39 protein-coding genes and 1 pseudogene (1 of these 40 running past the window's edge) are annotated in these 43,767 nt (G+C 71.6%); 24 read left to right on the plus strand and 16 right to left on the minus strand.

Annotation, left to right across the window (positions count from 1 at the left end):
- Both ACZ7M2_RS17485 and ACZ7M2_RS17490 read right to left on the minus strand, forming a co-directional pair.
- Positions 1 to 804, minus strand: the beginning of a protein-coding gene (locus ACZ7M2_RS17485; RefSeq protein WP_471595964.1) for a PHP domain-containing protein. It extends 915 nt beyond the left edge of the window; only the first 804 of its 1,719 coding nucleotides appear in the window; its start codon is at positions 802 to 804; its stop codon lies beyond the left edge, outside the window.
- A gap of 134 nt (positions 805 to 938) precedes the next feature.
- The gene (locus ACZ7M2_RS17490; RefSeq protein WP_471595965.1) at positions 939 to 1,376 is read right to left on the minus strand and encodes an ATP-binding protein; all 438 of its coding nucleotides are present in this window, start codon (positions 1,374 to 1,376) and stop codon (positions 939 to 941) included.
- Between the two features lie 114 nt (positions 1,377 to 1,490).
- Here ACZ7M2_RS17490 and ACZ7M2_RS17495 point away from each other — a divergent pair, with 114 nt between their 5' ends.
- On the plus strand, positions 1,491 to 2,318 hold the full coding sequence (locus ACZ7M2_RS17495) for a helix-turn-helix domain-containing protein (protein ID WP_471595966.1): 828 nt from the start codon (positions 1,491 to 1,493) through the stop codon (positions 2,316 to 2,318).
- Positions 2,315 to 2,557: a DUF397 domain-containing protein gene (locus ACZ7M2_RS17500; protein WP_471595967.1), complete on the plus strand. Its 243-nt coding sequence runs from the start codon at positions 2,315 to 2,317 to the stop codon at positions 2,555 to 2,557. The genes ACZ7M2_RS17495 and ACZ7M2_RS17500 overlap by 4 nt, the downstream gene beginning before the upstream one ends.
- 26 nt (positions 2,558 to 2,583) lie before the next feature.
- On the opposite strand, the gene ACZ7M2_RS17505 is transcribed toward ACZ7M2_RS17500, so the two are convergent.
- The gene (locus tag ACZ7M2_RS17505) at positions 2,584 to 3,678 is read right to left on the minus strand and encodes an alanine racemase (RefSeq protein ID WP_471595968.1); all 1,095 of its coding nucleotides are present in this window, start codon (positions 3,676 to 3,678) and stop codon (positions 2,584 to 2,586) included.
- Positions 3,679 to 3,827: 149 nt separating this feature from the next.
- Here ACZ7M2_RS17505 and ACZ7M2_RS17510 point away from each other — a divergent pair, with 149 nt between their 5' ends.
- Positions 3,828 to 4,421, plus strand: coding sequence for a TetR/AcrR family transcriptional regulator (locus tag ACZ7M2_RS17510; RefSeq protein WP_471595969.1), 594 nt, complete (start codon positions 3,828 to 3,830; stop codon positions 4,419 to 4,421).
- Positions 4,414 to 5,262 (plus strand): alpha/beta fold hydrolase, encoded by an 849-nt coding sequence (locus tag ACZ7M2_RS17515; protein ID WP_471595970.1) that lies wholly within the window; start codon positions 4,414 to 4,416, stop codon positions 5,260 to 5,262. The genes ACZ7M2_RS17510 and ACZ7M2_RS17515 overlap by 8 nt, the downstream gene beginning before the upstream one ends.
- Before the next feature lie 21 nt (positions 5,263 to 5,283).
- On the opposite strand, the gene ACZ7M2_RS17520 is transcribed toward ACZ7M2_RS17515, so the two are convergent.
- Both ACZ7M2_RS17520 and ACZ7M2_RS17525 read right to left on the minus strand, forming a co-directional pair.
- On the minus strand, positions 5,284 to 5,730 hold the full coding sequence (locus tag ACZ7M2_RS17520; protein WP_471595971.1) for a CAP domain-containing protein: 447 nt from the start codon (positions 5,728 to 5,730) through the stop codon (positions 5,284 to 5,286).
- Positions 5,731 to 5,978: 248 nt separating this feature from the next.
- The gene (locus ACZ7M2_RS17525; RefSeq protein WP_471595972.1) at positions 5,979 to 6,848 is read right to left on the minus strand and encodes an isocitrate lyase/PEP mutase family protein; all 870 of its coding nucleotides are present in this window, start codon (positions 6,846 to 6,848) and stop codon (positions 5,979 to 5,981) included.
- Positions 6,849 to 7,018: 170 nt separating this feature from the next.
- On the opposite strand from ACZ7M2_RS17525, the gene ACZ7M2_RS17530 reads away from it, so the two are divergent.
- A complete protein-coding gene (locus ACZ7M2_RS17530; RefSeq protein WP_471595973.1) occupies positions 7,019 to 8,419 on the plus strand; it encodes a hypothetical protein in 1,401 nt (466 codons plus the stop codon).
- On the opposite strand, the gene ACZ7M2_RS17535 is transcribed toward ACZ7M2_RS17530, so the two are convergent.
- Together ACZ7M2_RS17535 and ACZ7M2_RS17540 are read right to left on the minus strand one after the other, a co-directional pair.
- Positions 8,364 to 10,082, minus strand: a complete 1,719-nt coding sequence (locus ACZ7M2_RS17535) for a DUF2264 domain-containing protein (RefSeq protein ID WP_471595974.1) — start codon at positions 10,080 to 10,082, stop codon at positions 8,364 to 8,366. The genes ACZ7M2_RS17530 and ACZ7M2_RS17535 overlap by 56 nt on opposite strands.
- 78 nt (positions 10,083 to 10,160) lie before the next feature.
- Positions 10,161 to 11,174 carry a rhamnogalacturonan acetylesterase gene (locus ACZ7M2_RS17540; RefSeq protein WP_471595975.1) on the minus strand — a complete coding sequence of 338 codons (1,014 nt, stop codon included), beginning with the start codon at positions 11,172 to 11,174 and terminating at the stop codon, positions 10,161 to 10,163.
- Between the two features lie 387 nt (positions 11,175 to 11,561).
- Between ACZ7M2_RS17540 and ACZ7M2_RS17545 the strand changes: the two genes are divergently transcribed.
- Positions 11,562 to 13,232 (plus strand): rhamnogalacturonan lyase B N-terminal domain-containing protein, encoded by a 1,671-nt coding sequence (locus ACZ7M2_RS17545; RefSeq protein WP_471595976.1) that lies wholly within the window; start codon positions 11,562 to 11,564, stop codon positions 13,230 to 13,232.
- Positions 13,233 to 13,234: 2 nt separating this feature from the next.
- Here the strand turns inward: ACZ7M2_RS17545 and ACZ7M2_RS17550 are convergent, their stop codons facing one another.
- A complete protein-coding gene (locus tag ACZ7M2_RS17550; protein ID WP_471595977.1) occupies positions 13,235 to 14,644 on the minus strand; it encodes an RICIN domain-containing protein in 1,410 nt (469 codons plus the stop codon).
- Positions 14,645 to 14,803: 159 nt separating this feature from the next.
- Here ACZ7M2_RS17550 and ACZ7M2_RS17555 point away from each other — a divergent pair, with 159 nt between their 5' ends.
- Positions 14,804 to 16,900 carry an autotransporter gene (locus ACZ7M2_RS17555; RefSeq protein ID WP_471595978.1) on the plus strand — a complete coding sequence of 699 codons (2,097 nt, stop codon included), beginning with the start codon at positions 14,804 to 14,806 and terminating at the stop codon, positions 16,898 to 16,900.
- A 1-nt stretch (position 16,901) separates the two neighbouring features.
- On the opposite strand, the gene ACZ7M2_RS17560 is transcribed toward ACZ7M2_RS17555, so the two are convergent.
- Positions 16,902 to 18,701, minus strand: a complete 1,800-nt coding sequence (locus tag ACZ7M2_RS17560; RefSeq protein ID WP_471595979.1) for a leucine-rich repeat domain-containing protein — start codon at positions 18,699 to 18,701, stop codon at positions 16,902 to 16,904.
- Positions 18,702 to 18,919: 218 nt separating this feature from the next.
- Between ACZ7M2_RS17560 and mmuM the strand changes: the two genes are divergently transcribed.
- Positions 18,920 to 19,864, plus strand: a complete 945-nt coding sequence (gene mmuM / locus ACZ7M2_RS17565) for a homocysteine S-methyltransferase (RefSeq protein WP_471595980.1) — start codon at positions 18,920 to 18,922, stop codon at positions 19,862 to 19,864.
- 165 nt (positions 19,865 to 20,029) lie between these two features.
- Here the strand turns inward: mmuM and ACZ7M2_RS17570 are convergent, their stop codons facing one another.
- The gene (locus ACZ7M2_RS17570; protein ID WP_471595981.1) at positions 20,030 to 21,676 is read right to left on the minus strand and encodes a carboxylesterase/lipase family protein; all 1,647 of its coding nucleotides are present in this window, start codon (positions 21,674 to 21,676) and stop codon (positions 20,030 to 20,032) included.
- A 271-nt stretch (positions 21,677 to 21,947) separates the two neighbouring features.
- Between ACZ7M2_RS17570 and ACZ7M2_RS17575 the strand changes: the two genes are divergently transcribed.
- From ACZ7M2_RS17575 to ACZ7M2_RS17590, 4 genes are all read left to right on the plus strand, one after another.
- Entirely contained in the window at positions 21,948 to 23,285 is a 1,338-nt protein-coding gene (locus ACZ7M2_RS17575) for an acyltransferase family protein (protein WP_471595982.1), read from the plus strand.
- Between the two features lie 148 nt (positions 23,286 to 23,433).
- Positions 23,434 to 25,644 carry a hypothetical protein gene (locus ACZ7M2_RS17580; RefSeq protein ID WP_471595983.1) on the plus strand — a complete coding sequence of 737 codons (2,211 nt, stop codon included), beginning with the start codon at positions 23,434 to 23,436 and terminating at the stop codon, positions 25,642 to 25,644.
- 314 nt (positions 25,645 to 25,958) lie between these two features.
- Positions 25,959 to 26,678 (plus strand): hypothetical protein, encoded by a 720-nt coding sequence (locus tag ACZ7M2_RS17585; protein ID WP_471595984.1) that lies wholly within the window; start codon positions 25,959 to 25,961, stop codon positions 26,676 to 26,678.
- Positions 26,679 to 26,904: 226 nt separating this feature from the next.
- A complete protein-coding gene (locus ACZ7M2_RS17590; RefSeq protein ID WP_471595985.1) occupies positions 26,905 to 27,981 on the plus strand; it encodes a LacI family DNA-binding transcriptional regulator in 1,077 nt (358 codons plus the stop codon).
- Here ACZ7M2_RS17590 and ACZ7M2_RS17595 read toward each other — a convergent pair.
- From ACZ7M2_RS17595 to ACZ7M2_RS17605, 3 genes are all read right to left on the minus strand, one after another.
- Positions 27,959 to 28,612, minus strand: a complete 654-nt coding sequence (locus ACZ7M2_RS17595; protein ID WP_471595986.1) for a ThuA domain-containing protein — start codon at positions 28,610 to 28,612, stop codon at positions 27,959 to 27,961. The two genes, ACZ7M2_RS17590 and ACZ7M2_RS17595, sit on opposite strands and share 23 nt — an antisense overlap.
- A gap of 75 nt (positions 28,613 to 28,687) precedes the next feature.
- Positions 28,688 to 29,341 carry a hypothetical protein gene (locus ACZ7M2_RS17600; protein ID WP_471595987.1) on the minus strand — a complete coding sequence of 218 codons (654 nt, stop codon included), beginning with the start codon at positions 29,339 to 29,341 and terminating at the stop codon, positions 28,688 to 28,690.
- Positions 29,342 to 29,414: 73 nt separating this feature from the next.
- Entirely contained in the window at positions 29,415 to 29,816 is a 402-nt protein-coding gene (locus tag ACZ7M2_RS17605) for a DUF3592 domain-containing protein (RefSeq protein ID WP_471595988.1), read from the minus strand.
- 175 nt (positions 29,817 to 29,991) lie between these two features.
- On the opposite strand from ACZ7M2_RS17605, the gene ACZ7M2_RS17610 reads away from it, so the two are divergent.
- Positions 29,992 to 30,396, plus strand: coding sequence for a VOC family protein (locus tag ACZ7M2_RS17610; protein WP_471595989.1), 405 nt, complete (start codon positions 29,992 to 29,994; stop codon positions 30,394 to 30,396).
- Here ACZ7M2_RS17610 and ACZ7M2_RS17615 read toward each other — a convergent pair.
- Both ACZ7M2_RS17615 and ACZ7M2_RS17620 read right to left on the minus strand, forming a co-directional pair.
- Positions 30,379 to 31,065 carry a helix-turn-helix domain-containing protein gene (locus ACZ7M2_RS17615; RefSeq protein ID WP_471595990.1) on the minus strand — a complete coding sequence of 229 codons (687 nt, stop codon included), beginning with the start codon at positions 31,063 to 31,065 and terminating at the stop codon, positions 30,379 to 30,381. The genes ACZ7M2_RS17610 and ACZ7M2_RS17615 overlap by 18 nt on opposite strands.
- Before the next feature lie 10 nt (positions 31,066 to 31,075).
- Positions 31,076 to 32,011: an AraC family transcriptional regulator gene (locus tag ACZ7M2_RS17620; protein WP_471595991.1), complete on the minus strand. Its 936-nt coding sequence runs from the start codon at positions 32,009 to 32,011 to the stop codon at positions 31,076 to 31,078.
- 103 nt (positions 32,012 to 32,114) lie between these two features.
- Here ACZ7M2_RS17620 and ACZ7M2_RS17625 point away from each other — a divergent pair, with 103 nt between their 5' ends.
- Entirely contained in the window at positions 32,115 to 32,966 is an 852-nt protein-coding gene (locus tag ACZ7M2_RS17625) for an NAD(P)H-binding protein (protein WP_471595992.1), read from the plus strand.
- Positions 32,967 to 32,984: 18 nt separating this feature from the next.
- On the opposite strand, the gene ACZ7M2_RS17630 is transcribed toward ACZ7M2_RS17625, so the two are convergent.
- Entirely contained in the window at positions 32,985 to 34,148 is a 1,164-nt protein-coding gene (locus tag ACZ7M2_RS17630) for a YihY/virulence factor BrkB family protein (RefSeq protein WP_352052699.1), read from the minus strand.
- Between the two features lie 17 nt (positions 34,149 to 34,165).
- On the opposite strand from ACZ7M2_RS17630, the gene ACZ7M2_RS17635 reads away from it, so the two are divergent.
- From ACZ7M2_RS17635 to ACZ7M2_RS17680, 10 genes and pseudogenes are all read left to right on the plus strand, one after another.
- On the plus strand, positions 34,166 to 35,800 hold the full coding sequence (locus tag ACZ7M2_RS17635) for an acyl-CoA dehydrogenase family protein (protein ID WP_352052698.1): 1,635 nt from the start codon (positions 34,166 to 34,168) through the stop codon (positions 35,798 to 35,800).
- A gap of 353 nt (positions 35,801 to 36,153) precedes the next feature.
- On the plus strand, positions 36,154 to 37,560 hold the full coding sequence (locus ACZ7M2_RS17640) for a GAF domain-containing protein (RefSeq protein WP_471595993.1): 1,407 nt from the start codon (positions 36,154 to 36,156) through the stop codon (positions 37,558 to 37,560).
- 81 nt (positions 37,561 to 37,641) lie between these two features.
- Positions 37,642 to 39,021 carry a hypothetical protein gene (locus ACZ7M2_RS17645; RefSeq protein WP_471595994.1) on the plus strand — a complete coding sequence of 460 codons (1,380 nt, stop codon included), beginning with the start codon at positions 37,642 to 37,644 and terminating at the stop codon, positions 39,019 to 39,021.
- Positions 39,022 to 39,492: 471 nt separating this feature from the next.
- Positions 39,493 to 40,065, plus strand: coding sequence for a GNAT family N-acetyltransferase (locus ACZ7M2_RS17650; protein ID WP_471595995.1), 573 nt, complete (start codon positions 39,493 to 39,495; stop codon positions 40,063 to 40,065).
- 172 nt (positions 40,066 to 40,237) lie between these two features.
- A complete protein-coding gene (locus ACZ7M2_RS17655; protein WP_309486338.1) occupies positions 40,238 to 40,321 on the plus strand; it encodes a putative leader peptide in 84 nt (27 codons plus the stop codon).
- Positions 40,322 to 40,457: 136 nt separating this feature from the next.
- Positions 40,458 to 42,152, plus strand: a complete 1,695-nt coding sequence (locus tag ACZ7M2_RS17660; protein ID WP_352052694.1) for a nitrite/sulfite reductase — start codon at positions 40,458 to 40,460, stop codon at positions 42,150 to 42,152.
- Positions 42,149 to 42,328, plus strand: coding sequence for a hypothetical protein (locus ACZ7M2_RS17665; protein WP_352052693.1), 180 nt, complete (start codon positions 42,149 to 42,151; stop codon positions 42,326 to 42,328). The genes ACZ7M2_RS17660 and ACZ7M2_RS17665 overlap by 4 nt, the downstream gene beginning before the upstream one ends.
- Entirely contained in the window at positions 42,325 to 43,053 is a 729-nt protein-coding gene (locus ACZ7M2_RS17670) for a phosphoadenylyl-sulfate reductase (RefSeq protein WP_471595996.1), read from the plus strand. Before ACZ7M2_RS17665 ends, ACZ7M2_RS17670 begins: the two co-directional genes overlap by 4 nt.
- Positions 43,050 to 43,622: an adenylyl-sulfate kinase gene (gene cysC, locus ACZ7M2_RS17675; RefSeq protein WP_471595997.1), complete on the plus strand. Its 573-nt coding sequence runs from the start codon at positions 43,050 to 43,052 to the stop codon at positions 43,620 to 43,622. Before ACZ7M2_RS17670 ends, cysC begins: the two co-directional genes overlap by 4 nt.
- Positions 43,619 to 43,767, plus strand: a pseudogene (locus tag ACZ7M2_RS17680) (sulfate adenylyltransferase subunit CysD); the annotation flags it as partial. The gene cysC and the pseudogene ACZ7M2_RS17680, both read left to right, overlap by 4 nt.

The following is a 43,767-nucleotide window of genomic DNA, read 5'->3' on the forward strand; positions in this document are numbered from 1 at the left end:
GCCTTCCATGCCGACGGCGATCTGGTGGGACGCGGGGGTCGCGTCGCGCCAGGCGCGGATCTCGTGCGGGGAGTCGATGCCCTTGCGCGCGGGGTGGTTGGCCAGCATCAGGATGTCCTTGACGCGACGCCGCTGGACCTGCTCGGCAAGGAAGTTGAGACCCGCGACGGCGAGCGCCTCGTTGGCGGGCGTCGAGCCACTCGCGTTCTTCACACTGCCGTCGTAGGAGGTCTCGAACTCCTTGAGGACCGCGACCTCGCTCCTGCCGGGGTGGACGAAGACCGTGCCGTGCTCGGCGCCCGGTATGTTCCACTCCAGGCCCTGGAAGACGAGCGTGTCCTCGTACTTCTCCCGGGCCTCCTTGATGTCCGGGTTGACCTTGTCGACACCGATCTTGGCGTGCGTCTCGCTGCCGTGGTCGGTGATGACCATCCAGTCCAGGCCGTGCCGGGCGCCCTGACGGACCTGGTCGCCGACGCGGTACTTGCCGTCGCTGCTGTACTGGGTGTGGATGTGGTGGTCACCGGACAGCCAGAGGAACCCGTTCCGTCTCCGACCGCGCGTGGAGCTGGAGGCGTACGCCGGGGCGGCCGCCCCCTGCGCGAGAACGCCACCGGCGGCGAGTCCCGCGCCGAGCAGTCCCGCGCGGCGCAGCATCGAGCGGCGCGACTGCTGCTCGGGGGTCAGGGCCTCGTCGGGCACGGAGACGTCGAAGGCGGCGGGCAGCTTCTCGCCCTCGTGGCCGTGGCTGTGATCGTGCCCGTGATCGTGACTGTGCCCGTGGTGGTGATGCCCGTGCCCCATCGTTGCCTCCTGAGTTGTGCACCGTGCGTGCGAGCGTTCGCCACGAGGAGATTCGGTGCGGAACGTGAACGGGGGACGGCGGGCGCGTGTTCGGCGGGCGATGGGGGCGAGTCGACTCACTACTCCCACCTCAACTACCCACCCAGGCCTACCAGTAGTTCCGCCCACACGACCTTGTAGGCCATCCCGGTCCGGGGCTCCACACCCCACCGCTCGGCCAGCGCGGCGACGATCACCAGCCCGCGCCCGCCCTCGCCGTCCGGCTCCCGCAGCACCGGCAGCCGCTCGGTCCGCCCGTCGGACACCTCCACGCGTACGACGCCGTCGCGCAGCACCAGCCGTACGCGGAAGCTGCGCCCGCGCACATGCCCGTGCCGTACGGCGTTCGCGGCCAGCTCGGCGACGACGAGGACCACGCTCTCGCTCGCCTGGCCGTCGTACGCGAACCCCCACGCGTCCATCCGGTTCGCGACCAGCCGCCGCGCGAGCCGGGCCCCTCGCGGGGTGCTGCTGAACAGCTGCGTGAACGTACGTACGGTGACCGGTTCTTGGGCCCGGGTGTCTCCTTGCATGGCTCAACGGTCCCGGGGATCACGGCGGTCGACCAGCGACGCCACTCGTACGCCGGGTTCTGTAGGAGTTCACGCTATGGACAGTACGAGTCACTGTCCGTGACCATACCCGTCATGACCAACAGCACCGCGAACGAGCCCGAACCGTCGGACAGTCTCAAGACGTTCGGCCTGGTCCACAAGGCCTGCCGCAAGCGGGCGGGGCTGACGCAGGAGGAGTTCGCACCCCTGGTGGGGTACCAGCCGTCGACGGTGGCGTCGATCGAACAGGGGAGGCGGTTGCCGCCGCGGGCGTATGTGGAGCGGGCGGAGGAGGTGTTGGACGGGTTCGGTGTACTGCGGGCAGCGGCGAAGTACGCCACGCGGCAACCGGGTCTGGCGTCCTGGTTCCGCGAGTGGGCGGAGTTGGAGGAGCAGGCGATCAGTCTCTATACGTTCGAGAACCGGCTCGTGCCGGGGCTGCTCCAGACGGAGGGGTACGCACGCACTCTCTTCAACGAACGGGTGCCCGTGCTGACGGACGCCCAGATCGAGGCCCAGATCGCCGCTCGCGCGGACCGCCAACGGCTGCTCGTCGAACGGCCCAACACGGCGTTCAGCTTCATCGTCGAGGAGTACGTCATCCAGCGGGGAACCGGCGGTCCGGAGGCAACGCGGGAACTGATCGACCACGTCCTGGCAGTCACGGAACTGCGCAACGTAGAGCTGCAGTTAATGCCCATGGCACGCCATGTCCACGCCGGTCTCAACGGGCCCATCCGACTGCTGGAGACTACCGAGAACGAGTGGTTCGGCTACTGCGAGGGGCAGGAAAGCGGCCAGCTCGTCGCCAGTCCGAAAACGATCAGTGTGCTCCAGATGCGCTATGCGAAACTGCGTTCACAGGCTCTTACCCCGGACGACTCCCGGAGCCTGCTGAAGCGGATGCGAGGAGCATTATGAGCAGGTCCGAACTAGCCTGGTTCAAGAGCAGCTACAGCAGCAGCGGCGACGGGGACTGTCTCGAAGTGGCCCTCGCCTGGCGCAAGTCGACGTACAGCGGCGACGACTCCGGCGACTGCGTCGAGGTCGCCGCCTGCCCCACCACCATCCACATCCGCGACTCCAAGAACACCTCCGGCCCTCAACTCACCCTCTCCCCCACCACCTGGACCGAGTTCGTGGAGTTCGCCGCACGCTGAGTCCACAGCGCGGCCCCCGCCCGCCGTCAGGTGTTGGCGCCCCGTGCCGCCACCCGCCAGCGGTCCAGTTCCACGCCCTGGCGGGCGATCACCAGCTCCTCCGCGAGGTTCACCGGCTGGCAGACGTGGTTGGGGACGACGGCGAGTACCGCACCGAGGCGGGGGGCCGGTACGCCTTCCGGGAGGTGGACCACGGCGTGGTGCTCCCAGAGGGCGGTGATCGTGGCCTCGGGGTACTGGGGGAGGTAGCCGTGGCCGGTCACCCACGCGGAGCGGTCCGCGCCGAGGACCTTGCTGCCCGCGTCGAGGACGAAGCGGTCCGGGGCGGGGACACTGATGACCGTCGAGGCGGCCGCGAGGGCCAGGTCGTCGACACCGCAGCAGCCCATGGCCAGTTGCTGGGCGTCGTTGAAGACGTAGACGCCGGGGCGGAGTTCGTCGACCGGGCCGGGGCGCCAGCGGCCCGCCGTCGGGGTCGAGCCGCCGCTCAACACCCGTGGTTCCAGGCCCAGTTCACGTAGAGCCTCCGCCGCCTCGGACAGGGACCGTTCCTCGTCGCGGGCCGCCCGCTCCCGGGCGTCGGGTGCGTGGCCGTATCCGTGCCCGGGAAAAGTGAACGCGCCGAGCACGCCCAGCCCGGCGTCCGACGCGGCGCGGGCCACCCGCCCCGCGTCCGCGGCCGGCACCCCGGTCCGTGCCGTCCCGCAGTCCACCTCGACCAGGACCTCCACCACGCGGTCGCTCCCGCGCACCGCGTCCCCGAGCCGCCGCGCCGCCTCCACCGAGTCGACGCCGACCCGCAGGGCGACCTCGTCGGCCAGTCGGCGCAGTCGCCGCGCCCTGCTCTCGTCCGGCCAGAGCGGATACGCGATGAACAGGTCGTCCACGCCCGCCGCCGCGAACGCCTCCGCCTCGCTCAGGGTCGCCACCGAAAGCCCGCGCGCACCCGCCCGGAGCTGCCGCCCCGCGATCTCCGCGCACTTGTGGCTCTTGGCGTGCGGCCGGAGAGCGAAGCCGCCGGTCCTGGCGGCCTCGGCCATGCGGGCGATGTTGCGATCCAGTACGTCGGCGTCCACGACCAGCGCGGGCGTGACGAGCCCTTCGGGCAGTTGCTCAAGCATCACTACGTCCTCCCCGGACCACTCCGCCCTCCCCAGTCCGCTACAGCCTCTCACTCCCCGCACACCTGTGTATATTAGGGCTGTGCCTAGGATCCCTAGGCAATCAGGTGAGGCACATCAGACAAGCGAGTGCTCCAGAGGTGGCCCCCATGGCCCGTGCCGGGCTCACGGCCGACCGAGTCGTCGAGGCCGCGGCCGATCTCGCCGACGAGGTCGGGTTCGAGAACGTCACCCTGTCCACGTTGGCGCGCCGGTTCGGGGTGAAGGACGCGAGCCTGTACTCGCACGTCAAGAACCTGCGGGATCTGCGGACGCGGGTCGCGCTGCTGGCCGCGGGCGAGATGATCGACAAGATCGCCACGGCGGTCGCGGGGCGGGCCGGCAAGGACGCCCTCGTGGCCTTCGCGGGCGCCTACCGGACGTACGCGCTCGCGCACCCCGGCCGCTACGCCGCCACGCACACCCCGGTCGACCCCGCCGTCGGCGCCGCGTCCGACGCGTTCCGGCGTACCGCCGAGATCACCTACGGCATGCTCCACGCGTACGGCCTGTCCGAACCCGACCTCACCGACGCCGTACGGCTGCTACGCAGCACCTTCCATGGTTTCTGCGCTCTGGAGGCGATCGGCGGCTTTCACGCCGCCCGGGACGTGCAGACCTCGTGGGAGCGGGCCCTCGACGGCCTGCACACGGCCCTGGAGCACTGGCCACGGAGCGAGCGGAAGGAAGAGGATCATGTGTGACGGGCACCACGACGGGCACTACCACGGACACTACGACGTGCGGGGCAGCGGGCCCCTGCTGCTGGTCATCCCCGGCGGGGCCGGTCACCCCATGGGGCTGGAGGGCGCCGTCGCACGCCTTTCCGAGCGGTTCACCGTGGTGACGTACGTCCCGCTCGGGCTGTCCCGCGGCCCGCTCGACGGGGCGGTCGAAGACCAGCGGGTGCAGGTGTGGAGCGACCGCGCCCACCAGCTGCTCGACTCACTCCTTCCGGACGGCGAGTCCGCCTGCGTCTTCGGGAGCAGCTCCGGCGGGATCGTCGCCCTGGACCTGCTGGCCCGGTACCCGGAGCGGCTGCGGCGCGTGGTCGCGCACGAGCCGCCGAGCATCGGCGTGCTGCCGGACGCCGTCCGGCAGCACGCGATGATCACGGAGGTGTACGAGATCCACCGTACGGAGGGGGTGGCGGCGGCGACGGCCCGGCTCAGCGCCGGTCTGGAGGGCCGGAGTTGGGAGCCCGGTCCACGCCCCACGTCAGCTGCCGCCGACGGCGGCGAGAACACACCGAGCAGGCGGAACACACCGGACTCCCAAGAGGCGCAGAACACGCCCATGGACATCTTCCTCGGCCACGTCCTGCGCCCCTTCACCTCCCACGCCCTGGACCTGGACACCCTGAAGGGTCTGTCCTCCCGGCTCACGCTCGGTGCCGGAAGCGACTCCCGGGGCCAACTCCCCTTCCGCACCGCCGCTTTGCTCGCCGAGCTCAGCGGCGGTGACTTCGTCGAGTTCCCCGGCGGTCACCTCGGCGTCCTCCAGCACCCGGTCGCCTTCGCGGACCGGCTCACCGAGGCGCTGTGAGTCGCCCGGCGGAGGGAGGGATCAACCAGGCGCCGCGAAGACCTGTACTGAGTACTTTCCGCTGACGGCAACGCCGGTGTCCGTGAACGAGCAGTTGAGGATGTTGTTCTTGTGGCCCTTGGTGCTGTTCATCCAGCCATCGACGGCCTGCTTGGCGCTGCTGTCTCCCCAGGACATGTTCTCCGCTGACGGCCCCGCGTTGTAGCCGGCCTCCTTGATGCGCGTTTGGGGCGTGGAGCCGTCGGAGCCCGTGTGCGTGGTGATGTTGTTCTTGGCGGCGTCGTCCGCGAAGACCTGGGCGGCGTGGGTCAGTTGCGCGTTCTCGTGGAGCGCGGGGCAGTTGGCCTTGGCGCGTTCGGCGTTGACCAGTTGCAGGATCTCGCCGGGCGAGGTCTGCAGGGCGCGCGGCGCGGATGCGGGGACGGTGACCGTCGCCGCGGCGCCTGCGGCGGCCGCTCCGGTGAGCACCAGCAGAGGGGCCGCACACGCGGCAACGCAGACACGGCGTATTCGATTGCTCTTGGTTCGCACGGGATTCCCTTTCGTAAGGGGCGGTCGGCAAGTCCCCGACTGTCGCGTGCGACGCGACGCGAGGATCGTGACGGCACCCTCCCCGCCCTTGGCCGTCACCAGCCCGCGGCCTCCTTCGCCGCTCGGGTGAGGGGCATGACAACGCCTCCTCGTACAACATCCACACTAAGCCCCGCCACGCGGGCTCACGACTCGGGCGGCTTCCGGGCGCTCGAGTGGCGATCCCCGGGGAGGAAACCGACTTTGGCGCCACTCTGCTGAGAGCCCGAGCGATCACCGTATGTGCGAGGAGACTCCGTGCTGAGTGCCTGTACTTCGTCGTACGTCGGCGCGGTGCCCCGCGGCGGGCGGCCGGAGCGGATGTCCGCCATCGCGTCCAGCGCCGCGCCCAGGGCCCGCCGATAGAGGTACGAGCCCAGGCTGATCCGGCGTACACCCAGGTCGGCGAGGTGAGCGGCGGATGGGCCCGCGGGTGAGTAGAGGACGTTCAGCGGTACGTCGAGGGTCTTGAGCAGGGCGGTGACGCGGGCCGGGTCGGTCAGGCCGGGGACGAACACCCCGTCGGCGCCCGCCTGTTGGTAGGCGTCGAGGCGGCGGACGGTGTCCCGCTCGTCCGCGCCGTCGCCGAGCCAGTGGGTGTCGGTGCGGGCGTTGACGAAGAGGTCCGGTACGGCCGCCTTGACCGCCTCGATCTTCGCCGCGTGCAGGTCGGCGGGGCCCAGGGCGTCCTCCAGGTTGATGCCGACGGCTCCGGCGGCGGCCAGTTCGCGTGCCAACTCGGCGACCTCGGCCGGGTCTTGGCTGTATCCGTCCTCGGCATCGACGGACAGCAGGTAAGGGGCGCCCCCGAGCTGCCGGGCGAGCCGCACGGTCAGGTCCCGGGTCGCCGCTACCCCGTCCGGCAGTCCGGCCGCGGCGGCGACTCCGAGGCTCGTCGTGCCGACCGCCTCGAATCCCTCAGCGGCCAGGAGCGCGGCCGAGGCGTGGTCCCAGGCGTTCGGCAGGAGGAGGGGCGCGTCGGCGTGGTGGAGCGCGGCGAAGGGAGTCGCGGTCATGTCGGCCTCCTGGGGAGTCTCGCTCTTCCGGGAGAGTCTCGCCCTTCCGGGGGAGTCGCCCGTACCGGCAACGCTAAGCGCGCGATCCTTCGGCGCCCGCCGAACCGTATCCGTCCACCGCACCCCGAGAAGCGCGGCAACCTTTCGCCGCGCGGTGGCGACCACCCGGCATGACCAACGCAAGACCCACCCCATCGCACCGCCGCCGCCACGTGGCCCGTAAGCCGCTGGCGGCCGGACTCGGGGCCGTCGGTGTCCTGGCCGGCGCCTGGTACGCGACCGCCACGCCGACGACGACCACGACGGCCGCCGCCCCGCGGCTCGCGGCCGTCACGAACACCACGGTGAACCTGGCCGCCAAGTTCCCGTACCTGTCCGCGGGCTACAACAACGCCCGCGAGTGGACGCGCACCGCGACCGCCGTCGCCCCGAACGGCACCCTGCGCGTGGCCTGGCCCGCGTCCGACGGCGTCCACGTCACCCCGCTGACGGCCGCCGGGAAGCGCTCCGGCGCCGACACGGTCGTCAAGGGCGCCAAGGAGGTCGGCGGCCTGGTCGCGCACAACGACGGCTTCGCGCTGCTGACCCGCGTCTCCGACACGAACAAGTGGAAGGAGACGGCGGCGGCCCTCATCCGCTACAAGAACGGCACCCAGGCCTTCCGTACGAAGCTCACGGGGACCGCCTCGCACGACACGGCCCCGCTGCTGGACGGCCAGCTCACCTGGAACGGCACCAAGTACGGCACGTACTTCGTCGTGCACGGCGCGGGCGGCTTCGCGGACGGCCACTTCGGCGACAAGCTGAGCTACGTCAGCGCCAAGGGCGCGAAGCTGACGGGCGGCTGGAGCTGGGGGTGCAGCCACAACGAGGGCATCGCGCTGCACGCGGAGACGACGGGCGCGTTCACCTCCCTGTGCTTCGACGACTGGCGCTCGGGCCTGTTCGTCTCGACGGGCATCGGCGCCCCCGACAACGCGCCCGCCGTGCAGCGCGAGCAGTGCTGGGCGGGCTACTGCGGCGGCACGTTCGCGGGCCGTACCGGCGACCTGGTGAAGTCCTCGGCGGGCCGGTACGCCACCGCCTTCGCCTCCCGGGGCGCCGCCTCCGCGGCCAAGAACCCGGACGACGCGAGCGGGCGCGGCTGGACGGTGAAGCCGAAGACGTCGACCCACCAGGTGACCGTCGCCTTCCTCAAGAACCGCAACACCCCGGCGGGCAAGCCGGTCCGCCTCACCAGCGCCGCCGGCACCGAGAACGTCAACGTCCACATAGCCCCCTACGGCAAGGACCGGCTCCTCGTCTCCTGGGAGTCCCTGAAGAACGCCAAGTGCTCGGCCGGCACCTGCACGGGCACCTTCACCGGCACCCATCTGCGCCTGATCGACTGGAACGGCGCTCTCAAGACGCCGGACAAGGTCGTCCAGGCGCGTATCTCCGGTGATATCGCGACCCTCAAGGACGGCTCCCTGACCTGGGCGTACGCCCCCGTCACACCGTCCTACGCGAGCGCCCTCACCGGGGCTTCACCGACCACGACGACGCTGAGGATCGCCCGTCTGAAGCCCTGAACCGGAAGCACGTCGAGGGGCCCGAGGGCCAGCTCACGCGGACGTCGTACTCCCCCTGCTCCTCCCCCGCCCCCTCTACGGCCACGGACACCGACTCCGTGAGGGGCAGGGGGTCCGGCTCGCCGGTGAGCCGGGCGAGGGCGACGAAGAGGGTGGCGCCGGGTCCCGTGACACCGGCCGAGTCCAACAGGTTGTGTGCGGGGAGGAGTTCGGCGTGCACGCCGTCGTCCTGCGGCCACCCTGTGACGCGTACCGGCGTCCCCGGGTCCGCTCCCGCCACCAGGTGGGCCCGCACCTCCACCGCTCCCCGCGCGACGACCAGGTTCACGACGCACGCTCCCCCACCCGTCGTGTGCCGGGACGCCACCCAGCCGTCCCCGGCGCCCAGCGGCTCGATGTCCGTCCGGCTCGGATCGTCACCGACGATCACGCTGTTGTCGTACGACGCCGAGGGCGCGGTCGCGGTCGAGTACGCGAGCCGCGTGTAGTAGGGGTCGTAGCGGACGTCCTCGCTGCCGTGGTTGTGGAGTCGGACCAGGCCGTCCGAAGTCGTGGTCTGGAGCAGCCAGTTGGGCGGTCCGACGGGGCTGACGGCGTCGGCGCGGTCGGTCGGGCCCGGCTCCTCCCGGGCCGTCCACACCTCGTGGTCCGGTGGCAGGAGCAGGCCGACGAAGGCCTTGCTCGCCCAGTAGGGGGAGGCCGGGCCCGAGTAGCCCTGGAGGACCGTCTCGTCGGGGCCGTGCCAGCCGAGGGTGAGCAGGCCACGGTCGTCGACCGCGCCCCGGTCGAGGAAGTGGCGCAGGGCGCCGGACGCCAGGCGTCGGGTCTCGCCCGGCGACAGCGGCGTACGGCCGGTGAGGGCGCCGAGCCACAGCGGGGCGGTCGTCGCGAAGCGGTAGGTGAGGGAGCGGCCCTGGCGCATCGGGGCGCCGTCGCCGCCGAACAGCCGGGCGTAGTCGGTGAGATGGCGGGAGAGCCGGCCGCCGTACAGGTCGAGGAGCCGGGTGTCGTCCGCGAGCCACGCGTGCAGCACCGGATACAGGTGCATCGCCCAGCCGTTGTAGTAGTCGAAGGCACGCCCGGGGCCGTCGGTGTACCAGCCGTCGCCGACGTACCACTCCTCGATCCGCTCCAGGCCCCGGTCGATCGCGGCCCGCGACGCCTCGGCCTCGTGGCCGATCTCCGCCAGGAAGCCGCCGACGGTCACCGGGAACAACTCCCAGTTGCAGGCCCAGGGTTCGGCGGTCAGCGCGTCGCCGAGCCAGGCCGCGGCCCGCTGCCGCACACCGTCGTCCAGGCGGTCCCACAGCAGCGGCCGGGTGAGCCGCAGGGCGAGGGCGATCGAGGCGGCCTCGACGAGGGGCTGGCTGCGGTCCTCGACGCGTGGCCAGACGCCGGCCGTACCGGCGGCGAGTCCGTCGGCGTACCGCTCCAGGGCCTTCTCGTCGCGGCGGAAGGCGGCCAGGAGCAAGGTGCGGGCGTAGCCCTCCAGGCCGTCGGAGAGCCGGCCCGACCAGCTCGTGTGCGCACCGGGGAGGTGGTAGAGGGAGCCGTTCTCGGTCGCGTACGGGGCGACCGCGGCGAGCAGGGAGTCGGCCGCCGCCTCCCAGTGGGCGCGGGTGTAGCCGGTGTACGGGCTGAGGGTGCGGTCCTCGTCGGGCATCAGTGGCGCTCCGTGGTGGTGCGGCTCGGTCGGGTGGTACCTGGGGCGCCCCGGTTCCGGACGGGACGCCCCAGGAGTTCATCCCACCCTCACCTGGCGCTCGGGCACCAGATGCTGGGCGAGGAGTTCGTCGCGGACGAGGCCCGCGTAGACCGTGGCGCCGTGCACGGAGGTGTGGGTGTTGTCCCGCTTCTCGTTGTAGAGGTAGATCGCCTTGGAGCCCTCGACGCCCAGCGACTCCACGAGGGCCTTGGTCTTGGCCGTCAGGTCGATGAGGGGCACGTGCTCGGCGGCGGCGACCGAGCGGATGACGGCCGGGTGGTTCACACCGAGGCCGTTGACCAGCAGCGCGGTGTCGTTGTTCAGGGTGCCGTCCGTGTTGAACCAGCGGCGGACGATGGGGGTGACCAGGACCGGGTCGCCGCCCCGCGCGCGGACCCCGGCGACCAGGGTCTCCAGGTTCGCGCGGTACGTCGGCTCGTCGGTCGTCTTGTCGTTGTGCGCGAGCTGGATGAGGACCAGGTCGTGGCGCCGGACGAGCGGCTGGACGGTCGGGAAGAGCGCGGGGTTCTCGAGGTAGGTGACCGTGCTCTCCCCGGAGTCCGCGTAGTTGGCGACCGAGACGCCCTTGCGGAGGTACTGGGGCAGCTGCTGGCCCCAGCCGGTGTAGGGGGCGCCGGACTGGTCGCAGACGGTGGAGTCGCCGACCAGGAAGATCTGACGGGTGCGGGGGGCGGCCGGGGTCACCCGGATGTCGGCCAGCGCGGGCGCGGAGCCGCCGAGGACCAGATCCAGGCCCGGGGTGCCGTCGGGGCCGGTCGGCTCGCCCTCGGGGGTGCGGACGTTCACCGTGAAGCTGCGGGTCACGGGCTTCCCGGCCGCCGTGGCGGTCTCGGGCAGCAGCGCGCGGCGCGTCTCACCGCTGACGCTCGTGCTCGCCGCGGCCTGCCCGCCGAGCCGTACGCGCACGTCGTACGTGCCCGGCGCGACGTCGAAGTGGCAGGCGGTCGCGGTGCAGTTCTCCAGGCCGAGGGCGCGGGGCCCTCCGTGCGCCTGGGCGGGCGTGGCCGTCAGCGCGGTGGCCGCGGTCACGGCCGCCAGCACGGCCAGGCGGCCCCGGGGAAGTGCGGGTGCGTTCCCGCGTCGTTCGGTGCGTGCTGTCGGCGTGCCGGACGAAGGTCCTCGTAGCGGAGCTACTTGGGCCTTTGGCCGGTGCGGCGAGAGTGCGTGCCGGGCGGCGCGGGGGCGTGCCTGCACTTCCCTGGGGTCGCCTGGGGTGAAACGTCTCATTGCGGCTCCTCCAACAGGACGACAAGACCTGGCGGCAGGACCGTACCGCTCTCCGCAAGCGCTTTCTAGTACTCGGCGCGTTTTCACATGATTGCCAACTCCCAAGCAGCGAAAGCCCTTTTGCGAAATCGATTCAACTGTCAGTCTTCCGGACACCCGCACACCCCCACCTCCGAAGGAGGCACCCCCATGTCCGGACCCACCGACAGATCCCTCGGACGCCGCACCTTCGTCCTCGGTACGACCGCGGCGGCCGTGAGCGCGACGGCCCTCACCCCGACGGCCGCCGCCGCGAGCTTCGGTTACACGGACGACGGCTCGAACTACGTCGTCGACACCGGCGCGAACCTCGTCTTCAAGGTCAGCAAGGCCAACGGCGACCTGACCTCGCTCGTCTACCGCGGCACCGAGTACCAGGGCTACGGCGGCAAGAACTCGCACGTCGAGTCCGGCCTCGGCACCTCCACCGTGACCATCACGCAGTCCGGTTCGACGATCCTCGTCTCCGTCGCGTACGGCACGCTTCGGCACTACTACGCGGCCCGCAGCGGCGAGAACAACGTCTATCTGTGGACCAACAAGGCGGACACGTCGGTCAGCGCCACCCGTTACATCGTGCGCGTCAAGGCGGGCCTGTTCCTCAACGACGAGCCGGACTCCTACACGTACGCGCCCACCACCATCGAGTCCGCGGACGTGTTCGCGAAGTCCGACGGCCAGACCCGCTCGAAGCACTACTCGAAGCTCCGGGTCATCGACTACAACTACCTCGGCTGGACCACCGGAAGCGTCGGTCTGTGGATCGTGCGCAGCAACCACGAGAAGGCCTCCGGCGGCCCGTTCTACCGCTCCCTGCTGCGGCACCAGAGCGCGGACGGCGGCGGGCTGTACGAGATCCTGTACTACGGCGAGAACCAGACGGAGTCGGAGCGCTTCGGCCTCCAGGGTCCGTACGTCATCGCCTTCACGGACGGCGGCGCGCCCTCCTCCGCGCTGTACGCGGGGAACCTCACCACCTCCTGGGCGGACTCGCTCGGCATCTCCGGGTACACGGCCGCGAGCGGCCGGGGCCGGGTCGCGGCCGTGGGCATCTCGGGGCGCGACACGGCGTACGCGTACACGGTCGGGCTCGCAAACTCGGCGGCGCAGTACTGGGGTTCGGCGCGCGCCTCGGACGGCTACTTCTCGATCGCGGGCGTGCTGCCGGGGTCGTACACCCTCACGGTCTTCAAGGGCGAACTCGCCGTGTACTCGTCGTCGGTGACGGTCACGGCGGGCGGGACCACGACGCTCAACAGCATCGCGATCCCCACCTCCAACGACCCGTCCCACGCGAGCGCGATCTGGCGGATCGGCACCTGGGACGGCACGCCGAGCGGTTTCAAGAACGCGGACCTGATGACGTACGCGCATCCGTCGGACGTGCGGGCCGCGTCCTGGACCGGCAACGTGGTCGTCGGCAGCGGCACCGAGACCTCGGCGTTCCCCTGCTATCTGTGGAAGGACGTCAACAGCGGCATCATCGTGTACTTCAAGCTGACCGTCGCCCAGGCCGCCGCCGCGCACACCCTGCGCATCGGCGTGACCACGGCCTACGCGAACGGCCGCCCGCAGATCGTGGTCAACGACACCTGGACCTCGGCCGTCCCCTCGCCGCCCACCCAGCCGAGCACCCGGTCGCTGACCGTGGGCTCCTACCGGGGCAACAACTACACCTTCACCTACAGCGTTCCCGCGTCCGCCTGGCTGGCGGACACCAGTGCGTACAACACGCTGAAGATCTACGTGGCGAGCGGCTCGGGGTCGACCTCCTTCCTCAGCGCGGGCACCTCCATCGATGCCGTCGACCTACTGACCTGACGTCATGTTCCGCGCGTCCACTGCTGGTTGGTTCCTCCGTTGCAGGTGTACGTGATGATCGCGGCGGAGTTGGCGGTGGACGCGCCGGACACGTCCAGGCACTCGCCGCTCGCCCGGGCCTTGACGAGCACGTAGCTGCCGGACGCGGTCAGGCTCCACTGCTGGGCGGTGGCGCCGGTGCAGTTCTCCTGGGTGACACTGGCGGAGTTCTCCTGGAGGCACAGGGAGCTGCCCCGGCCCATGAGTGCGTAGTAGCCGGTGCCCAGGTCCTTGAACCACCACTTCTGGTTGGTGCCGCTGTTGCAGGTGTACTGACTGATCGCGACGCCCTGCCACAGTGACTGGCTGGGAACGTCCGCGCACTTCGCGCTGGACCGCCCGACGAGCGTGTTGTAGGTGGCGCTCGTCCCGGTGATCGTGCCGGCGGCGGTGTCGACCGAGATCTCCGGGTACCAGGACATGGACATCGAGGTGGAGGTCGGGAAGGTCAACGGCAGCCAGACGTACCGCGAGTCGTTGACGGTGCCGCCGAATGAGTTGCCCCACCGGTCGCCCATGTACAGGTACGAGGTACCCGAAGTCCCCTGGACCGGAAGGACGTAGGCGGTCTGCGAGTTGTACGTCGTCGAGTCGCCGACGTTGGTCATCGCGGTCCAGGGGCCGGCGAGGCTGGTCGCGGTGGCGTACTGCTGCTGGTTGGCGTTCCAGCCCGTGGCCGCCGAGGTCAGCATGAAGTAGACGCCGCCCCGCTTGAACAGCGCCGGTGCCTCGCGGTGGCCGCCCACCCACGGGTTGGCGACCAGGCTGTCGATGCCCGTGTAGTCGGCGGTGAGCTTGTAGATCTGCAGGTCGTAGTTCTCGCGGGCCGCCGACACCATGTAGCCGGTGCCGTCCGTATCGACGAAGGTCGTGATGTCACGGGACATGTACTGGCCGAGCGGCTGGAAGCTGCCCTGGTAGGTGTAGTTCCCGTCGACCGTGTCCGAGACGGCGACGGCGGCGCGCGCCTCGCTGTAGTCGATGCCGTTCTCCTTGTGCATCCACATGACGAACTTGCCCGTGGACGCGTTGTAGATGACCTTCGGCCGCTCGATGTAGGCGGTGCCCAGCTCGGAGGCGCTGGACTGGGTCAGTACGTGATTGCGGAACTCCCAGTTCTTCAGGTCGGTGGAGCGGTAGGCGTCCACGTACTTGAAGGTGTTGTCGGCGTTGCGGTCCTCGCCGAACCAGTAGTAGTAGCTGCCGACCTTGATCACCCCGCCGCCGTGCGCGTGCACGGCGTTGCCCGAAGTGTCAGTGAACTGGGTGCCGTTGGTGAGGGTCTGGGCCGCCGCCTGGGCCGTTCCTGCGGTCGCCAGTGCCGCGGCGAACGCACAGCACAGGGCGACAAGGACTGCGTACACACGTCTCATCTGACGCCTCTCGGAGGGGGGTCGAGATTTCGTACGGCATCTGTCATTACGAACGCCGAAAAGGTAAGGGTGTGTTACGGGAAGGTCAACGGGTCGCGCGTGACAAAGATGGACGCGAGATTTCTGTTATCGCCGCCGTCCGCGTGCGTCTCCGATGACGTGCGCAGCCATACCCACAAGACAGCAGCGGTCGCCGGGGCCCTCGCCACGGTCGCCCTCACACTCGGCGCCCCCACCGCCGCGGCCTCCGCAGGCCGTGACGCCACCGCCGACGTCCTCGCGGACCGGGACGTCACGCTCACCGGCGACACGGTGGTCACCGTGCCGTCCGGCACGACGACGTACGACGGGGTGTTCCGTGGCCGGGGCACCCTCACCGTGCGCGGCGACGGCACGCTGATCCTCACCAAGGACAGCGACTTCACGCTCCCGGCGGCCCGGCAGCGGCAGAAGGTGACCACCCAGGGCGGCAACCACCCGTATACCACCGTGAGCAACCCCGACCCGCCCGCGATCACCGTCGAGCGGGGTGCCACCCTTCAGTACGGCACCGGCGGCGGCACCGGTCTGATCGGCCACTTCCCCTACAACACGCCCGGCTACCAGCTGAACCAGCTCAACGTGCGCGTCGACGGCACCCTGCGCCTCTCCCTCACCCGCACCTTCACCATCGGCACCATCAGCGGCTCGGGCCTGGTCACCCAGCCGCGCAACATGTGGGGCACCCTCGACCTGGCGGGCACCCACCCCTTCTCCGGAGTGATCGACAACGGCACCGGCATGGCGGTGGGCCGCCCCGAGTACCCGGTGGCGCTCCCGAACGCCCGCGCCATTCTCAACCAGGGCTCCTGGATCATCGACACCCCGCTGTACCAGACGATCACCCTGCGCCAGAACTTCTTCCAGCGCGCGTACGGCAGCGACGTCAACGTCCACTCGCGGCCCGGCAGCAAGGTCGTGCTCACCGGCCAGTACGGCTACAGCGACCAGGGCGGCGACACCGACCCGTCGTTGAGCGACCCGGGCATCAACTGGCGCCCGGTACCTCACCAGTTGAACAAGCGCGGCACCAACATCGAGGGGGCGGACGTCCAGTGGGGCGACGGAACCACCCACAGGATCTTCATGCCGGGGACAAAGGACACCGTCTACATCAACCTGCACATGGCGAGCGGCGTCCGGTCCCGGCTGACCTTCGCCTACGACGGTCCCGTCACCCTGGGCGCGCCCATCGGCGGCGGCCGGTACCACGACACACTCTCCGCGCCCGGCGCCGGGGACGTCGTGATCAAGGGGACGCCCGGCAACGACGTGACCTTCGCGGCACAGCAGTACTACGACGGATCGACGACCGTCCAGAAGGGCGCCGTGCTGCGGCTGGGCTCGGGGGCTCGGGGCGGTGACGGCTCGTTGCTGACCGGCACCGAGCGCAGGCGCATCGTCGACAACGGCACGCTGATCGTCCGCAACACCGCGACTCCCCTGTCGCTGTCCCGTGTTGACGGCGCCGGCGGGCTCACCCAGTCGGGCGCCGCGACGACGACCCTGACAGGCGGCGAGGTGTCGTACACGGGCCCGACAACAGTCACCAAGGGCACGCTCGCCCTGGCCTCCGGCGCCACACTCGCGCACAGCAAGGCGATCCGGCTCGCCTCGGCCGGTGCGCGGCTGGACGTGCGGACGACGGGACTTCGGGTGTCCACGTCCCTCAGCGGCAACGGCACGGTACGGGGCACGGTCGTCAACGACGGCGAGGTCGCGGGCGCCCTCACGGTGACCGGCGACTACACGCAGGGCGCGAAGGGCACGCTGGTCCTGCGCGACAAGCCCCTGAAGGTGACGGGCGCGGTCCGGCTGGCCGGGGATCTCGATCTGTCGGCCGCCGGGACCGGCCCCGCCCGCGAGATCAGGGTGCTCGACCACACCGGCCGGGCGAGGACGACCGGCGCCTTCTCCGGCCTGCGCGAGGGCGCCACGGTCGCGCTCGCCGACACCACGTACCGGATCAGCTATCGCGGGGGCGACGGCAACGACGTCACCCTGAAGGCCGTAGCGAAGCACCGGACCGCGGCCCCGTCCCCCGCCCCGTCCGGCGCCGCGTCCGTGCGGAACTCCACCGCCGTCGGCGAGAGCGAGAACGCGAACGCGTGGTGGCCGCTGCTGCTCGCACCGCTGCTGGCCGCGCTCGCCGTGCCGGTGGTCCGGCGGGGGCGGTCACGGCGACGCGGCGGACGGCGGCACGCCGCCTCCCGGTGAGTCACGGGTGGACGACGGTCACCCCGCGCTCCGCGAGTTCCGTCATGACGGGATCGGGATCTCCTTGGTACTCGCGGTACCACATGCGGTAGGGCATGGTGACGTGCTTCAGGGACGGCAGGTCGAGCAGGGCGCGGCAGTCCTCCAGATCGCGGCAGTGGCCCAGGTTGATCTCCGTGAGTTCGGGCAGTCCCGTCAGAGCGCCGAGGTCCCGCAGCTCGGACAGACCCCGGATGTCGAGTGCGCGAAGGCTCGTGTGGCCGGCCAGGCGGGACACGTCCTTCCAGTCCAGGCCGGACAGGCAGAGCGTCTCGATTCCTCCGGCGGGTATGTCCTGCGCCAGGGGGCAGCTGATCAGACTCAGACTCCGCAGGTCGGGGCACTCCTCCAGGGCACGCAGCGAGTCCAGGACACGGTTGCGGGAGAAGACCGCCTCGCGCAGCGGGGAGCCGGCCAGGCCGTCGGCGTCCGTGAGCAGGGGGCAGTCCAGGACGGTCAGCTTGCTCAGCGCGGGCAGGCCGGCGAGACCGTCGAGGTCGGTCAGGGACGGACAGTCGTGGACCCCGAGGCTGCTCAGCGCCGTCAGACCGGAGAGATCTCCGAAGGTGCGCAGGTTGCGGCAACCGATGACCGACAGATCAGCCAGTCGGTCATGGCCCACGAGGCCGAGTGGGGACAGATCACGGAGCTGGTCCAGCCCGACCATGGAGAGCCCTTCCAGCAACGGAAGGGCGCCGAGCGCGGAGAAGTCCCGCAGGGACGGGCAGTCGAGAACGCCGACCGATTTCAGGAGGCGGAGTGACGCGATGTCCCGCAGGGAGGTGAGCCGTTCGCTCCCGCGCAGGTGCAGGCGGGTGAGGTTCGCCAGTGTCGACAGTCCGCTCAGGTCGGCCAGTTCAGGGCACCCATGGATGCCGACCTTGGTCACACGGGGATGGACTCCGAATCCGTCGACGCTCTTCAGGCGGGGACATTCGTCGAGGGTCAGCTCGGTCAGGCCGGACAGCGCGTCGATGCCCCGCAGGTCGCGGAGTTGGCCGCAGCTGCGCAGGTCGAGGTGGGTGACGGCGGGTACGTCGCGCAGGCCGGTCAGGTCGCGGACGCCGGTCCAGCCGAGGTCGAGGTGGGTGAGCCGGCGCAGGCCGGACAGCTGACCGGCGTCCTTGAAGGCCCGGCAGCCGCGCAGCGACAGGGTCTCCAGGGCGGGGAAGGTCGCTCCGAAGCCGTGTGTGGCACGCACCTTGGTCATGCTCAGGTCCAGCTCGCGCAGTCTGCCCAGGGTCAGCAGCGGGGCCGTGTCCGCGACGGCCCGGCAGCGGTGCAGATTGAGCCGGGTCAGCCCGGTGAGGCCGCCGAGAGGAGTGAGGTCCTCGATGCCCGCGCACCCGTTGAGATCGAGATCCCTCAGCTCGCCGAGCGCGCCGACCTCGCTGAGGTCCGTGATCTCCTTGAGGCGGTCGAGGTGGAGGCCGCGGAGCATGGTGAGGTGCCGCAGTCCGCGGAGCGAGGCCGTGCGCCGAAGCCGCAGCTCGGTGCGGCCCTCGCGGCGGAAGGCCGGGGCGAGCAGGGCCTCGCAGAAGCCGTCGGGGTCGGCGGCCGTCGGCCACAGCCGTAACAGCAGCTCCGAGGAGTAGTCGGCGATCCGGGCGAAGCGGACGGCCAGGTCGAGCGCCTCCCCGTCGTCGGCGAGCGTGACGAGTTCCCGGACGGCCTTGCGGGCCTGGGCCGGTTTGGCGCTCTCCAGGAGGGCGCGCAGCGAGTCGAGTCGGGGTGCGGCGCCGTTGCCGTGGTCCGAAGTCATGGACGGGACTGTAGGGGCAGGGTCCGACAACGGCCCCGCACCCTTCGTCAACGGCCGGTCGGTGCCGCTGGGAAGCCCAGGAGCGGGGCGAGTTCACGTGCCTCGGCCGCCCAGCCGGCGAGGCAGCCGAAGGCCGGCCCCCGCTCCCGGTAACGCCGTTCGGCGTCCCCAGATGGACATAACAGGTCGCGGCCGTCCCCATCGGCTAGCGTCGTGGCATGACCAGCGACACCCCTCGCAGCGCTTCCTCCCCCTCCCTCGCCGACGCCCTCGTCTCCGGAACCGTCGTCCTGGACGGCGGCATGTCCAACCAGCTGGAGTCGGCCGGGCACGACCTGAGCGACGAGCTGTGGTCGGCGCGGCTGCTCGCCGAGCGGCCCGAGGCGATCACCGAGGCGCACCTCGCGTACTTCGAGGCGGGCGCGGACGTGGCGATCACCTCCAGCTACCAGGCCACCTTCGAGGGCTTCGCGCAGCGCGGCATCCCGCACGGCCGGGCGGCCGAACTCCTCGGCCTCAGCGTGGAGCTGGCGCGGGAGGCGGCCCGTCGCGCGCACGCGAAGGGGGCGACCCGGCCGCTGTGGGTGGCCGCTTCGGTCGGCCCGTACGGGGCGATGCTCGCGGACGGTTCGGAGTACCGGGGGCGGTACGGGCTGAGCGTCGCCGAGCTGGAGCGGTTCCACCGCCCCCGCCTGGAGGTGCTGGCCGCCGCCGCGCCCGACGTACTGGCCCTGGAGACCGTGCCGGACGCCGACGAGGCCGAGGCGCTGCTGCGGGCGGTACGCGGTCTCGGCGTACCGGCGTGGCTGTCGTACACCGTCGCCGGGGACCGTACGCGGGCCGGACAGCCCTTGGAAGAAGCCTTCGCCCCGGCCGCCGACGCGGACGAGATCATCGCGGTCGGCGTGAACTGCTGCGCCCCCGAGGATGTGGACGGCGCGGTGGAGACGGCGGCGCGGGTGACCGGGAAGCCGGTGGTGGTGTACCCGAACAGCGGGGAGGTGTGGGACGCCGAGGCGCGGGCCTGGAACGGGCTCTCGACCTTCACGGCCGAGCAGGTGACCGGCTGGCGGCGGGGCGGGGCACGGCTGATCGGGGGGTGCTGCCGGGTGGGACCGGCGGCGATCACGGGGATCACCCGGGCGCTGACGCCCGTGCGGTGACTCCGGCGAAGCGCGGGCTCAACGAGGGCTTCACGGACGGGTGAGGGAGTCCCCGTACTCGTCAGCCGATCACGGAGGCCCTCTCGCTGCCCGAGGCCGCGTATCAGGCGGTCACCGACTGGCACACGCGACGGTCCGCCGCCCCGGTCCCGGCCGCCGCGCGCCTCAGGGCCGCGCTCGCCCGCCCCCGGCTCCCGGCGGAAGAGGTGGCCACGAGCTCGGCCTGACGGACATGACCCGGCGGGGTCGGCGCGGGCGCGGCGAGGGGGCGGACTCCGGGGAGCCGAGCGGTGCACCGGTCCGCCCCGACTCGGCGTCCCACAGCGCCAGTTCACGGTCGCGCGGTCCGCATACGGTGTGCGGTGCGCCCGCGCCGAAGATCCGGACCGGGTGCGAGGCGTCCCAGGCCTGCCAGCCCGGGTCGCCCTCGACCGCGAACCGCACCCACGCCGCGTGCATCGCGTCGGCCAGTTCCTGCGGGGCCCCCGGGCCCGCGAGCTGCGCCGCCTCAGGCACCTCCACGGTGTCGAAGACGAAGCCGAGCTCCAGGGCGTGGCAGGCGCCGAGGCCCGGCACATGGGAGGGCCAGGCGAACTCGTAGACGTACGCGGGTGTCCGCGGCGGACGGGCATCGGCGAGCCGGTGCAGCGGCACCCGCAGCAGATGGTCGGTGACCAGCTGCCCGACGAGGTCCGCAGTGCCCGCCCCGGGATGGATCGCGCGATAGCCGCGGGGCACCTCGTGGCCGCAGCGGCAGCGGGCCATGGCACCGGCCAGGGCGACGGGACCGAGCCGGTCGACACGCTCCAGCAGTCCTCCCGGGGCCAGCCACAGCCGGTACTCCTCGCTGGTCCAGCCCAGCAGCAGTTCGACGCCGGGCGCGCCGCCCGCGCCGCCCGCGCCGCCCGCGACAAGTGCCTCCATCGGGTCGCGCGGGACGAGGTCGCCGTCGACGACGATCCCGAAGGCGGGCCCGCCGAGGAGGGGGCTGCTGAGCCTGGCCACGTCGGCCTGGGTGCGCAGCAGCAGGGCGCGGTCCACGGCGGCGAACGCCCGCGCCGTCGCCGGGACCTTCAACCGGGTGGCCATTCTGCGCACCATCCGCCGTACCTTGTCGCGCTCGCTCGCCTCCGGCGGTCCGCTCTGCAGGACGGCCCGCCGGAACAGCCCCTGGGCGCGCGGGCTTGCCAGCAGCGCCCCGACGCTGATGGCCCCGGCCGACTCACCGAACACGGTCACCCGGTCCGGGTCGCCGCCGAACCGCGCGATCGACTCCCGCACCCACTCCAGCGCGGCGAGCTGGTCGCGTAGCCCGGCGTTGGGCGGCGCATCCGGGAAGAGCCCGTAACCCTCCACACCCAGCCGGTAGTTGATCGAGACGAGGACGACACCGTCACGTGCGAAGGCGTGGCCGTCGTAGACGGGCACGGCCGACGAGCCGCGGGTCAGGGCGCCGCCGTGGATCCACACCATGACGGGCAGCCGGGCCCCGGGGCCGGGCTCCGGTGTCCAGACGTTCAGGTTGAGGCAGTCGTCGCCGGGCACGACGGGGTCGGCGAGGAGCCGTGCGAACGCCTCGGAGTACGGGGGCTTGGGCGGCGTCGGTCCGAACTCTCCCGCGTCACGCACACCGTCCCAGGGCTCGGGCGGGACGGGTGGCCGGAAGCGGCGGGCGCCGAACGGCGGGGCCGCGTAGGGGATGCCGCGGAAGACGGCGACCCCGTCCTCGTACCGGCCACGCACCGCTCCGTGGGGAGTGGTGACCACCGGGTCGTGCGTCCGTGAAACCGAGTCCACCGCGTCCATCGCCATCCGCCCACCAGCTCCTCACCCGGCGCGTCGTGTCCTTCCGCAGTAGAGCATCACATCGCCACCGCCCCTTCCCTGGCAGGCCACGGGTGATCGGGCGAGGCCCGACCAGCCCGGATCGGCCACGGACGCGGTGCCGGCGGCCTGCTCCGGCTCCCGCCGGCCCGGGCCTGTCGGGCTCCTGCCCACGGGGGATGTCGTACCGGGCACGAATTGGTTGCGGCCCGGGCTCCCCGCGGTGGCCGGTGGTGGCACTGCGGCAGCATGACAGCCCATGAGCAGAGACCGCTACGTCGACTTCCTGCGCGCGTGGGCGATCGGCCTGGTGGTGCTCGGCCACTGGCTGATCACCGCCCTCGTCCGGGAGCCCGGCGGGGAGATCCGCGCGCCGGAGCTGCTGGCGACCGTGCCCTGGACCCAGTGGCTGACGCTGGGGTTTCAGATCATGCCGCTGTTCTTCCTCGCCGGAGGCCATGCGGCGGGCGGCAGTTGGGCGCGGACCCGGGCGGCGGGCGGTACGGCCGCCGGGTGGGTCGGAGCGCGGGCGCTGCGGCTGCTGCTTCCGGCCGCCGTGTACAGCGGTCTCGTGCTGTCCGCCGTAGGGGTCTGTTCGGCGGTCGGCGTGGACCCGGACACCCTTGAACTGGTGGGCTGGGCGATGGCGATGCAGTTCTGGTTCCTTCCGGTGTATCTGCTCCTCAGCGCTCTGACCCCGCCGCTGCACGCGGCGCACCGGCGCTGGGGGCTCCTCGTCCCGGTGGCGTTGGGTGCGGTCGCCCTCGTGGCCGACACCCTGGTGGTGACGGTGCACATGCCGTACGTCGGGCTGCTCGACTACGTGCTCGTCTGGGGCGTGGCCTACCAACTGGGTTTCTGCTGGCGGGACGGCCTGCTGACGGAGCGCCGGCCGCTCCCGGCCGCGCTGGCGGCGGGCGGCGGGCTGGCCTTCGCCGCGCTGATCACCCTCGGGCCGTTCCCGGTCAGTCTGATCCTGGTGACCGGGCAGACCCCCAGCAACACCGATCCGCCGTCGGCGGCGATGCTGGCGTGGGCGGTGGCCCAGGTCGGCCTGTGCCTGCTGGCCGCGCCCGCGGTACGACGGCTGCTGGACCGCGAGCGGGTGTGGCTTGCGGTGCGCCCCGTGGGCGGCGCCAGCATGACGCTGTATCTGTGGCACATGCTGCCGGTGCTGATCGTCGCCGCCGTGTTCTATCTGACCGGTCTCGCGCCCGAACCCGCGCTCGGGTCCGCGGCCTGGTGGGGACTCCGGTTGCCGTGGCTCCTCGTGCTCGGTGTCGTTCTGACCGGTGTCGTGCGGGCGCTGCGTCCTCTGGAGCGCGGGCTGAGCCTCCTCTACGAACGGACTCGCCCGGATCCCGGCTTCTCCCGCTCGTCCCGCTCCTCCCTCTCCTGGCTGCCCTGGCTCGGTCTGGCGGCGAGCGTCACCGCCCTGACCCGCTTCGCCACCCGGGGCTTCGCCCCCGACGGCCGGTTCCCCGTCCTGCCCGCGCTGGGCCTGCTGGTGGGCACGACACTGCTGACGGCCCGTCGCCGGACGGCGGTCGACCGGAACCCCGGGGAGCCCAAGGAGGCTCTGCGGGAAGCCGCCTGACGCCATGTCGGCCGCCGTCGGCGGGGCGGGCGGCGGACCGCGGCGGGACGGTCCGGCGGTCGGCAGATTTCAGGACTTTCCCCGTGTCGTCCATGGCTTCGTGGAAGGCTGATCCGTCCGGTCAGAGCCGTCCGAGGAGCTCTCTTTGGTGCGCATCGCGAAGGAAGACGCCGAGATCATCCGACGGGACTGCGGTCCCGGGGTCGTCGAGGAACTCACCGACTGGGCACGGGAGGAGGGGCTGACGGCCCTGTATGTGCGGCGCCCCCTGTGGAGCGTGCCCGGCAGGAGCTACACGGGCGCCGCGCTCCTCGCGGTGGAATGCGCGCCTCCGGCCCGGATGCTCATCGTCAAGGTCCTCCCCGCCGGAGCGTCCGCCCGCGAACCCGAGGCGTTGAGCGCGGCACTGGAAGCAGCCCCCGACTTCGCCCGACGCCACCTGGTGGGACAGCCGTTCCCCGCCCGGGATCTTCCGGACGGTCGGACCCTCATGTTCCAGGAAGCGGCGGGCGGTAGCCTGCGGGACAGCACGCCGTTGGGTTCGCTCGACGGCGAGGAGACCGAACGGGTGCTCGCGGAGGTCGTGCGCGGGCTACTGACCGAGTGGAACGGTCCCGCCGAGGAGCGGGCACAGGCCGCCGTCCCGGAGCCGGTGACCGCCTCGGACTTCCTGCGCGCCGAACTGGGCGACGCCTGGGAGGGCGGTGGTTCGGTCCGCGCCTGGGGTCGCGGCCTGGGCGTCCTGGAACCCTCGCCGCCCTGGGTCTACAGCGACGGACTGCGCCTGCCCAACCCCTACCTGATGGTGACCGGCGGCTCCGCCGCGCTGCCCGATCCCTCCGTACGCGTGCTGCGCGGCCGGGCCCACGGCGATCTGCACCTGGACAACATCATCGTGTCCCGCTGGGAGAAGGAGGTCCGCGCGGGCGAGTACCACCTGATCGATCTGTGCACCTTCCGCGACCGGGCCGCGCTCGGCCGCGACCTCGCGACCCTGCTGCTGTCCGCCCTGGTCCCCCACATCCGGCACCCCCTGCCGCCGGATCAGCGCCACGCCCTGCTCCGGTTCGTGGTCGACCCGGCCGCCACGCACCGCGCCGAAATCGTGCCGAAGGCGGCGGCGCGGGTGGCCGCCATCCGGGACACGGCGCTGCGGATCATGCGCGAGCGGCGCTGGAGCGACTCCTGGGAACTGCAGTTCCTGCTCTCGCTCCAGGCCCAGGCGCTGCTGTTCACCTCGTACACCGACCTCGGCGACACCGGTCGTACGTGGTGCGCGCGGCTCGCCGCGCACGCGGCCGGAGAACTGCTGGGGCGTACCGCCCCGGGCGGGACGGCGGATCTGCCGTCCGTGCGGCCCGCCAGGGACTCGTTCGAGATGCCCGGACTGACCGGGCCGCGCACGCCGGCGGCCCCCGCCTTCGTACCGGACCAGGCGCCTCGCCGGAAGCTGTGGAGTGCGGAATCGGGGGTGCGGGACAAGGAGGCCGTGGTCGGGTTCGGACCGGACCACACGGTCGTGGTCGTCGACGGGCGCGGAGGCGTCAGGCGGTGGACCGTCTCGGGTGAGGAACTGCCCGGCGTCGGGGGCCGGTCACCGGCGCTGCGGCTCGGGCACCAGGCCCTGGTGGCCTCCCTGACCCACAGCGTCGTCGTGGCCCGTCCGGAGGGACTGGACATCACGCACTTCCCCCGGGACGGCGGCGTGCGGCGCGCGGCCCCGGTCCGCCTCGGTACCGATCACTTCCTGGTGACCAGCGGCGGGGACATCCTGGCGACACACGACAGGAATCGGCTGACGGTACGGAGGTTCGACGACGGGACGCCGATCGAGTCCGTCGGGTGCCCGCCGGCCCTGGCGGCGAGCGCCGTCAGCACCGACGGTTCCGTGATCGCCATGGCGAGTTCGAGGAGGGTCCACATGCACCGCAGGGGCGGCGAGCCCCTGGTGAAGGAGACGGTCAACAGCCTGCCTTACGCCAGGCACAGGTTCCTGCGCGCGCTGCTGCCCGACCCCGGGTGCTGGCTGGCGGTCTCCCCGTCCGGCGGCCACGTGGGGTGCGTGACCTTCGAGGAGGTCGTGGTGTGGAGCGTCGACGACGACAAGGAGGTCTACCGCAGACCGCTGGGAGACCGGGAGAGCCTCGAAGGAGGCGGTGCGGCGCAGATGCGTCTGGTGTGTACGGACACGGGCACCCTGCTCTGGCTCAAGCGCGGCCGGCTCGTGTGCCCCACCGTCGGACCGGCCGGGACGCAGCTTCAACAGTCCGGCTACTACAACGACTTCGCCGCCACCCGTGACGGCCGGCGGATCGCGACGCTCGACACCACGGGCCGGCTCGACGTGTGGGAGACGTGAGCCGACCGGGGCACGCGGACCTGCAGGAGCGGCTCCCGAAGGGGACACCGGGACGTGCCGGAACGGCCTCCGAGGGGGGCGCGCGGTGGCGCACGTCCTCTCCAGCACGCGCCCCTTGTGAAACGCACTCCGATTGCCGGATCGGAAGTGCCGACCGTGCCCACACGCCGCCTTTCAGCTGGCTAGCGTGACCGTCACATTGTGTGTCCGGGCGGGCCGACTTGGCCTGCCCGGACGCATGTCACCAGCACACGAACCGGGACGCGACCGGTCCCGGCCGGTCCGCCGGTCCGCCGCTCCACAGAGGGACAACTGTGAATCTCGACAAGCAACAACGGGACGCCGCCGAGCCGCCACCCGCTCCACGCCGTCAGCGGGGCATTCCGCGGTGGGTCGAACTGGTCGTCCTTGCCGCGACGGCCGCGGGCGGCTTCTTCGGCGGGCAGGTGGTCGTGATCAACAAGGATTCCGGGGACGATGCGAAGCCGTCGGCGGAGGCCACCGCGACCGCGACCGTGACAGCCACTTCGACCGTCACGGCGAGCCCGTCCGAGTCCACTCTCTCCGGGGGCGAGTCACCCACCGACGACCCGAGCGACCCCTCCGGGAGCCCCGCCCCGGGCCGACGGACCTTCCTCGCGGACCTGGGCGTGGTGGACGGCGGGGGCGAGGCGAACGCCTCCCCCGCCACGCTGCTCGGTCACAGCTATCCGAAGGCCGTCCGGCTCAACTGCGACGCGAACGGTCAGAGCGCCGTGTACAACGTCAGCGGCTACAAGACCCTCCAGGCCTCGGTGGGCATCGCCTCCGATTCGTACAACGCCATCGGGTCGGTCGGCTCCGTCTCCGTGACCAGCGCCTCCGGGAACCAGATCGGCCGCCCCGTGGAGACCCGCTCCAGCTCCGTCACGAAGCTCTCGGTCGACATCTCCGGGCAGGACCAGGTAAAGATCACCTGCGTCATGACGAAGACCGGCTCGGAGGGCAAGTCCTACTTCACCACGGCGCTGGGAGATGCCGTCCTGATCGCCTGACCGTGCCCGGTCGCGCGGCCGGCACGACCCGGTGCGCGTTCGGTATTTCGAAAGTTTCGGCCCGCGCGGACTCCCGCGGACTTCCGTCAATCCTTTCCCCTTCACGCCGTGTTGAGGCGGGCCTAATGTAGAAAGCGGTTGCTACGCGGTCGCGGTGCCGGTCGCGCGAACTGTGCTGTTCGAAACTTTCGAGGGGCCCTCGGGCGGGCCGGGGAGGCGGGCTCTCATGGTGCGTACGGGAAGCGTGGCCGGGCCGACGCTGGCGGTCGTCGCCCGTGCGGCGGGGGTCTCGGTGCCGACGGCGTCGAAGGTGGTCAACGGCCGGGAGGACGTGGCACCGGAGACCCGCCGCCGGGTCACCGAGGCGCTCGACCGGCTCGGCTACGTCCGCAGACCCCGCTTCGAGGCGGCAAAGCCGCCGGGGCTGGTCGACCTCGTGGTGCACTCGCTGGAGAGCTCCTGTTCGGGCGCGGTGCTGCACGGGGTGGAGGGCGCGGCGCACGACGCGGGCCTGGAGGTGGTCGTCTCGGTCGGCCTGCCCCGGACAGGGAGCGGGCGCCCGGAGCGCGACTGGCTGGACAAGCTCACCACGCGGGGCTCGGCGGGCGTGCTGTTCAACCTGGCCGAGCTCACCCCGTCCCAGTACGCCTGGCTGGAGCAGCACCGCATCCCGTTCGTGATGATCGACCCGGTGCTCGAACCGCCCCCCGGTGTCGTGTCGGTGGGCGCGGCCAACTGGCAGGGCGGAGTGCTGGCGACGGAACATCTCCTCTCCCTCGGCCACGAACGCATCGGTGTCATCGGCGGCTTCCGCCGCAGGATGTGGGGCGGCGCCCGGGTCGCCGGCTACCGCTCGGCCCTCGCCTCGGCCGGGATCGGACACCGCCCCGAGTACGTCCGTTACGGCGGCTTCAGCGAGACCGGCGCCCACCGACGCATGCGGGAACTCCTCGACCTCCCCGAGCCGCCCACCGCCGTCTTCGTCTGCTCCGACCGGATGGCCCTCGGCGCCTACCAGGCCCTGTCCGAGAGGGAGTTGAGCGTCCCGCACGACTTCAGCGTGGTCGGCTTCGACGACCTTCCCGAGTCGCGCTGGGCCACTCCGGCGCTCACCACCGTGCGCCAGCCGCTCTCCGAGATGGCCGCGACGGCGCTGCGTCTGCTCGTGCGGATGATGGCGGGCGAGCAGCCCGAGGGCACGCGTACGGAGTTGTCGACGCGTCTGGTGGAACGGGCGAGTACGGGGCCGGTACCGAGCCGCTGGAGAGCGGCCGAATCGCTCAGCGGGCGGCCGCCCAGGTGATGCCGCCGAGCAGATGCGCGCGGAAGCCGGGATCCTCGTACGCCTCCGCGGCGTGCCCGAGCGCGGTGTAGAAGACCCGTCCCGCGCCCTGGTCCCGGCACCAGACGAGGGGATGGTCCCGGCCCATGCCGCCGCCCTCGTACGAGGATTCGTCGGCGGAGGCGAGGACGCGGACCGCACCGCGCGGGTTGGCGCGGAAGTCGTACCACTCGTCGGTGAACTCCCAGACGGTCGGCAGGTGTGCGGTCGCGGGATGCCCGCGGTCCTCGACGACGGCCTTGCCCGGCTGGTACTCCGGGTGCCGGTCGAAGCGCGCGCCGAGGAGTTCGCCGTAGTACGGCCAGTCGTACTCGGTGCAGGCGGCGGCGTGCACTCCGACGAACCCGCCGCCGCCCTCGACGTACGCCGCGAGCCGGGTCCGTCCGGGCGGGGTCAGCACGTCCCCGCTCGTGGAGAGGAAGACGACCGCCGCGTACGGGTCGAGGGGCGCCTCGAAGGCGGCCGGGTCCTCGGTGGCGTCGACGTCGAAGCCGTGGCTCGCGCCCTGGGCGCGTACAGCGGCGACGGCGGCCGGGATGGAGTCGTGCCGGTAGTCGGTGGTGCGGGTGTAGACGAGAACGCGGGTGGTCATGGGCGCGAGCCTATGCCTGGGGATCGTCTCCGGCTGCGGGGCGGGGCACCGGGTCAGCGGCGGGGCGATCCATGCTCAACCCGAGGTACCCACCTCGTTGTTGGGCGCCCCGTCCCCCGTCGACGGCAGGTCACCCCGCTCCACGGGCGCCGTGGCCGTCCGAGCCGGCGGCAGGACGGCGGCGAGTTCGGTGTCGCTCGGGCGGTGGGCGGAGTGGAGAGCGGAGCGCAGGACGGCCCGCGTCACCTTCGCCGAGTCACCGCTCACTTTCAGCACATGGCCCTTCTCGACGAGCACGTACTCGTGCCGGCCCCCACCGGCGCGGTACCACGCGTCGCCGTCCCGCTCGCACACCGTCCGCTCGCCCGCCATACCGCCGACCGGCTGCTTCGGGCAGGACCGCGCCGTCATCGCGCCCCGCTCCACGGACAGTTGGATCTGGGCGCCGGTCTCCTGCGCCCAGTACACGCCGGAGTAGCCGTCGTCGCCGTACACGCCGACCGACTGCTGGGCGAGGGTGAAGCCGGGAGCCTTCGTGACGTACACGAGTTCCGGTGCGATCTGCAACGCACGTGCGCGTGCGTCGAGTTCGGCCCGGCTCGGCACGGCGACCGACGCCGACGAGTCCGCCCCGGTCCTCGCCCCCGCCTTCCCCGTCCCGCACCCCGCGAGCAGTACGGGAAGCAGCAGCACCACCGGGAGCAACAGCACGCGCACAGGTCGGATCATGGCGCCCATCCTGCCGCACAGGTGTTCCACAGGTCTGCCCCATCTCCCTCATCTGCCTCAGTACAGATACGCGTCAGTGCACGGCGATGAAGACGCCCACCGCGAGGAAGACCGCCGCCGCGAACGCCATGAGAACCACCGGTCCCGTCATGTGTCGCCACATCCTCACCCTGGCCCGCTGCGGGTTGTGCGGCGGATAGATCACGGGCACGGTCAGCCCGGTGGCGAGCCCCATTCCGGATCCGCGCATCCGCGGCTTGAACTCCACTCGGTGGCCACGGTGGTCCAGGAACTCGATGACCGGCACCCATTCCGGCCCGTCCTCACTGTGGACGCGGACGTTGTCGACCACGACGCCGTGGGTGTGGAGCCCGTGACGGCGCAGCCGGCGCATCTGGACGCCTTCCGAGAGCGCGCAGCCGAGGAGGAGCACGCCGGCTCCCCCGCACAGGACGCCCCCGAGTGTGCCTGCCATGCCTTCGCCTTCCCTCCGCACCGGTAACCCGTACTCGATCTGTCCCGGCCACCGGAGACGTGCTCCTTCGTGAGTCCGGTTCCCGTCGCTCCGCCCGCGGAGGGACTCTGTCTGCGGAGGAACTCTGTCCGATTCGTTCAAGACCCGCTTCCCGCGCCCTGCCTACGGTGTCCCCATGACTCCACGATTCGCCGTGATCGGCCTGGTCGCCTCCGACATGGCCGCCACGCTCGCCTTCTACCGCCGCCTCGGGCTCGTCTTCCCCGAGGGCGCCGAGGACCAGCCGCACGTCGAGGCCGAACTGCCCGGCGGGCTGCGGCTGGCGATCGACACCGAGGACACGATCCGGTCGTTCCACCCGGGGTGGCGACCACCGGCCGACGGGGGCGGCCGGGTCTCGCTCGCCTTCGGCTGTGACAGTCCCGCGCAGGTCGACTCCGTCTACGAGGACCTGGTAGGCGCCGGGTACCACGGCGAGCTCAAGCCGTGGGACGCCTTCTGGGGGATGCGGTACGCGGTCGCGCTCGACCCGGACGGCAATGGCGTCGACCTGTTCGCGCCGCTACCCGCGCCCGAGTAGTTCCCCCAGCGGCATGCCCGCCAACTCCCGTACGTCCCGGGCCAGATGGGCCTGGTCGGCGAAGCCGGAGCGGGCCGCCGTCTCCGCGAAGGGGACCCCTGCGCGGGCGAGGGCGAGCGCCCGTTGCAGACGCAGGACGCGGGCGAGGGTCTTGGGGCCGTAGCCGAACGCGGTCAGTGAGCGGCGGTGCAACTGGCGTGCGCTCAGGCCGAGTCGGTCGGCCGTCGCCGCGATCGACCGGCCCGAGTCCAGGGCCGTCACCACCTCCCGCAGCAGCGGGTCGGGGGGATCGGTGCCAGCCGCCAGGTCCAGTGCCACCTGCTCCAGCGCGGTCACCGGGTCGGCGGCCGCGGCGACCCGCGCGGTGCGGCGCCGGACCTCCGAGGCCGGCCACAGGTCCGCCAAGTCGACGCGCAGATCGCGCAGTTCATGGGCGGGTACGCCGAGGAACGTCGGCCCCGTGCCGGGGTAGAAACGGACGCCCGCCCAGTGCCCGGCCGCGCCCTCGGGAACGTACGCCCGGGTGTCGGGCCCGGCGACGGACAGCCGCCCCCCGTGCCAGAGCAGGTCCATACAGCCGTCGGGAAGCACGGACCCCACCGTGGAACGGGACGTTCCACGGGACCACACGACGGCGCCCGCCAACCGGGAAGGCCGCTCCACGTACATGTACGTCAGGCTACGCCGCCCGCGTCCGGTGCTCCTGCGGGCTCACCCCGTACACCCGTTTGAAGGCGCTGGACAGGGCGAACGCGCTGCCGTAGCCGACGTGGCGGGCGATCGCCTCAAGGGTGTCGTCCGTCTCGCGCAGCCGGTCGGCGGCCAGGGCGAGGCGCCAGCCGGTGAGGTACGTCATCGGGGGCTCGCCCACGAGTTCGCTGAAGCGGCGGGCCAGCGCGGCCCGGGACACCCCGGCTTTCGCTGCGAGCGTCGCCACCGTCCAGGGGTGTGCCGGGTCGTCCTGGACGAACCGCAGCACCCGGCCGACGACGGGGTCCGCGAGCGCCCGGTACCAGGCCGGGGCGGCGGCCTCCGGACGGGAGAACCAGGCGCGCAGCGCGGCGATCATGAGGAGGTCGAGGAGCCGGTCCAGGACCACCTCCTGGCCGGGCTCGTCACGGACGATCTCCTCGGTGAGGATCGCGGTGAGCGGGCAGTCCCACACGTCCTGGGTGAGGGAGAGCAGCGGCGGCAGGGCGTCGAGCAGTCTGCCGTTGATCTCGCCCCGCATCATGTAGGTCCCGATCAGCAGCACCGTGGAGCCGTCGAGCCGGTCGCCCCAGGTGCGGACGTCCAGGTCCCACTGGCCCTTCAGGGACCGCCCGTCGGGGTAGGCGCACTCGCCGCCCGGCAGGATCACCGCCTGCGGCGGGGTCCCCGGTTCGTCCACGCACGTGTACGGGTCAGGGCCGCGGGCGATCGCGAGGTCACCGGCCCGCAGGAACACGCGCTCCCCCGCGTCCGGCACGACCCAGGCCTCGCCGCGCACCACGAGCATGATCGTGAGGGGGGCGCGGTCCTCGACGCGCACGCACCAGGGCGGGTCGAAGCACGCACGGATCATGAAGGCACCGCGTGCCCGGGGGCCCTCCAGCAGACCGGCGAGTGCGTCCATGGCGTCAGCGTAGACGTCCCTGGGGAAGGGACGTAGACGTCCGCTTATGGGAATGAGTCCCTCGGCGATGGGAGCCCTGCGCGAGCGGCGATTCACTGACGGTATGACGCGGAACAGGGCACGAGAAGAGCACGTACGGGACATGACGGTGCTGGTGACGGGCGCCACGGGGCGTACCGGACGGCGGGTGGCCGAGGCCGCGCGGGCGGCGGGGCTGAGGGTGCGGGCCGCGTCCCGTGCGGCGGGGTTCGACTGGACGGACCGGTCGACGTGGGCGGACACCCTGCGGGGTGCCGACGCGGCGTATCTCGTCCACCCCACGGACGTCGGCTCGCCCGACGCGGCCGAGATGATCGGGGGTCTGGCACGGGAGGCGGTCGGGCTGGGGGTGCGGCGGCTGGTGCTGCTGTCCTCGCGGGGTGAGGAGCGGGCGCGGCCGGCCGAGGAGGCGCTACGGGCGTCGGGCGCCGACTGGACGGTCGTACGGGCCGCGTGGTTCGCGCAGAACTTCAGCGAGGGGCCGTTGGTGGAGGGGCTGCTCCGCGGGGAACTGGTGTTTCCCGCCGGTGAGGTGCGAGAGCCGTTCATCGATGTGCGGGACATCGCGGACGTCGTGGTGGCCGTGCTCACGGGGGGCGACCGGTACGCCGGGCAGGAGCTCGCCGTCTCCGGGCCCCGGCTGCTGAGTTTTCGGGAGGCGGTGGGGGAGATCGCGGCGGCGACGGGGGGTGAGCTGACGTATCTCCCGGTGACGGCGCGCCAGTACGGCGATCGGCTGGCCGGGTTCGGGGTGCCGGCGGAGGAGGCCGAGTTCCTCGTCGAGCTCTTCGAGAGCCTGCTCGACGGGCGCAACTCCTACCTGTCGGAGGGCGTGCGGGAGGTTCTGGGGCGGGAGCCGCGGGACTTCGCAGAATTCGCTCGGGAGGCGGCGGGCGCGGGGGCCTGGAAGGGGTGAGGCTCCGCCCGCAGCGTGCTATTCGTCGACGCAGTGGTCGTCGTCGTTGCTCTTGCGGGGGTGGTGGGTGCTCTTGACGTGGGTGCGGAGGCGGGAGGTCACGTCCTCCGGGGGGAGGAAGCGGGACCAGCGTTCCGGGAACTCGGAGGGCATGTCCGGGTCGTCGGGGTCGGGGTCGGCGGCGCGGTGGGCGGCGGCGCGGGCTACGTACTCGGCGGCCTGCTCCTGACGCAGGCGCTCGTTCGCGGCGCGGGCCGCGGCCGTGGCGGCGGCGGGCCAGACCCGGTCGATGGCCGCGTTGACGGCGGCGCCGACGAGGACGGCGAACGCGGACACACCGATCCACAGCAGGACGGCCACGGGGGCGGCGAGTGAGCCGTAGATCGTCGGGCCCTCGACCGTGCTGGTCAGGTAGATACGGAGCAGGAAGCTGCCGAAGACCCACATGGCGAGGGCGACCAGGGCGCCGGGCACGTCCTCCACCCAGGGTGAGCGGACGGGCACGGACACGTGGTACAGCGTGGTCAGGAAGACGACCGACAGCACGATGACGACAGGCCAGTACAGGACCTGTACGAGAGTCGCCGACCACGGCACGATCTGCACCACCGCGTCCGGGCCCGCGACCATCAGCGGCAGCGCGATCGAGCCGATCAGCAGCGCCACGATGAACAACAGGAACGACATCACGCGGGTCGCCACGATCCCCCGGGTGCCGTCGAGGCCGTACATCACGGTGATGGTGTCGACGAAGACGTTCACCGCGCGTGAGCCCGACCACAGGGCGAAGAGGAAGCCGAGGGAGATGATGTCGGGCCTGCCGCCCTTCATCACGTCGTGAAGGATCGGTTCGGCGATCTGGTGGACGCCCTTGTCCGTGAGGACCGTGCGGGAGGCCTCCATGATGTTGGACTCCAGGCTCGCGATCGAGTGCGCGCCGGTCCAGTCGTCCACGTACCCGAGCAGCCCGATGAGGCTCAGTAGCAGGGGCGGCACGGACAGGAGTGTGAAGAAGGCGGCCTCGGCCGCCAGCCCCAGGATCCGGTACTCCATGCAGGAGTTGACGGTGTCCTTGAGCAGCAGCCAGGCGGTCCTTCGCTTCGACACGTTCCTGTACAGCGCGCGAGCGCGGTGAAAGCGGCCCACGGGAGACCGTTCAGGTGTTTCTTTTGCCTGGTGCACGTCCTTACCGTATCCGTATGGCAGCCAGCACCCACACCGTGACCAACCAGGCTCCGCCCCTGGTCGGATATGACGTCTTTGCCGCCGACCGGGCCCTCGTGGAGGCGGTCGAGCGGCACCTTGATCCAGGACTTCTCGACGAGGCACGCGAGGAGCTGTCGCTGCTCGGGCGTACGACGGGCTCCGCGCAGGTGCAGGAGTGGGGGGTGCTGGCCAACGAGAATCCGCCGAAGCTGCGCACCCACGACCGCTACGGCAACCGCGTCGACGAGGTCGATTTCCATCCCGCCTGGCACCGACTGCTCGGCAAGGGGGTCTCGGCGGGGCTGACGGCGGCCTGGAGCCGTCCCGGCGGTCACCTCAGGCGCGCGGCCGGCTTCGTCGTGTGGTCGCAGGCCGAGGCGGGCCACGGCTGCCCGCTGTCGATGACCCACGCGGCGGTGCCCGCCCTGCGCACCGACCCGGCTCTCGCCGCCCTCTGGGAACCGCTGCTCACGTCCACCGTCTACGACCAGGGGCTGCGGCCCGCCTCCCAGAAGGCCGGTGTGCTCTTCGGGATGGGCATGACGGAGAAGCAGGGCGGCAGTGACGTACGGGCGAACAGGACCGAGGCGCGGCCGCTCGCCGAGGACGGGACCTACGAGCTGACCGGGCACAAGTGGTTCTGTTCGGCGCCGATGTCGGACGGGTTCCTGGTGCTGGCGCAGGCGCCGGGCGGGCTCACCTGTTTTCTGGTGCCGAGGGTGCTGGAGGACGGGACCCACAACGTGTTCCGCATCCAGCGGCTCAAGGACAAGCTCGGCAACAAGTCGAACGCGTCGAGCGAGGTCGAGTTCGACGGGACCTGGGCCCGCCGGGTCGGGGACGAGGGGCGCGGGGTGCGCACCATCATCGAGATGGTCGCGGTGACCCGGCTGGACTGTGTGCTCGGCGCCGCCGCCGTCATGCGGCAGGCCGTGGCGCAGGCCGTGCACCACTGCACCTACCGGGAGGCCTTCGGCGGCAAGCTGATCGACAAGCCGCTGATGCGCAATGTGCTGGCGGACCTGGCGCTGGAGTCGGAGGCGGCGACGACGCTGGCGATGCGTCTGGCGGCGGCGTACGACGACGGCGGCGAGGACGAGCGGGCCTTCCTGCGGCTCGCGGTGCCGGCCGCCAAGTACTGGGTGACCAAGCGCTGCACCCCGGTGGCGGTGGAGGCACTGGAGTGCCTGGGCGGCAACGGGTACGTCGAGGAGTCCGGCATGCCGAGGCTGCTGCGCGAGTCGCCGCTCAACTCCATCTGGGAGGGAGCGGGCAATGTGCAGGCCCTCGACCTGCTGCGCGCGATCCAGCGGGAGCCGCAGGCGCTGAACGCGTTCCTGCAGGAGGTGGGCCGGGCCCGCGGCGCCGACCACCGGCTCGACGGCGCGATCAAGAACCTGCTGGGCGAACTCGCCGACCTGGACGGTATCGAGGGTCGCGGGCGCAGGCTCGCGGAGCGTGTCGCGCTGGTGCTGCAGGGGTCGCTGCTGGTGCGGTACGCGCCGCCGGAGGTCGCCGACGCGTTCTGCGCCTCACGGCTGGGCGGCGACTGGGGCTCGGCGTTCGGCACCCTGCCGCACAGTCTCGATCTGGCCACGGTGGTGGAACGGGCCCGACCGGTTTCCTGAGCCGTGTCCTGAGGTGTGTCCTGAGCCGGTCTCCGTACCGGGCGCGGGGGTGGTGCTGCGCCGACACGGCACCACCCCCGCTCTCTGGCCCCGTTGTGAGGAGCGCGAACGCCGCATAGGCGGCGTTGCTCAAGTTTCCGACCCCGTACGGCTGTTCGCCAGGGTTGCAGGGGGTTGCAACTTTTCCGGCCTCTGTGGCCGGACTGTGCCCCTCCGTCGGCGCCGAGCGGCACTATAAGAACAGCAGTCAGTACGTGCCCGGGCGACCGTGGCCGAAAAGGGCCGGGCAGTGGTGGGCCACAGGTGCCCCGAACCCGTCGGTCCGTCCGTCCGGGAAGGATGGGGAGGATTCCGTGGCGCACTCGCCGATCGACGTGACGCGGCTCGCCGCCCTGGACGCCGCCCAGGCGGCCCGTGTCCTGCGCGAGGTGCGCGACGCGACGCTCTCCGGACAGCCCGCCCGCCTCGCGCCACGCCCGGTGATCGAGCAGTCCTGGGAGCGCATGCTGCGCGGCGGGGTCGACCCCGACCACGACTTCCGGGCCGGGCTACTGGTCCGTGACGAGGTCGAGCGGCGGCGCCAGACCTCACAGCTGCGGCACGTCCTGCCGGTACTGCGCGAGGGCCTGCTCTCGGTCGCGGACGTCGCGCACCACATCATGGTGGTCGCGGACGCGGAGGGCCGGGTGCTGTGGCGGGAGGGCAGCGCGTCCGTGCTGCGCAAGGCCGACGGGTTCGGCTTCGAACTCGGGGCGGACTGGCGCGAGGGCGTGGTCGGTACGAACGGTGTGGGCACCCCGCTGGTCGCCCGGCGCCCCGTCCAGGTCTTCTCCGCCGAGCACTTCGTGCGTACCCACCACTCGTGGACCTGCACCGGCGCCCCGATCACCGACCCGCGCGACGGCAGTCTGATCGGCGTCGTGGACGTGAGCGGGCCGCTGGACACCCTGCACCCGGCGACACTCGCCCTGGTCGGCTCGGTGGCCAAACTCGCCGAGGCGCGCCTGCGCGAGCTGCACCTGACCTCGCTGGAGGGGCTGCGCGCGGTGGCGGCGCCGGTGCTCGCCCGGCTCGGCGGGCGCGCCCTCGCCGTGGACCAGGACGGCTGGACGGCCGCGGTCACCGGGATGCCGTACACCGCACGGCTCGCGCTGCCCAAGGCGCTCGCTCCCGGGCGGAGTTGGCTGCCGACGCTCGGGCTGTGCGTGGTGGAGCCGCTGCCCGGCGGCTGGCTGCTGCGGGCCGCCGACGAGCCGGGGCCCCGGGGGGCCGCGCGGATCGTCCTGGACCTGGCGCACCCGCGCCGCTCCTCGGTGACCGTCTCGTCCGAAGCGGGCTCCTGGTGCCACGAACTGAGCCCCCGGCATGCCGAGTTGCTGTACCTGCTGGCCGTCCGGCCCGCCGGGCGCAGCGCCTCGGGGCTCGCCGACGACCTGTTCGACGACCCCGGTCGTACGGTGACGGTGCGGGCCGAGATGTCGCGCGTACGGCGGTATCTCGGGGCCTTTCTGGAACACCGGCCGTATCGATTCTGCGAGAGCGCGGAGGTCGAGTTGGTGCTCCCGGAGGACCCCCGGGACCTGCTCCCCCACTCGACGGCGCCGGCGGTGCGCAGGGCGCGGAAACCCGGGCCCCCTTGTACCGCACCAGGGCCCGACGCGTCACCCGACCGGCCGAATATGCCCCCTGCGAGAGGCAAGGAGCGTATTTCGGGACCGTCTTCCGGGGTCCTTGACCAGGCACGTGGCTCTCTGACGTAGCATCCCTCCACAGGCCACCCCACCCGTCTCTCCGTCAACGTTCTGATCATGAGAGGCAGTTGGCCTTCCTCGGGAGGACGCATGAAGCACCGCGGCAGGCACCGTCGCAGGCGAAGGGGACAGGCGCTGCGCGCCACCCTGGCCGGAACCGCCCTCGCGCTCACCGCGGCCGCCACGCTGATCAGCACCTCCCAGGCCACGGGCAGCAACAGTCCGGGCGCGCTGACCCCGCTCACCTCGGCCGCCGAGACCAGCAGGCTCCAACTGCACGAGAACCTGGTCGCCGGGGACACGCTCAGCACGCTCAGCCGGAACATGGGCGGGAACGTCGGGGTCGCCGGCGTGTTGGCGAGCGCCGACCACGCGATGCGCGACGAGGCCGACTGCTCCGGGACCGAGCGGGCCGCGCTGCCGCTCGAACCGGTCGCGACCCGCGCGTACTGCTGGGCCTCGGACGACGCGCGGACCCAGCAGTGGGCGCCCGCCTCCGTCACCACCTCCGGTGACGCCGACCAGGACGGCCGGTGGGGCGACCGGCGGGTCATCCTGGCGGGCTGGAACCACGACGACCGGGCCGCGGGCGCCTCCGCCACCGACCGGGGTCTGGCCCGGGTCGCCTTCATCGACGCGAGCGACCCGGCGGCCCTCAGGTACCGCTGGGTGCTGCTGGTCGCGCCGCGCGACGGCGGCAGGGACTTCGGCGCGGTCCGTTCCCGGCTGGGCGGCATGGTCTGGTACCAGGGCAAGCTGATCGTCACCGCGCAGAACGGCGCGGGGCAGGACGACTCCCTGCTCGTCTTCGACCTGCACCACCTCCTGAAGGCGGGCGTGGACAGCGGGGCGATCGGCAAGGTGCGGGGCGGCTACTCCGCGCACGGCTACCGGTACGTGCTGCCGGCCATCGGCTCGTACAGCCCGGCGGGCGGCACGTGCGGCTCGGGCGAGGCCCGGGCGAACCCCTGTTTCGGTTCCTTGTCGCTGGACCGCACCTCGACGCCGGACAGCCTGGTCGCCACCGAGGCCGCGCCGGCCGACGGCACGGAGCGGACCCGGATCTGGCGGTACTCGTACAGCACCGCCGTCGGCCGGGCGGGGTTGCTCGGCAGCGACTCCCTGGGGCGGGTCGACGCGCGCGAGGCCTACACGACCAAGGCCGCCGGGCTGTCCGGTGTCCTCTCCTACACGCCGGCCGGGGCGCGCAGGGCCGACTGGTACGTCGGCCACACACCCGCCAGCGGTGGCCGGCACGGCACGCTGTGGCGCCAGAGCGGGCACAGCGCCGAGGCGGTGCAGTGCACCGGGGACCGGTCCTACGCCTGCTGGGGTCAGCACACCGCGTCCCTGTCCTACTGGCAGGAGACCGGCGAACTGTGGAGCCTCACCGGCGCCGACCCGGACACGACACCGGAGCGCGTCCTGTACGCGGTCCCTTTGACCGCGGTGAACAAGTCCCTGGGGTAGAGGCCCCGAGGGGCTCCGCCCCCCGTTCGGCCCGAACAGCCTCGTCCTCAAACGCCGGACGGGCTGGAAGTCTTCAGGGCCGCGGGGAACTGCGCGACCGGCCCCCACCGGGCGGCAGCCGAAGAACCTCGGGCGTACGGGAGATCCGGAGCGCAGCCCCGACCCCAGGGGCGCGGGGAACTGCACGACCAGCCCCCGCCGGGCCCGCGGCCGAAGAACCTCGGGCGTGCGGGAAATCCGGAGCGCAGCCCCGACCCCAGGGGCGCGGGGAACTGCACGACCAGCCCCCACCGGGCCCGCGGCCGAAGAACCTCGGGCGTGCAGGAGATCCGGAGCGCAGCCCCGACCCCAGGGGCGCGGGGAACTGCACGACCAGCCCCCACCGGGCCCGCGGCCGAAGAACACATCCCAGCGTCCGGGGACGCGGCCCCGCTTTGGAGCGCGGCGCGGCCCCGTGGTTCCCTGGCCTCCATGAGCAACGTCACTGTGACCACCTGGTCCCTGGAGCAGACCGCGTCGAGCGACCTGCTCCCCGCGATCACGCCCGACGGCGACGTCCGGATCGCGCGCTCCGAAGTCCCCTCGCCCGAGTTCAACCGCTTCCTGTACGCCTCCGTGGGCGGAGACATCCGCTGGACCGACCGCCTGAGCTGGACGTACGCGCAGTGGCAGGAGGTCCTGGACCGCCCCGGCGTGGAGACCTGGGTCGCCTACGACCGGGGAACGCCCGCGGGCTATGTCGAGCTGGACCCGCAGGACGACGGCGTGGTCGAGATCATGTACTTCGGGCTGATACCCGCCTTCCGGGGCCGCAGGATCGGCGGGCACCTGCTCTCGTACGGGGTGGCGCGCGCCTGGGACCTGGCGGAGCGCTGGCCGGGGCGGCCCGAGACGAAGCGTGTCTGGCTGCATACATGCAGCAAGGACGGGGAGCACGCGATGGACAACTATCTGCGCCGCGGCTTCAAGCTCTTCGACACCAAGGTGGAGGAGGAGGCGGAGGTCGACGCTCCCGGGCCCTGGCCCGGCGCACGAGCGATCTGACCCGCCGCGGGCCGGCCCTCGGCCCGTAATCGGGCGGTCACCGGGCCGCCTGATCGTCCCTTCCTGCCCAGCCGTGTGACCGACAACACCTTTGTCTCGCCATTCGGGACAAGGGTGTCCACATGATGGATGACGGTGGACTGGCCCGAGATCCGCGTGACACGCTTCCGTCATGTCTGGAACTGGAATTGCCTTGGTGAGTCGGCGGCACGTCGACCTCGGCCGCATGTCCAGCGCCATCTGTCCGGCGAGCTGACAGCCCCGGCTCAGCCGACATTCTCCCTTTTGCCTCCTTCTGCGCAATGACGCGCGCGTACTTTCCGTATGCGCCCATATGCGCAGTTGAGAGCCGCTCTCCTTCCTGTCCCGCAGTCCCGAAGGACGTATCAACCATGGCCGCCACCCCGCAGAATCCCGCCGCCGCGCCCCGCCGCAAGGTGAGTCGTCACCGCGGCGAGGGTCAGTGGGCCGTGGGTCACTTCACCCCGCTCAACGGAAACGAACAGTTCAAGAAGGACGACGACGGTCTCAATGTGCGGACACGCATTGAGACGATCTACTCGAAGCGCGGCTTCGACTCGATCGACCCCAACGACCTTCGTGGACGTATGCGCTGGTGGGGGCTTTACACCCAGCGCAAGCCCGGAATCGACGGCGGCAAGACGGCGATCCTGGAGCCGGAGGAGCTGGACGACAAGTACTTCATGCTGCGCGTCCGCATCGACGGCGGCCGGCTGACCACCGACCAGCTGCGCGTCATCGGCGAGATCTCGCAGGAGTTCGCGCGCGGCACCGCCGATCTCACCGACCGCCAGAACGTGCAGTACCACTGGATCCGTATCGAGGACGTCCCCGAGATCTGGAACCGGCTCGAAGCCGTCGGGCTGTCCACCACCGAGGCCTGCGGTGACACGCCTCGCGTCATCCTCGGCTCGCCCGTCGCCGGCATCGCCGAGGACGAGATCATCGACGGCTCCCCGGCCATCGACGAGATCCACCGCCGGATCATCGGCAACAAGGACTTCTCGAACCTGCCCCGCAAGTTCAAGTCCGCGATCTCCGGCTCGCCGCTGCTCGACGTGGCGCACGAGATCAACGACGTCGCCTTCGTCGGCGTGAACCACCCGGAGCACGGCCCCGGCTTCGACCTCTGGGTCGGCGGCGGCCTCTCCACCAACCCGAAGATCGGCCAGCGCCTCGGCGCCTGGGTCCCGCTGGACGAGGTCCCGGACGTCTACGAGGGCGTCATCTCGATCTTCCGCGACTACGGCTACCGGCGCCTGCGCACCCGCGCCCGTCTGAAGTTCCTGGTCGCCGACTGGGGCGTGGAGAAGTTCCGCCAGATCCTGGAGGACGAGTACCTCGAGCGGAAGCTCGTCGACGGCCCGGCCCCCGAGCAGCCGGTCGCCCGCTGGCGCGACCACGTCGGGGTGCACCGCCAGCAGGACGGCCGCTTCTACGTCGGCTTCGCGCCGCGCGTCGGCCGCGTGGACGGCACCACCCTCACGAAGATCGCCGAGCTGGCCGCGGCACACGGCTCGGGCCGGCTGCGCACCACGGTCGAGCAGAAGATGATCGTGCTCGACGTGACGGAGGACCAGATCGACTCGCTGGTGGAGGGCCTCGAAGCCCTCGACCTGACCGTCAGGCCCTCCACCTTCCGGCGCGGCACGATGGCCTGCACCGGCATCGAGTACTGCAAGCTCGCGATCGTCGAGACCAAGGCGCGCGGTGCTTCCCTGATCGACGAACTCGAGCGCCGCATCCCCGAGTTCGAAGAGCCCATCACCATCAACATCAACGGCTGCCCGAACGCCTGCGCCCGTATCCAGGTCGCGGACATCGGTCTCAAGGGCCAGCTGGTCCTGAACGACCAGGGCGAGCAGGTCGAGGGCTACCAGGTGCACCTGGGCGGCGCGCTCGGCCTGGAGGCCGGCTTCGGCCGCAAGGTCCGTGGTCTGAAGGTCACCTCGGACGAGCTGCCCGACTACATCGAGCGGGTCCTCAAGCGCTTCCAGGCGGAGCGCGAGGACGACGAGCGCTTCGCCACCTGGGCCGCCCGTGCGAGCGAGGAGTCGCTGTCATGAGCGAGCGAGCGGCTCCCTTCTACTGCCCCTACTGCGGCGACGAAGACCTCCGTCCGAGCGAGCAGGGCCACGGCGCGTGGGAATGCGCGGCGTGCAACCGAGCCTTCCAGTTGAAGTTCCTCGGGCTGCTCGCCCGTGGGGTTCAGCGCAACGAAGGCGGAGGGGACGACATATGACGACGGTTCAGAAAGACCAGGAAGACCGTACGGCCGAGGACCTGAAGCGCCTCGCCGAGCAGGCGGGGCGCGACCTCGAGGACGCCTCGGCCCTGGAGATCCTCCAGTGGGCCGTCGAGACCTTCGGCAAGACGTTCTGCGTGACCTCCTCCATGGAGGACGCGGTCGTCGCCCACCTCGCCTCCCGCGCTCAGCCGGGCGACAGCCCGGTCGACGTGGTCTTCCTCGACACCGGCTACCACTTCCCCGAGACCATCGGCACCCGGGACGCGGTCGAGGCCGTGATGGACGTCAACGTCATCACCCTCACCCCGCGCCAGAGCGTCGCCGAGCAGGACGCCGAGTACGGCCCCAAGCTGCACGACCGCGACCCCGACCTGTGCTGCGCCCTGCGCAAGGTCAAGCCTCTGGAAGAGGGCCTGACCAGGTACGACGCCTGGGCGACCGGACTGCGCCGCGACGAGTCCCCGACCCGGGCGAACACCCCGGTCGTCGGCTGGGACGAGAAGCGGCAGAAGGTCAAGATCTCGCCGATCGCCCGCTGGACGCAGGACGACGTGGACGCGTACGTCGCGGAGCACGGCGTCCTCACCAACCCGCTGCTGATGGACGGCTACGCCTCCGTCGGCTGCGCGCCCTGCACCCGCCGTGTGCTGGAGGGCGAGGACGCCCGCGCCGGCCGCTGGGCGGGACGGTCCAAGACCGAGTGCGGGCTGCACGGATGACCACGACCACCCAGATCTCCCAGGAGCAGCAAGTGACGACCGGAGCCACCATCTGGCTCACGGGTCTGCCGAGCGCCGGCAAGACCACCATCGCGTACGAGCTGGCCGGCCGGCTGCGCGACGAGGGCCACCGTGTCGAGGTGCTCGACGGCGACGAGATCCGCGAGTTCCTCTCGTCCGGCCTCGGCTTCTCGCGCGAGGACCGCGACACGAACGTGCAGCGGATCGGTTTCCTCGCCGAGCTGCTCTCCCGCAACGGCGTCAAGGCGCTCGTCCCGGTGATCGCGCCGTACGCCGACAGCCGCGAGGCGGTCCGGAGGCGTCACCAGACCGGCGGGACCCCGTATCTGGAGGTGCACGTGGCGACGCCGGTCGAGGTCTGCTCCGTGCGCGATGTGAAGGGGCTGTACGCCAAGCAGGCCGCGGGGGAGATCTCGGGGCTGACCGGCGTCGACGACCCCTACGAGGAGCCCGCGTCGCCCGATCTGCGCATCGAGTCGCACACCCAGTCCGTGCAGGAGTCCGCGGCCGCGCTCCATGCGCTGCTCACCGAAAGGGGTCTCGCATGACGACCGTCGCCAGTGTCTCCGAGGAGACGGACAGCAGCCCGTACGCGCTCTCGCACTTGGATGCCCTGGAGTCGGAGGCCGTCCACATCTTCCGTGAGGTCGCGGGCGAGTTCGAACGGCCGGTGATCCTCTTCTCCGGCGGCAA

Source organism: Streptomyces sp. NPDC111507 (assembly GCF_055638955.1).

Bases quoted from the DNA above. Each gene is read 5' to 3' on its own strand.
- ACZ7M2_RS17495 (WP_471595966.1), top strand. From the start codon at position 1,491: ATGACCAACAGCACCGCGAACGAGCCCGAACCGTCGGACAGTCTCAAG.
- ACZ7M2_RS17610 (WP_471595989.1), top strand. From the start codon at position 29,992: ATGACTCCACGATTCGCCGTGATCGGCCTGGTCGCCTCCGACATGGCC.
- ACZ7M2_RS17670 (WP_471595996.1), top strand. From the start codon at position 42,325: ATGACGACGGTTCAGAAAGACCAGGAAGACCGTACGGCCGAGGACCTG.
- ACZ7M2_RS17665 (WP_352052693.1), top strand. From the start codon at position 42,149: ATGAGCGAGCGAGCGGCTCCCTTCTACTGCCCCTACTGCGGCGACGAA.
- ACZ7M2_RS17515 (WP_471595970.1), top strand. From the start codon at position 4,414: ATGTGTGACGGGCACCACGACGGGCACTACCACGGACACTACGACGTG.
- ACZ7M2_RS17500 (WP_471595967.1), top strand. From the start codon at position 2,315: ATGAGCAGGTCCGAACTAGCCTGGTTCAAGAGCAGCTACAGCAGCAGC.
- ACZ7M2_RS17650 (WP_471595995.1), top strand. From the start codon at position 39,493: ATGAGCAACGTCACTGTGACCACCTGGTCCCTGGAGCAGACCGCGTCG.
- ACZ7M2_RS17590 (WP_471595985.1), top strand. From the start codon at position 26,905: ATGGTGCGTACGGGAAGCGTGGCCGGGCCGACGCTGGCGGTCGTCGCC.
- ACZ7M2_RS17490 (WP_471595965.1), bottom strand. From the start codon at position 1,376: ATGCAAGGAGACACCCGGGCCCAAGAACCGGTCACCGTACGTACGTTC.
- ACZ7M2_RS17660 (WP_352052694.1), top strand. From the start codon at position 40,458: ATGGCCGCCACCCCGCAGAATCCCGCCGCCGCGCCCCGCCGCAAGGTG.
- ACZ7M2_RS17545 (WP_471595976.1), top strand. From the start codon at position 11,562: ATGTCCGGACCCACCGACAGATCCCTCGGACGCCGCACCTTCGTCCTC.
- ACZ7M2_RS17605 (WP_471595988.1), bottom strand. From the start codon at position 29,816: ATGGCAGGCACACTCGGGGGCGTCCTGTGCGGGGGAGCCGGCGTGCTC.
- ACZ7M2_RS17575 (WP_471595982.1), top strand. From the start codon at position 21,948: ATGAGCAGAGACCGCTACGTCGACTTCCTGCGCGCGTGGGCGATCGGC.
- ACZ7M2_RS17615 (WP_471595990.1), bottom strand. From the start codon at position 31,065: ATGTACGTGGAGCGGCCTTCCCGGTTGGCGGGCGCCGTCGTGTGGTCC.
- ACZ7M2_RS17530 (WP_471595973.1), top strand. From the start codon at position 7,019: ATGACCAACGCAAGACCCACCCCATCGCACCGCCGCCGCCACGTGGCC.
- ACZ7M2_RS17570 (WP_471595981.1), bottom strand. From the start codon at position 21,676: ATGGCGATGGACGCGGTGGACTCGGTTTCACGGACGCACGACCCGGTG.
- ACZ7M2_RS17505 (WP_471595968.1), bottom strand. From the start codon at position 3,678: ATGCTTGAGCAACTGCCCGAAGGGCTCGTCACGCCCGCGCTGGTCGTG.
- ACZ7M2_RS17635 (WP_352052698.1), top strand. From the start codon at position 34,166: ATGGCAGCCAGCACCCACACCGTGACCAACCAGGCTCCGCCCCTGGTC.
- ACZ7M2_RS17525 (WP_471595972.1), bottom strand. From the start codon at position 6,848: ATGACCGCGACTCCCTTCGCCGCGCTCCACCACGCCGACGCGCCCCTC.
- mmuM (WP_471595980.1), top strand. From the start codon at position 18,920: ATGACCAGCGACACCCCTCGCAGCGCTTCCTCCCCCTCCCTCGCCGAC.
- ACZ7M2_RS17510 (WP_471595969.1), top strand. From the start codon at position 3,828: ATGGCCCGTGCCGGGCTCACGGCCGACCGAGTCGTCGAGGCCGCGGCC.
- cysC (WP_471595997.1), top strand. From the start codon at position 43,050: ATGACCACGACCACCCAGATCTCCCAGGAGCAGCAAGTGACGACCGGA.
- ACZ7M2_RS17595 (WP_471595986.1), bottom strand. From the start codon at position 28,612: ATGACCACCCGCGTTCTCGTCTACACCCGCACCACCGACTACCGGCAC.
- ACZ7M2_RS17625 (WP_471595992.1), top strand. From the start codon at position 32,115: ATGACGCGGAACAGGGCACGAGAAGAGCACGTACGGGACATGACGGTG.
- ACZ7M2_RS17600 (WP_471595987.1), bottom strand. From the start codon at position 29,341: ATGATCCGACCTGTGCGCGTGCTGTTGCTCCCGGTGGTGCTGCTGCTT.
- ACZ7M2_RS17655 (WP_309486338.1), top strand. From the start codon at position 40,238: ATGTCTGGAACTGGAATTGCCTTGGTGAGTCGGCGGCACGTCGACCTC.
- ACZ7M2_RS17620 (WP_471595991.1), bottom strand. From the start codon at position 32,011: ATGGACGCACTCGCCGGTCTGCTGGAGGGCCCCCGGGCACGCGGTGCC.
- ACZ7M2_RS17560 (WP_471595979.1), bottom strand. From the start codon at position 18,701: ATGACTTCGGACCACGGCAACGGCGCCGCACCCCGACTCGACTCGCTG.
- ACZ7M2_RS17535 (WP_471595974.1), bottom strand. From the start codon at position 10,082: ATGCCCGACGAGGACCGCACCCTCAGCCCGTACACCGGCTACACCCGC.
- ACZ7M2_RS17645 (WP_471595994.1), top strand. From the start codon at position 37,642: ATGAAGCACCGCGGCAGGCACCGTCGCAGGCGAAGGGGACAGGCGCTG.
- ACZ7M2_RS17550 (WP_471595977.1), bottom strand. From the start codon at position 14,644: ATGAGACGTGTGTACGCAGTCCTTGTCGCCCTGTGCTGTGCGTTCGCC.